The organism is Limnohabitans sp. Rim47 (assembly GCF_001517545.1).
Taxonomy (GTDB): Bacteria; Pseudomonadota; Gammaproteobacteria; order Burkholderiales; family Burkholderiaceae_C; genus Limnohabitans_A.
Genome location: NZ_FBYA01000001.1, coordinates 564,371 through 619,114 on the forward strand (window position 1 = coordinate 564,371; position 54,744 = coordinate 619,114).

Consider the following 54,744-nt stretch of genomic DNA (forward strand, 5'->3'; position numbering starts at 1 on the left):
CAGGTTGCCAGTGGTCAAAAAGTAAGGCGAAGCGAAGGTGAGCAAAACGCCCAGAACGATCACTGCCACCAGGGCGCCGTACCACTCTTGTCGTGTGATGGATTTCATAAATTTCTCGGTATTTCAAACTGATAAGCCCGGACCTGCAGGTCCGGGCGGGCCAAATCAGGGCCTTGATTTATTTAGCCTTGACTTTCATGAACTGGCCCACGCCGGAGTCGGCAGCGAACTTGTCCACGTTGGCAGGCAGCACCAGGAAGGAGCCGGTGTCGATGCGGGCTTCCACTTTTTTGCCTTGCGCTGCAGCAATGGCGGTTTCCACGCCCACTTGGCCGATTTTGGCCAGCATTTGCGCGGCGTTGGCTTGTTGCCAGCCTTGCTTCATCATGTCCAGGCCACCAGGGGAGCCGTCAAAGCCAGCGATTTTCACGTCGCCTGGCTTCTTGCCAGCGGCCATCAACGCGGCCTTGGCACCCAAAGCGCCGCCGTCCCATGCGCAGGCGATCACCTTGGCAGTGGGGTTGGCGCGCAAAGCAGCTTCCACACCGTTTTGGGCCATGGTCTGGTCCCAAGTGGTGGCGACTTCAACGATCTTGACGTTCTTACGGCCAGCGTTCAGGGCGTCCACAAAGCCTTTTTTGCGCTCTTGGCCAGTCGACTGACCTTGGTCGCCAGTCACGTAGATCACGGTGTCGCCGTCTTTGATCTCGCCTGCAGCCCACTTGCCTTGCACGTTGGCGGCTTTGATGTTGTCAGTGGCGACGTAAGAAGTGATCTTGGCGCCGGTGATGCCGGTGTCCACAGCGATCACAGCGATGCCAGCGGCCAAGGCCTTGTTGATGGCGGGGGCGATGCCAGCCGAGTCCACAGGCGCGATGGCGATCGCGTTGACTTTGCGGGTGATCATGTCTTCGACGATGGCCAGTTGACGTGACAACTCGCCTTTGTCTGCGGCCAATTCGATGAATTTGACGCCATTGGCGCTGCCCGCTTTTTTGGCGCCGCCGTTGATCAAAGTCCAACCTTCGTTGGTGTTGCCGTTGGTGATGTAAGCCACCGTCACGTCTGCGGCCATGGCCGAGGTGAACAAAGTGGCAGCTGCTGCAGCGATGGCCAGACGGCCGAATGTGCGTTTCGTGATCATGGGGTTATCTCCGTTGTTGAGGTCAATTCGAACAAAAAACCGTTTTCTTGTCCGCGAACGGATTGGAAACGAAAAAGATGACTAAGTAAACCTAGTAGTTTTACTAATACGGTTTTTCAACAAATCATTCATGATCCGGGCCATTCATTGTGAAAGTAGCCGCCATGTCGACATCCACACCCGTTCTCGAAATTCAGCAATTGACCAAGCACTACGGCGGGGTTAAAGCCCTGACCGATGCCCAATTTCGCCTCTTGCCCGGCGAGCACGCCGCCATCGTCGGCGACAACGGCGCGGGCAAAAGCACTTTTGTGCGCCTGATCACCGGGGCTGAGCAGCCCAATGCCGGCGACATCCTGCTGGACGGAAGCAAAGTCAATTTTGAGTCGCCGCTGGATGCCCGAGAGCAGGGCATTGAGACCGTGTACCAGACGCTGGCGCTGGCCGAAGACCTGGACGTGCCGGCCAACATCTTTTTGGGCCGTGAGATCACGCGCCTGAATTTGGGGCCCTTGTCTATCCTGAACCACAAGGCCATGCGCGAAAAATCCGCCAGCATGTTGTCCACCACGGGTGTGAAAATTCAGGACATGTCCGAGAGCCTGCGCGGCATGTCGGGCGGTCAGCGCCAGTGCGTGGCGATTGCCCGTGCGGCCGGTTTTGCCAAAAAACTGATCATCCTGGACGAGCCCACGGCGGCCTTGGGCGTGCAAGAGACCGCCCGCGTGGAAGAGATCATCAAGGGTCTCAAAAAGCAAGGCATCCCGCTGATCATCATCAGCCACAACCTGCGCCAGGTGTTTGACCTGGTGGACCGCATCTGGGTGTTCCGTCAAGGCCGCATCATTTGCAGCCGCCTGACCCGCGAGACCAGTCCTGAACAAATCGTTGGCCTGATCACTGGCGCGATCGACCCCGCCAGCCTGCGTTCTGAAGAGGCGGTCACATGCTGAAAGGGCTTGATCCGCTGTTGACACCTGAGCTGCTGATGCACCTGTGCGCCATGGGTCACGGTGAATGGGTGGCGGTGGTGGACGCCAACTTCACCGCCGACTTTCTGAGCCACGGCAAGCCCGTGGTGCGCTTGCCTGGCAACAGCTTGGAGCGGGTGAGTCGTGCCGTGTTGTCGGTGTTTCCGCTGGCCGTGGATGTGGCGCAGCCTGCGGCCTTCATGCGCGTGTGTCAAAGCGCAGACGGCCACCGCACAGCAGCTCAGCAAGCCGTGGTCGATCTGGTGGTGGCCGAAGGTTTCAAGGCCGAGCAGGTTGAGTCGGTGGAACGCTACGCGTTTTACGAGAAAATCAAGGCGGCCAGCCTGATCGTTCAAAGCGGTGAGGGCACGGCTTACGGCAACGCCTTGTTTTGCAAAGGCGTGATTCTTCTTTGATTTTTCCTGATTGTTGAACGGCTCCGTTGCATGAACTCCGCATCCCCCAACTCCGCCATGCGCGGTTCCAACCATGTCGGGATGCGTCAGTTCAATGAGCGCATCGTGCTGCAGGCCATCCGTCACCATGGTGCCATTCCCAAGGCCGATCTGGCCCGACTGACCCAGCTGTCAACCCAGACGGTGGCCATCATCGTGGGCCGCTTGCTCGACGATGGTTTGTTGGTCAAACAAGACCGGGTGCGCGGCAAGATCGGCCAGCCTTCGGTGCCGCTGTCGCTCCATCCGCAGGGCGCGTTCAGTGTCGGCATTCAGGTGGGGCGACGCAACATGGAGTTGCTGGTCGCCGACTTCACCGGCCAACCGGTCGAGCGCGTGGAGGTGCTTTACGACTACCCCGACCCCGATGGTTTGTTTCTGTCGATGGCGCAAGGCTTGCAGACGCTGCAAGCGCGCATGGGTGATTTGTGGGCACGCACTGTGGGGGTGGGTTTGACCGCGCCTTTGTCTTTGCACAAATGGGCTGACCTGATGGGCGGGCAAGCGGCGCAGGCCTTGGCCCGTTGGGAGCACATCGATTTGGCCGAGCAAGTGCAGCGCCTGACAGACCTGCCCGTGGTGTTTGCCAAAGACACCACAGCCGCCTGCGTGGCCGAGTTGCTGCAAGGCCATGGCCGCAGCGTGCGCAGCTTTTTGTATGTGTTCGTGGGCACCTTCATCGGTGGCGGCTTGGTGCTGTCGGGCCACATCATGAACGGCGAACGCGGCAATGCCGGTGCGATTGGCTCTTTGCCCGTGGGCTTGGCCTCATCCGAATCCAAGGGCTTGGGCATGCCGCCACAGTTGCTGCAAAAAGCCTCGGGCTGGCAGCTTGAGCAAAGCCTGCTGGCCGCCGGGCACGACCCCTTGTTGATTCACCAAGCGGCCATCATGGACGCTGCGTATGCCCCGTTTACCGCCCCTTGGATAGCCCAAGCCAGCCAAGCGCTGGCCATGACGGTGGCCAGCTCGGCGGCCTTGCTCGATCTGGATGCGGTGGTGATGGATGGCTCGCTGGGCGCACCGCTCATGACCGCCCTGATGAACGCCACACAAGACGCACTGGCCCAGTACCGCTTTGACGGCATGCACCAGCCTCAGTTGTTGGCCGGGCAGGTGGGCCCGCACGCCCGTGCCTTGGGCGGCGCTTTGCTGCCGCTGCACAGCCAGTTTTTCCCCGACAAAGACATCTTCTTGAAACAGGACGCCGCATGAAGTTTTATCTGGACAGCGCCGATGCCCGGCAATGGGCTTTGCCTGCGGGTTGCCCACCGGTGCAGGGCGTGACCACCAACCCCACGTTGGTGATGCAGGCGGGCTTGCCGGTCAGCTTGCCTGGCTATCTGCAATTGGTGGCGCAGGCGGGCGAGGCCCGCATGCCCGAGTTGATGCTGCAATTGCCCCGAGCCGATGTGGGCGAGGCCGCGCAATGGCTCGAAGTCCTGCTGCCTGCCGCTGTGCAGGCCCGTGTGCGCCTGACCATCAAGCTGCCGTGCCACCCTGACTGGCAGCCGGTCTTGCGTGAAGTGCAGGCCTGGGGCGTGCCCACGCTGCTGACGGGTTTGTCCAACCCCGTGCAACTGCTGTGGGCGAGGGCCCAAGGTGCCAATTACGTTGCGCCTTATGTGGGCCGTCTGCAAGCCGATGGCCGCGATGTCTGGTCGCTGATCGAGGCCTGCGTGGCGGTGCAAGCCGACGGCCTGCAGCTGCTGGCCGCCAGCATCAAGTCGGCCGACGTGCTCTCGCGCCTGATCGCAGCCGGTGCCCATGCGGTCACGGTGCGCCCCGAGTTTGCCGCCAGTCTGGCCACCGACCCGCTCACTTTGGCGGCCATGGCCCAGTTTGACCAGGATGTGGTGACGAGCCAAAAGCCTTAAAGGCTTCGGTTGCGCGCCAGCGGCGGGTTGCGCGAAAAGTATTGCAGGATGCCGCGCATCAAAGCATCGGTGAGTTGCTGCTGATAAACGTCGCTGCGCAACTTGTCTTCTTCTGCCGGGTTGCTGATGAACGCGGTTTCCACCAGCACGCTGGGAATGTCGGGGGCTTTGAGGACCGCAAACCCTGCTTGTTCGACCCTGGGTTTGTGCAGGCGACCCACGCCGCTGATCTCGCGCAGCAAGCTACCGCCCAACATCATGCTGTCCTTAATTTGCGCTGCCGTGCTCATGTCCAGCAAGGCCCGTTGCACCTGCGCGTCCTGACTGCCCAGATTGATGCCGCCGATCAAGTCGGCCTTATTTTCTTTTTGCGCCATCCAGCGTGCTGCACTGCTGGAGGCCGCACCTTGACTGAGCGCAAACACGCTGGCACCGCTGGCCTGAGGCGTGAAAAACGCATCGGCATGGATGCTGACAAACAGGTCTGCTTGTACGCGTCTGGCTTTTTGTACCCTCACATGAAGGGGCACAAAAAAGTCAGCATCGCGTGTCAGGTAGGCCCGCATGGGGTTGCCATTGACGCTGCTGGCGTTGATGCGGTCGCGCAGCATTTTGGCGATTTTGAGCACCACATCTTTTTCGCGTGTGCCACCAGGGCCAATCGCGCCAGGGTCTTCGCCGCCGTGGCCCGGGTCCAGCGCGATCACGATCAATCGGTCGGCCTTGTTGTTGGACTCTGCGCGTGGCGGATGGTCCTGGCTGTCGATGTACGGGCCTGCCGGGGGCGTCAAGTCTTGGCGGCGGGTGGACAGGGCGGCAGGGGGCGTTACAGAAGGCGTGGGCAGGCCGGGTACACCGATGGCAGAGCCTGCACGGGTCTGGCGGGCGATCAGCTCGCCCAAGGGGTCGTTCACCGGGGCTGCGCTGGGCAGGGCCGGTGCAGGCAGCGTGGTTTTGGCCGAGACCCGTTCTTGAATCAACTGCTCCAGGGGGTCAATGGTCTGGATGGGGTAAAGGTCGAGCACCAGCCTGTGGGCATAAGCCGCTACCGGCGGAAGGCTGAAGACCTGCGGCGCGATGGGGTGTTTCAGGTCAATCACCAAGCGCACCACCTCGGTACTGTATTGGCCCACACGAATGCCAGCAATGTTGGGGTCAGAGGCTTGCACCTTGCCGACCAGTTCGCGCAGAGCGGCGTTCAGTTGAAGGCCTTCAATGTCCACGGCCAGCCGGGGTGGGGAAGCGATGAAGGTTTGCGTGGTTTTGAGCGGGGTGTCCGATTCGAGCGTGACGCGGCTGTAATCAGGGGCGGGCCAAACACGCACAGCCAGCATATTGGCGCCACGTGCCAGTTGTGTCGCGCCCAGGCTCAGCACACAAAAACCGGCCTGGATCAGTCGGCGGCGATCAGCGCGCATGCTCGGCCCCCGCAGGTGGGGTCGGCCACGCTTGCAGCCAGTGTTGGCCTCGCGGGGTGCCTGCGCTGATGTGCACGCCGCGTTGGTCCTCGTCCAGTGCGTCCAGCGCAATCACCCAGTCGGGCGGCGGCAGTTGGCCTGCCACCTTGTCTGGCCATTCCATGAGCTTGAGTCCCGGCCCGGCAAAGATGTCGCGAAAACCCGCGTCTTCCCACTCTTGTGGGTCGTTGAAGCGGTAAAAATCAAAATGCCAGATGGGCCAAGCACTTTCGCCCGAGCCCGCTTGGTGTGGCTCGACCACCGCATAGGTCGGGCTTTTGATGCGGCCTTGCACCCCGGCGGCGCGCAGCAGGTGGCGCACCAGCGTGGTTTTGCCCGCCCCCAGATTGCCGCGCAGCTCAATGCGGGCATCGCGTCCGCCCGGCCAAGTGATCAGGGCCTGGGCCAGTTGCGTGGCAAAGGCTTGCGTGGCCGCCTCATGGGGCCACAAGCCCTCCCAAACCAGGGGCAAGGGCGGGGTTGTAGCGGGGCTTCCTACAATCGCTGGGTGACTGCTCAACGTACTCAAATCGACCTTCTTGAACTGTGGCCCCAGATTCAGATCTGGGCGTGTGAACTCGGATTGTCCCAAATTGGCGTGACGGGCGTCGATTTGACCTCGGCCGAGCCCGGATTGCAGGCCTGGCTGGCCGCTGGGTTTCACGGCAGCATGGGCTATATGGCCAGTCATGGCATGAAGCGCGCGCGGCCTGCCGAGCTGCAGCCGGGCACGGTGAGTGTCATTACAGCGCGCATGGATTATTTGCCGCAGGACACGCCGCCCGACTGGCTGGCCCGCGAAACCGCCCGCAGCTTGCAGCCGGGTGAGGCGGTGGTGTCGGTGTATGCCCGGGGGCGTGACTATCACAAGGTTTTGCGCAGCCGTTTGCAAAAACTGCAAGAGCGCATCGCGCAAGCCATCGGCCCGTTTGGGCACCGCGTGTTCACCGACTCGGCCCCGGTGATGGAGGCCGAACTGGCCACCCGCAGCGGGCTGGGCTGGCGCGGCAAACACACCTTGGTGCTGAGTCGTGAAGCCGGGTCGATGTTTTTTCTGGGCGAATTGTTTGTGGACTTTGCCTTGCCCGAAACACCCCCCGTGTCGGCGCATTGTGGTCACTGCACCGCCTGCATGGACGTGTGCCCCACACAGGCCATTGTGGGCCCCTACCGTTTGGATGCCCGGCGCTGCATTTCGTATTTGACGATCGAACACGCGGGGCCGATTGACGAGGCTTTGCGTCCGCTGATTGGCAACCGCATTTATGGCTGCGACGACTGCCAGCTGGCGTGCCCGTGGAACAAGTTCGCGCAAGTCAGCCCATTGTCCGATTGGCAGGCTCGCGAAGGTTTGGGGGCTGGCAGCATCGTGCAGTTGATGGCCTGGACAGAAACTGAATTTTTGCGCCGCACCGAAGGCAGCGCCATCCGCCGCATAGGCCATGCCCGCTGGCTGCGCAATCTGGCATTGGCGGCGGGGAATGCCTTGTCGATGGAGGCCCTTGCCGCCTCAGAACGCCGAACTTTGCAGCAGGCGCTGATGGCGCATGCTGCACACCCTGATCCGGTGGTGCAAGAACAGGTGGCGTGGTCGCTCGCCAATCAGCGCAGCACGCCCAGTGCAAACGGCAAGCTCCACATCCCTGACAAGGTTGACAGCGTGACCAAGCCCGCCACATAGGGGCCGTTGTAGCCCATGCGGGCGGCCAGCACGTAGCAAGTGGATGCCGTGGGCAAAGCCGAAAACGCCAGCAAGGCGGTGGTTTGTACCGGGTTGAGCTGAAACAGGTGGGCCATGCCCAGCGCGATCAAGGGCAGCAGCAGGTGCTTGACCATCAAGACGCTCATGCCCAGCAGCTTGCCTTGGCGCAGGGTGCCCAGTTGCATGCCCGCGCCCGCAGCCATCAAACCCAAGGCCAAAGAGGCGGCCCCGATGCGGCTGATGCTAGGGTCCAGCCAAAGCGGAATGCGAAACCCCAGCAAGTTGGCGATCAGGCCAGAGCCGGTGGCAATGATCAGCGGGTTGCGCACCAGTTCGCGCAAAAAACCGGTGTTGGCATGCCGGGCCATGGGCCAGACCGCGCCGATGTTGAACAGCGGCACGCACACGCCGATCAACACCGAAATCATCAGCAAGCCCTCTGGGCCTGCGAGTCGTTCGGCCAGCGCCAATGCGATGAAGGAATTGAAGCGAAAGCCCACTTGGGCGCTGGCCGCGTGGTCGCGTCGGTCCAGCCGTTTGCCCAGAATGGGCCAATAGGGCAAGCTGTACGACAGGGCAATGGCGCAAACCCCCAAGCTCAGGCCTGCTCCGATCAGGCTGGACGCTGCATTCAGGTCGAGCGGGCTTTTCACAATCGAGTGAAACAACAACACCGGAAAAAGAAAGAAATAAACCAAAGTCTCCACTTGTTGCCAAACGGGGCGGTTCAGTGCGGTGAAGCGACAAATCAGATAGCCGCACAAAATCAGGGAAAAATCAGGGAAGAGCAGTTGAGCAAAGTTCACACGGCTAGGATAACCGAGCCTTGTGGGCGCTCGGGCGTGAACTTGTCACCTGAGGCGCATGTTTTTCTCAAGGTTTTATGGGTTTCCCCCCTCGCAGGAGCCTGCATTTTTTGCCTATCATGTGTGTGTTCTTTTAAGGAGTTATCGAATGAAGCGTCGCGATTGGATTTCTGTGGCCGGTTTGGCTGCCACCGTGTTGGCCAGTGGTTCGGTGTGGGCGCAGGCTTACCCCAACAAGGTGATCAAGTTGCAAGTGCCTTTTGCACCCGGTGGCACCACTGACATCGTGGCGCGTGTCATCTCCGAGCCTTTGGGCAAGGCGCTGGGCCAGAGCGTGATTGTCGAGAACAAAGCCGGCGGCGGCGGTGTAGTCGGCGCCACTGAAACCATGCGTGCGGTCCCCGATGGCTACAACTTGGGCATGGCCACGGTGTCCACGACCGCGGCCAATCCCGCCATCAACCCCAAAATTCCGTACAACCCCATCACCGATTTCACACCCATCATCAACATCGCGGCCACCCCCAATGTGATCGCGGTGCATCCGAGTTTTCCGGCCAAAGATTACAAAGGGTTCATCGCCGAGTTGAAGAAAAACCCGGGCAAATACTCTTATGCCTCATCGGGCACTGGCGGCATTGGCCACCTGCAAACCGAACTGTGGAAGAGCTTGGCGGGCGTCTTCATTACCCACATTCCTTACCGGGGTGCCGGCCCGGCATTGAACGACACGGTAGCCGGTCAGGTCCCCATCATTTTTGACAACATGCCCTCGGCCTTGCCATTCATCCAGTCGGGCAAGCTGGTCGCGATTGTGGTGGCTGCACCCCAACGCCTGCCGCAACTGCCCAATGTGCCGACTTTCAAGGAAGTGGGCCTGGAGCCCGTCAACCGCATGGCTTATTACGGCATTCTGGGCCCTAAGAACTTGCCCAAAGACGTGGTCGACAAGATCAGCAACGGTGTGAAAAAAGCCCTGCAAGACCCGGCTGTGACCAAGCGCATTCAAGACACGGGTTCCTTGGTGGTGGCCAATACCCCTGAAGAGTTCGCCGTTCAAATCAAGGCCGAGTTCGAGGTTTACAAAAAGGTGGTTGACCAGCAAAACCTCAAGCTCGACTGATGCACGAGGCCAGCCAGACGACTGTCGACCGCTTTGTCGAGGCTCTCTGGCTGGAAGACGGGCTGGCTGCCAACACCTTGGCAGCCTACCGTCTGGACTTGTTGCATTTCGCCACATGGCTGTTTTTGACGCACCGGCTGGCGCTGGACGCCACACAAGAACAGCACTTGCAGTCTTATTTTGCCGAGCGGCATGACGAGACCAAGGCCACATCGGCCAACCGCAGGCTCACGGTGTTCAAGCGGTTTTTTCGCTGGGCCTTGCGCGAACGGTTGGTGCAAGCCGACCCGACGCTGCGCTTGCTCGCGGCCAAACAAGCCTTGCGCGTGCCCAAAACCCTGGGCGAAGCGCAAGTCGATGCCTTGTTGCGTGCACCCGATGTGGGCACCGAGCTGGGGTTGCGCGATCGCGCTATGTTGGAGCTGATGTACGCCAGCGGTTTGCGGGTCACCGAGCTGGTGAGCCTCAAAACCCTGCATGTTTCCCTCAACGAAGGGGTACTTCGCATCATGGGAAAGGGCAGCAAAGAGCGTTTGGTGCCCTTTGGCGAAGAGGCCCGTGAGTGGCTGCAGCGTTATATGGCCCAAGCCAGGCCCGTCTTGCTGGGGAAGCGCCAGACCGAAGACCTGTTTGTCACCCGCAGTGGCCCCAAACCCGGCACTGCCATGTCGCGAGTCATGTTCTGGAGCTTGGTCAAGCGTTATGCCATCGAGGCGGGTATCACCGCACCGCTGTCGCCCCACACATTGCGCCATGCTTTTGCCACCCATTTGCTCAATCACGGGGCCGATTTGCGGGCAGTCCAGATGTTGCTGGGTCATGCCGATATTTCGACCACCACCATTTACACCCATGTGGCACGCGAGCGACTGAAGACGCTGCACGCCCAGCACCACCCCAGGGGATAAGACCCACTGAGCTCAGCTCAGCGCCGCCAGCTCGGCCTCTTCAAAACCCGCCAGACGGCGTGCTGCCATGTTGAACGGCGGGCGCAGTTTGGGCGCGTCGTATTGCGCGATCAGCGCGGCATAGGTGCTCACAGGGTCCAGGCCTCGCCGCCCACAAAGATAACGGTACCAGCGGTTGCCAGCGGCCACATGGCCGATTTCTTCGGCCAAGATGATGTCCAATATCTCACCGGCCCGGTGGTCGCCCACGCTGATCAGCTTGTTTTTCACCCCCGGTGATGCGTCCAGGCCACGCGCTTCCATGGTGCGCGGCACGATGCCGATGCGCGCAAGCAAATCGCCTTGGGTGCGCTCGGCCATGTCCCACAGCGTGTTGTGGGCCGGAAAATCACCGTAGTCAAAGCCCATGGTCAACAGGTGTTCGCGCAGCAAGGTGAAATGCTTGGCTTCTTCTTGGGCAATGCGCACCCAGTCGGTGTAGAAGGCCTCAGGCATGCCTGCAAAGCGCCAGACCACATCGAGGGCCAAGTCAATGGCGTTCAGTTCAATGTGGGCGATCGAGTGGACCAGCATGGCCCGTCCTTCGGTGGTGGCCATCGATTTGGCTTTGAGTTGGGTGTGCGGCACCAAGACGGGTTTTGCCGATCGGCCGGGGCCCGCACTGGGCGCTTGCAGGATTTGCTCAGGGTTCACGGGCAGGCACAGGTCCAGCGCCAAAGTGGCTTGGGCCTTCAAAACGGGATGGGCCTGGGCCCAAGGCCCTAGGGCAGCGGTGCGCAAAGTGTGCATGGTCATCTTCGATCGGGTGCCTCGGTCTGGCATGGACATCCCTACAATTGTAGGTTTTCAGACATTCAGCCCGACAGGAGCGCTTCATGGCCATTTACCAACTTGATGCCCACACCCCCGATGTGGCCGACTCCGCATGGGTGGCCCACAACGCACAAGTCATGGGCGCGGTCAAGATTGCAGCCGATGCCAGTGTCTGGTTTGGCGTGACTGTTCGGGGTGACACCGAAACCATCACCATCGGTGAGGGCAGCAACATCCAAGACGGCAGTGTGATGCACGCAGACCATGGCAAACCCCTGACGGTGGGCAAGCATGTCACGGTCGGCCACATGGTCATGCTGCACGGCTGCACCATCGGCGACGAGTCGCTGATTGGCATTGGCGCGGTGGTGCTAAACGGCGCCAAGATTGGCAAAAACTGCCTGGTGGGTGCCGGCTCCTTGGTGACCGAGGGCAAAGAGTTTCCCGATGGCTCGATGATCATGGGCACGCCCGCCAAGGTGGTGCGCGAATTGAGCCCTGAGCAAATCGAAGGTCTGCGCCAAAGTGCCCGTCATTACGTGGACAATGCGCGTCGCTTCAAGGCGGGCCTGAAAAAAATAGCTTGATCTTTTGACGCCCAGCATTCCCCTGTTTCACTTTTGAGGATCGGCCCCACATGGCCGTTGATTGAACTTTGTCCGAACTCCATAAATTCATTTTTGAAGGCCTGCCCGTTCGTGGCATGTTGGTGCGCCTGACCGATGCCTGGCAAGACATTTTGGCGCGTCGCGCCGCCAATTCCGAGACGGGCGCTTACCCGGCCCCCGTGCGCCAGTTGCTGGGCGAGATGGCCGCTGCGGGCGTGCTGATGCAGGGCAACATCAAGTTCAACGGCGCATTGGTGTTGCAGATTTTTGGCGATGGCCCGGTCAAGTTGGGCGTGGTGGAGGTTCAACCCGATCTGAGCCTGCGGGCCACCTGCACCCAAGTGGGCGATGTGGCCGACAACGCCACCTTGAGCCAGATGGTCAACGTGAACAACGAAGGCCGCTGCGCGATCACGCTGGACCCGCTGGACCGTTTGCCGGGCCAACAACCCTATCAGGGCGTGGTGCCCTTGTTTGGTGACCAAGGCGAAAAGCTCGAGAACATTAGCGAGGTGCTGGAGCATTACATGCTGCAGTCCGAGCAATTGGACACGGTGCTGGTGCTGGCCGCCGACGACAAAGTCGCCGCAGGTTTGCTGATTCAGCGTTTGCCCATTGAGGGCGAGGGCAATTTGGCCGGGCAGGTCGATTCGCTCATGCGCGAGTCGGTGTTGGGCCAAAGCGAAGACTTCAGCCGCATCGCCATCTTGACCAAAAGCCTCAAGCGCGAAGAACTGCTGGGCTTGGATGCCGAAACCATCTTGCACCGCTTGTATTGGGAAGAGCCGCTGGCCCGCTTTGAACCCCTCATAGGGGAGACCGGCCCGCGTTTTGCGTGCCGCTGCAACCGCGAGCGCGTGGGCCACATGATCCGCAGCTTGGGCACCGAAGAGGTCGAGGGCATCATCGCCGAGCAAGGGCAGGTGGAAGTGGGCTGCGATTTTTGCGGCGCTCAATACCGCTTTGACCCGGTGGACGCCGCTGGCTTGTTCACGGGTTTGCCAGCGGATGCGCCAGGCGGCTCGGTGCACTGAGCGCAACGGCGCAGCGCCCTTGTCAGCGCCTCATCGCTTCGCTCGCACATGCGAGGTCTGTGCAGCCAGCGAGCTAGCGTGAACGCCCAGCCTGCGCCGGGGTGCATGGCTGAGCTATTGCCCCTGAAATGGCTTGGACTTGCGCCGTGATGACTGACTGTCTTGGCGCTTGGCCAGCAGCCCGGTAAACAACTTGTGCTCGCAGTCCGGGTCGCTGCACTCGTTGCATTGCCACACCGTGCGGCCCTGGTTGATGGCAAATTGCGACTGCTCACGCAGCGCCTGGGCCTCAAGATCCTCCCCTGGCAGGCCCAGAGCCAGCAACGCATTGTTCAGGCGCTGCTGCCCTTGCCCGTAAACCACTTGGTAAGCGATGCCTGCCTGATGCAGGGCTTGCCTGAGCCGGGTGTCGACCTGGCCGCGAAAGAGGGGGCTTTGCGATGTCAAGCCATTGTCCACCCTCGGCCCATCGAGGCCCATGAGCAAAGTGGTGTCGAACTGTGCCGCGTGGGCCAAGGCAATGCGGGAAAGGTCGGGGTTTTGGCGCACGGCGCTGTCGCAGGCCGCCACCGCCATGATCGGGGGCGTGTCTGAAATCAACCAACGCTGTGAGGTGTTCTCGATGGTCCGTGTGGGTGCATGCACCCCGCGTACAGGGGGCTCGATTGGCCAAACACCATGATCGTGACGCTCATTTAAGCTGGCCAGCACGTCGTGGCCACTTGTGACGGTGTGTCCACGCATTTGCAGCACTTGGGTCAGCGCATGGGTCAACCACGATTTACCTGTGCATTCAGCACCCAAAACGGCAATGCGTTTCACCCGCTTCATGCGGCCTTATTTGGCAATTTGTACGTAAATTTCATTGGGCTTGACCATGCCCAACTCATGCCGCGCGCGCTCTTCCACCATGTTCAGACCTTCCTTGAGGTCGTTGACCTCGGCGCTGAGCTGTTCGATTTTGCGACTGGCCTCTTCGTTGGCCACTTTTTGTTGCTGCAGCTCCCGCTCCAACTCGGCCACCTTGGGCACACCACCTCGGCCCAACCAGAGTTGGGCCTGCACGATCGCCAGCAAGGCAATCAGCACGATCGGAACGAGGCGGTTGCCCATGGTTGGCTATTTAGCGCAGGTTGTAAAACGCGCTGCGGCCTGGATACACCGCGACTTCGCCCAAGTCTTCTTCGATGCGAAGCAGTTGGTTGTACTTGGCCATGCGGTCCGAACGGCTCATGGAGCCCGTCTTGATCTGACCGGCATTCAAGCCCACGGCGATGTCGGCGATGGTGCTGTCTTCGGTCTCACCAGAGCGGTGCGAGATCACGGCGGTGTAACCCGCACGCTTGGCCATTTCGATGGCTTCGAAGGTTTCAGTCAGGGTGCCGATCTGGTTGATCTTGATCAGGATCGAGTTGGCGATGCCTTTGTCGATGCCTTCTTTGAAGATCTTGGTGTTGGTCACGAACAGGTCGTCACCCACAATTTGCACGTTCTTGGCCAAGCGGTCGGTCAGCACTTTCCAGCCGTCCCAGTCGTTTTCGGCCATGCCGTCTTCGATGCTGATGATCGGGTACTTGTCGCACCAGGTAGCCAACATGTCGGTCCACTGCTCAGACGTCAGGCTGATGCCGCCCTCACCGGCCAACACGTACTTGCCGTCTTTGTAAAACTCGCTGGCCGCGCAATCGAGACCAATGGCAATTTGCTCGCCGGCGGTGTAACCCGCTGCAGCAATCGCATCGAGCACCATTTGGATGGCCGCTTCGTGGCTGTCGACGTTGGGGGCAAAACCGCCCTCGTCGCCCACGGCAATGCTCATGCCCTTGTCGTGGATGATTTTCTTCAGGGCGTGGAACACTTCGGCACCCCAGCGCACGGCTTCGCGGAACGAGGGGGCGCCCACGGGGATGATCATGAACTCTTGCAAGTCCAGGTTGTTATTGGCATGCGCGCCGCCATTGATGACATTCATCATGGGCACGGGCAACTGGTTGCCATTCATGCCGCCAAAGTAGCGGTACAGCGGCAGGCCAGATTCTTCGGCAGCGGCGCGGGCCACGGCCATGGACACGGCCAACATGGCGTTGGCACCCAGACGGCTCTTGTTGTCGGTGCCGTCCAGGTCGATCAGGGTACGGTCCAAAAAGGCCTGCTCGGAGGCATCGAGGCCCAGCACGGCTTCAGAGATTTCGGTGTTGATGTGCTCGACGGCCTTGAGCACGCCTTTGCCCAGGTAACGGCTTTTGTCGCCGTCACGCAGTTCGATGGCTTCGCGGCTGCCGGTCGATGCGCCGGACGGCACAGCGGCGCGGCCCATAACACCAGACTCCAGCAGCACATCGCATTCGACAGTGGGGTTGCCACGGCTGTCGAGGATTTCACGGCCGACGATATCAACGATTGCACTCATTTTTGAACTCTCTCAATTGAAAAATAAAACGGGTTTTAAAAGCAAAACGGGTCAAAGGCCTTCAACGGCCACCATGCGCATGACGGCGGCACCAGCGCGGGCTTCACGGGCTTTCAGGTATTCGGGTAATTCGTAAAACGCTTTGGCGGCTTCGAATGAAGGAAACTTCAAAATCACGATCCGTTCGGGTGTCCAGTCGCCTTCGAGCACTTGCACTTGACCACCGCGCACGCACACTTCGGCGCCTGCGGTTTGCATGGCCGCGGTGGACCACTTTTTGTACTCTTCGTATTGAACAGCATTGGTCACCTGAACATGAGCGATGATAAAGCCGCTCATGCGAAATCGTCCTCTAAAAACGGGTTCTTTTTGGTGACGGAATCGAGCTGCACCAAGGTCTCTAGCAAGGCCTTCATCTTGCCCAGCGGCACCGCATTCGGGCCATCGGACCAAGCGTCAGCAGGTTTGGGGTGGGTTTCCATGAAGAGACCTGCCACCCCTGCGGCCACGCCTGCGCGGGCCAGTACCGGCACCATCTCGCGAGCACCACCACTGCTGGTGCCCTGGCCGCCGGGCTTTTGCACCGAATGGGTCACGTCAAACACCACCGGAGCACCGGTTTTTCGCATCTCGGCCAGGCTGGTCATGTCGGCCACCAGGTTGTTGTAGCCAAAACTCACGCCGCGCTCGCAGGCCAAAAACTGGTCTTCCGGCAGGCCCGCTTCACGCGCAGCGGTGCGGGCCTTGTCGATGACGTTTTTCATGTCCCAAGGGGCCAAAAATTGGCCCTTCTTGATGTTGACGGGCTTGCCCGACTGGGCCACGGCCCGGATGAAATCGGTTTGGCGGCACAAAAAGGCCGGGGTCTGCAATACGTCGACCACGCTGGCCACCGTCTTGACCTGCGACTCGTCGTGAACGTCGGTCAGGATCGGCACACCGATCTGGCGGCGCACTTCGTCCAAAATCTTCAGGCCCGCATCGATGCCCACACCGCGCTGGGTGCTGCCCGACGAGCGGTTGGCTTTGTCGAACGAGCCTTTGTAGATCAGCGGGATGCCCAGCGCCGTGCAGATTTCTTTTAACTGGCCTGCCACTTCCAGCGACATTTCCAGCCCCTCAATGGAGCAGGTGCCTGCGATCAGGAAGAAGGGTTGGTTCAGGCCAACGTCAAATCCGCAAAGTTTCATGGCTGGGTCAGTCTGTGAAGTGGTTTCAGGCCGCAGCCTTGTGAACGATCGCAGCCTTCACGAAGGCGTTGAACAGAGGGTGGCCATCCCAGGGCGTTGATTTGAATTCGGGGTGAAATTGCACGCCCACATACCAAGGGTGAACGGTTTGCGGCAGTTCGACGATTTCTGTCAGCTGTTCGCGTTGGGTCAAAGCCGAGATCACCAGGCCGGCTTTGCGCAGATCGTCCAGGTAATTCACGTTGGCTTCGTAGCGGTGGCGGTGGCGCTCGGTGACCACATCGCCGTAAATCTGGTGGGCCAGCGTGCCCTTGGCCACGTCGGAGCTTTGCGCGCCCAAGCGCATGGTGCCGCCCAAGTCGGAGTTGGCATCGCGCACTTGGATGGAACCATCGGCGTCTTTCCATTCGTTGATCAGCGCGATCACGGGAAAGGGCGTCTCGGGCTCGAACTCGGTGCTGTTGGCGCCCGTCATGCCGGCCATATGGCGGGCATATTCGATAGTCGCCACCTGCATGCCCAGGCAAATGCCCAGGTAAGGCACTTTGTGGGTGCGGGCAAATTGGGCGGTTTCGATCTTGCCTTCGACGCCACGTTTGCCAAAGCCACCGGGCACCAGCACGCCGTCGAAGTGGGCCAGGCTGGCCACGGTTTCGGGGTTGATGGTTTCGGAGTCGATGTGTTCGATCTTGACGCGCACATGGTTGCGCATGCCGGCATGGCGCAGCGCTTCGTTGACCGATTTGTAGCTGTCAGACAGTTCGACGTATTTGCCGACCATGGCGATCGTGACTTCGCCTTGAGGGTGTTCGGTTTCGTAAACCAGATCGTCCCAGCGCTTGAGGCTGGCCGGTGGCGTGTTCAGGCGCAGCTTGTCGCAGATCAGACCGTCCAGACCTTGCTCGTGCAGCACACGCGGCACTTTGTAGATGGTGTCCACGTCGGGCATGGAGATCACGCCCCAGCTTTGCACGTTGGTAAACAGCGAAATTTTGTCGCGCTCGTCGTCGGGAATGGTGCGGTCAGCGCGGCAAAGCAGTGCGTCGGGCTGGATGCCAATTTCGCGCAGTTTCTGCACTGTGTGTTGGGTCGGCTTGGTTTTGAGTTCGCCCGCAGCCGCAATCCAGGGCACATAAGTCAAATGCACAAAAGCTGCATTGTTGGGCCCTAGGCGCAAGCTGAGTTGGCGCACGGCTTCCAAGAAAGGCAATGATTCGATGTCGCCCACGGTGCCGCCGATTTCGACGATGGCCACGTCCACGGCTTCGGGCGTTCCATAACCCGCGCCGCGCTTGACGAAGTCTTGGATTTCGTTGGTGACGTGGGGAATGACCTGCACGGTCTTGCCCAAGTAGTCACCACGGCGCTCTTTTTCGAGCACGCTTTTGTAGATCTGGCCGGTGGTGAAGTTGTTGGCCTTCTTCATTCGGGTGTTGATGAAGCGCTCGTAGTGACCCAGATCGAGGTCGGTTTCAGCGCCGTCGTCGGTGACAAACACTTCGCCATGCTGAATGGGCGACATGGTGCCAGGATCGACGTTGAGGTAGGGATCGAGTTTGATGAGGGTGACAGAGAGGCCGCGCGATTCAAGGATGGCGGCGAGCGATGCGGAGGCGATTCCCTTGCCCAGGGAAGACACCACACCGCCGGTGACGAAGACGAATTTGGTCATGTCCAAGACGGGAGCTTGGCGCTCCCGGAAGGTGGAAATCGTGATTATAGACAGTCGAGTTCGGGGTTTTTTCGGTCATCAGTCGATTCTTGTGGGTTTGCGCGCCGGGTCTGCAGTCGTTTTTCGCCCCGATGTCAGGGCTGGTCGGTCGGGCTCATACTCGCTTCGCTCGCCAAATCGCCCGATCCAGCCAGCCCTGACACCGGCGCTGAGCTGTGTATGTATTTTTGTGGGAGCGAGCCCCCGCTCGCGAATGCTGGATGTGCCACAGCACCTGTTCGGCCGCAGGGGCCGCCTGCCACAGCGCATCATTGGGCGCGTTGCTCTCTGCTACATTCCTCGGCATGAGCATATTGGCTGGAAAACACATCGTTTTGGGTTTGTCGGGTGGCATTGCCGCATTCAAATCTGCGGAGCTCTGCCGGGCTTTGGTCAAGGCCGGGGTCACGGTGCAAGTCGTCATGACCGAGGCGGCTGAGCAATTCATGACGGCCGTCACCATGCAGGCCCTGTCCGGTCGGCCGGTCTACACCTCGCAGTGGGACCCGCGCGAAGCCAACAACATGGCCCACATCAACCTGAGCCGCGAAGCCGACGCCATTCTTGTGGCTCCGGCCAGCGCCGATTTCATGTCCAAACTGCTGCATGGCGGCGCCGATGAACTGCTCAGCCTGATGTGCCTGGCCCGTCCGCTGGACAAGGTGCCGCTGATCGTGGCCCCAGCCATGAACCGTGAAATGTGGTCCAACCCCGCGACGCAGCGCAATGTGGCGCAACTCAGAGCCGATGGCGTTCATGTGCTTGACGTAGGGCAGGGCGACCAAGCCTGCGGTGAGACCGGCGATGGCCGCATGCTTGAGGCCGATGAAATTCTGGAAGATCTGGAAACTTTTTTCACGCCCAAGGTGCTGGCAGGCAAGGCCCTGCTGGTCACGGCCGGGCCTACTTACGAAGCCATCGACCCGGTGCGCGGCATTACCAATTTGTCGAGTGGCAAGATGGGTTTCGCCATTGCCTGTGCGGCGCGCAGGGCGGGTGCCCAGGTGACACTCGTTGCGGGGCCTGTGCATTTGCCCACGCCCAGAGGCGTTCAGCGTGTGAAAGTGCAGTCGGCTCGCCAGATGCTGGACGCTGTGATGCAGCATGTGGGCGCGGCGCAGGTGTTTATCTCAACGGCCGCTGTGGCCGATTGGCGTCCAGCGACTTCGGCTGAGCAAAAAATCAAAAAAGATGGTTCAGGCCAAACACCTGAGCTGAGCTTTGTCGAAAACCCGGACATTCTGGCCACGATCGCGCAGTCACCGCGAGCTCTTTCTGGTGCGCTTTTTTGTGTCGGTTTTGCGGCCGAAAGCCACGACTTGCTGGCCCACGCCACCGCCAAACGCATCCGCAAAGGTGTGCCCTTGTTGGTGGGCAATATCGGGCCGGCCACCTTTGGCCAGGATGACAACGCCTTGCTTCTGGTCGACGAGGCCGGTGCGCGAGAACTGCCGCACGCCACTAAACAGTCGCTGGCGGTGGACCTCATCGCCGACATTGCACGCCGTTTAGGCTGATGCCATTTCGGGGCTCGTGTGGCCGCATGGTGCCCACGGCCTTTCTTCAAACCCTGGAGTTTTCATGAACATTGATCTCAAAATCATCGACGTCCGCATGACCGAACAACTGCCTGTTTACGCCACACCCGGCAGCGCCGGTCTGGATTTGCGTGCTTGCCTGGATGCGCCTTTGACATTGCAGCCCAATGCTTGGCAGTTGGTGCCCACAGGCATTGCCGTGCACCTGAAAGACCCCGGTTATGCGGCCATGTTGTTGCCGCGCTCTGGCTTGGGCCATAAGCACGGCATCGTATTGGGCAATTTGGTGGGCTTGATCGACAGCGATTACCAGGGCCAGCTGATGGTCAGTGCCTGGAACCGCAGCGACGTGGCGTTCACGATTGAACCTATGGAGCGCATTGCCCAAATGGTGATCGTGCCTGTCGTTCAGGCTACGTTCAATGTGGTCACCGAGTTCGACGCAGCCAGCGAACGCGGTGAAGGCGGTTACGGCTCAACGGGTAAAAAATAAACCGCAGCTCGCGGTCGATGGCTTCGGCGCTGACAGATGTGGTTTTAGGTTGGGCGCATGTCGGTGCCAAGTTGCTGACCCGCTGGCACTGACCTACTTCAAGCTCAGTGGAATGTCGGGCCGTTGGACGAGGATGGGATGTCGCCTTCATCGCCCACTTCAATTTTGAAGAAACCTGTGCCGCAGCTGCCATTGCCCACTTCGGCTTCGGTCGGTTCGCGAACCGATTCGACTTTCAGGTGCAAGCGCAAGGCAATGCCCGACAAGGGGTGGTTGGCGTCCAGCACCACATGCTCGGGGTAAATCTCGGTCACGGTGTACAGCGCGTTGCGCGGCGCATCGGGGTTGCAGCCTTCGGGCAAAGCCGTGCCTTCTATCGTCAGGCCGGGCTCCAGGCCTTCTGGGAACAGCGCCAGTGGCTCCAGAAACAGCAGGTTTTCATCAAAGTCGCCAAAGGCGTCTTCGGGCTCCAGGTGCAAGTCGACCTTGGCACCACGTTCGTGGCCTTGCAGGGCTTCCTCGATTTTGGGCAGCAGGTCTTTGCCGCCAATGAAAAATTCAACGGGTTCGTCCAGCGTGTCCAGAACTTCGCCCAGCGTGTCTTTGAGTGTCCAGGTCAGTGCGACCACAGAAGGTGTCTTGATTTCCATAGGACAATTGTCGCAGTTTGGCGGCCACTTTTTGGCCGCTTTGGCATTGAGATGCGAGAACCCGAGATGAACATAGAACAACCCTTGGCTTTGTTGGGCGGTTTGACGGCCAGCCAATTCATGAAGCGCCATTGGCAAAAAAAGCCACTCTTGGTGCGCAATGCCATCCCCGGTTTTATTCCCTGCGTCGGGCGTTCCGAGTTGGTGGCACTGGCTGCGCAAGAGGGCGTTGAGTCGCGTCTGATTGTGGATTCGGACAAGGGCTGGAAGATGAAGCACGGCCCCTTGCTCAAACGCAGTCTGCCCCCGTTCAGTCAAAAAAAATGGACCTTCTTGGTGCAGGGCGTTGACTTGCACCACGACGGTGTCCACGCGTTGATGCGGCAGTTTCGCTTCGTGCCCGACGCGCGACTCGACGATTTGATGATCAGCTATGCCACCGATGGCGGCGGCGTGGGCCCGCACTTTGACAGCTATGACGTGTTTTTGCTGCAAGCCCATGGGCAGCGACGCTGGCGCATCGGCCGTCAACAAGACCTGAGCTTGCAAACGGGTGTGCCGCTCAAAATTTTGCAAAATTTTGAAGCCGAAGAAGAGTTCGTTCTCAACCCCGGCGATATGCTGTACCTGCCACCCAAATACGCGCACGACGGCGTGGCCGAGGGCGAGTGCATGACCTGGTCGATCGGCTTTCGCGCACCGCAAGAAGGCGAGCTGGCCCGAGAGCTTTTGCTGGGTCTGGCAGATGAGGCGTTTGAGGGGGTGGGCGATGGTTTGTACCGCGACCCCAAACAACTGGCGGTGTCGTCACCAGCGGCTATTCCGCAGTCATTGGCTGGCTTCGCCCGCCAAGTGCTTGATAAAGCGTTGAAAGACCCACATTTGCTACACAGTTTGTTGGGTGAATATTTGACCGAACCGAAATCAAATGTCTGGTTTGACGGGGCAGAAGCGGCTTCTGATCTGTCGCTGGGCGTGCAATTGGATCGGCGCACCAAAATGATGTACGACGATCGGCATGTCTTTATCAATGGAGAAAGTTTCCGCGTGGGCGGCAAAGATGCTCGTTTCTTGCGTCAACTGGCTGATAACCGCTCGCTTTCAGCGTCTTCGTGCGCCAACTTGAGTGAAGCGGCTCAAGAGGCCCTACTGGATTGGATGTCTGCAGATTGGTTAAAACCCCTAGAGGATTTTCCCGCACAAAAGGCCTGATTGAAGGTTTCGCGTCAGCTTTGTGACTTGTGTTGTGCGAGGTCCTAGGGAAAACGCTATAATTTAAAGCTGAGTACAAAAGAGCTCGAGTGCTTTTGTCTCGGTCCAAGCAAGCTTTGAATTTGCTTTGACAATTTCCGGAAATTGTTTTCAACCCCTATAAGGAAAATCATCATGAACAAGTCCCTCGTTTTGGCTGCCATCATCGCTGCTGCTGCTTTGTCCGCTTGCGGCAAAAAAGAAGAAGCCGCTGCTCCAGCTGTTCCAGCTCCTGCTGCCGTTGCTCCAGCTGCTGACGCTTCTGCTGCCCCAGCCGCTCCTGCTGCTCCAGCTGCTGACGCTTCTGCTGCCAAGTAATTGCTTAGCGCTTTCCCGGTTTTTTCCGGGAATGCATAAAAAAACCCCGCATTGCGGGGTTTTTTTATGGTTTGTAGCCTGTCACCATAAATGGCGGTCGGGGCACTGCAGGCCTTGGTTGGCCTGCCTTATGAGATCAGCGCAGTTCGTTGGCCAGCAACTTCAAAATGCGTTCGGCATTGCCCGAGGTTTCGGCTTGGCCATTGGCATCGAGCACGCTAACGATACTCACATTGTCTTTCTCAGTCAAAGTGATGCGGTAGCGTGACAATGCCGGCACCTCTTTTTTGCTGCTGAACATGCGGGCAAAGAAACCTGGTTCTTTGTTATCGCTCGTCCCCGGTGCCACATAACGGACAAAATAAACACCTTTGGTCCGGTCGCGGTCTTCGACTGTGAAGCCGGTACGGTCAAGTGCCACGCCTGTGCGGCGCCATGCGCGGTCCAGTGTGTCGCTGATTTGGATGACGGGTTGTCCGTTCAACGTGCTGACGTTGGCCAAGGCAATGGGCGCTGCATTGGCGCTGGCGGCTTTGGCAGATTCGGTTGAGGCACCCAGTTTCACCATCAGGCGACGCAAAAATTCGATTTCGAGCTCGGCATCGCTGGCGCGGGGTTGCCAGACGGTTTGTTCTTTTTGTGCTGTGGTGTAGTTCTCGACCATGCCGCGGTGGGTGATGTAAATCTCTACGCCACCTTGGGAATTGCGCTCTACCCGTGTGCGAAATTTGTCGCGTTCACCAGAGGAGTAGAGTGAATCGAGCACTTTGCCCAGCGTCTTGCGAATGATGTCTTGCGGAATTTTGGCCCGGTTTTCGGCCCAATCGGTTTCCATAATGCCCACGTCTGGCGAGTCGGTGACCAGAACAAAACCGTTGCTGGTCCAGAACTCTTTCAGGGGGTCCCAAACTTGGTCGGCTGGGCGTGCCACCACCAACCAGCGTTGGTTGCCTTGGCGCTCCATCCGCACATCGCCTAACTTGTTGGCTGCGGTGCCTGCATCAACAACGCGCGAGCTTGCGCTTTGGAAGCCCGAAGCGGTTGCGGAGTTGCTTTCAAGTGCGTAACGCGATTCTTTGCGCAGTTGGCTGAGGTCGGGTGGGATCTCGAGTGTGGGGGCTTTGGCAGCGCTTTTGTAGTCAACCTTGTCTTCCTCAAGAATGGAACAAGCGCTGACCAAAATGGTCAAGGCCGCGATAACGGCCGTGCGCTGAACGGTGAGACAAGACGTAGAGCGATGGGACAATTTCACAAGCAATCCTTAGGTGGAAATCAAATCAGGCCGCTGGCCTTGAGCGCTGCCTCAACAGCAGGCTGCTGTGATTCAGACAGCTCGGTCATGGGCAAACGCAAAGTAGGGCCGCTCAGGCCCATGCGGTTCATGGCCCATTTGACGGGGATCGGGTTGGCTTCGACAAACAGGTTTTTGTGCACAGGCATCAGCAAAAACTGAATGCGCATGGCTTCTTTGATGTCACCACGGATGGCCGCCATGCACAGTTCGTGCATCAGGCGCGGGGCCACGTTGGCGGTCACGCTGATGTTGCCAGCACCGCCGCACAGCATCAGGGCCACAGCGGTCGGGTCATCGCCGGAGTAAACGGCAAAATCTTTGGGCAGATCGCGGATCAGCCACTGGGCGCGTTCGATGTTGCCGGTGGCTTCCTTGATGCCCACAATGCCGGGCACTTGCGCCAGGCGCAACACGGTGTCGTGCTGCATATCGGCCACCGAGCGGCCGGGCACGTTGTACAAAATCACGGGCAAGTCGGGCGTGGCTTCGGCAATCGCGCGGAAATGCCGGTACTGGCCTTCTTGTGTGGGTTTGTTGTAGTAAGGCACCACTTGCAACTGACAGTCGGCCCCAACTTTTTTGGCGAATTTGGCCAACTCGATGGCTTCGGCGGTGGAGTTGGCACCGCATCCGGCCATGATCGGTACGCGACCAGCGGCTTGTTCGACCGACACGCGGATGATTTCGCAGTGCTCGTCGACCGTGACCGTGGGCGATTCGCCCGTGGTGCCAACCACGCCAATGCAATCAGTCCCTTCGGCCACATGCCAATCGATCAATTTTCGCAAAGCGGCATAGTCCACTTTGCCGTCTTCGAGCATGGGGGTAATCAGGGCAGGGATGCTGCCTTTGATGGGGCGAAATTCGGTGGTCATGTCAGGTGCTTCTGAACAGAAAAAACCCATTCTAACGATTGCAGACTCGATTTATGACCCCCGAGTCGGGTGAATGTCACCCGATGTGACGGGAAAAACCCGACTTCAACTCAGTCTGCCCGCAAAGGCAAGCGGGGCACATCGGCCTGGTGCCCAAGCCGCACTGCGGCAATCCGCTGCACAAATCGGTCGGGTGATGGCTCAAAGCCGTCCTCATAGGCCACGGTTCGCAAGCTTTCGGTGGCCCGTAACAGCTCGCCCGGTTGCAGCAAAAAGTCTGGGCGAGAGGGCTTTCCCACGATTTCGTTGCCAGCGGCAAAGGTTTCGTAAATCAGCACGCCACCCGGGGCCACGGCCTGCACGATGGTGGGCAGCAACGGACGCCAGAGGTAATGGGTCACCACAACACAGCCAAAAGTTTGTCCAGCGAAGGGCCAAGGGCCGTTCTCGATGTCCGCGCAAGTGACCTCGCCAAAAGCCTGTGCCAACGCCACAGCATCGGGGTTACGGTCTACGCCTTGCACCGCGTGGCCTTGCGTGGCCAACCAGCGCATGTGGCGGCCTGCGCCGCAAGCGACATCGAGCACACGGCTGCCAGGAGCGATCAAATGGGCCCAGCGTTGCAGCCAAGCAGAAGGGTTTTCGGTTCCGTGCATAAGTTGAGATCTCAGAAAATCAGAAACAAGACCACAGCTGTTCGGACAGCATGATGACGACATCGGGTTTGGCATAGAGCCAAAACGTCAGGCCCAGCACCGCCGCTAACAACAACAGGGTTTTGAGTCGGGTGGTCATGCTGCTTTGGGGGCATGGCGCTGGATCGGACTTTCGCGCACCGGCAAATTCACCAATGCGGCAAAGACGCCCAAGGCAATGGCCAAGTACCAGACGATGTCGTAGCTGCCTGTCTTGTCATACAAGTAACCGCCCAGCCACACACCCATGAACGAGCCGATCTGGTGGCTGAAAAAGACAAAGCCGCTGAGCATGGAGAGGTGAGAAATGCCAAAAATCTGGGCCACTGCCGCGTTGGTGGGCGGCACGGTAGACAGCCACAACAAGCCCATGACAGACGAAAAAATGTAAACGCTGGTGGGCGTGAGCGGGGCGATCAAGAACAGAACGATGGCCACCGAGCGGGCTGCGTAAATGAACGCCAGGATCTTTTTCTTGGCCATTTTCTGGCCCAACGTGCCCGCAATGTAGGTACCAAACACGTTGAACAGACCGATCAAGGCCAATGCATAACTGGCTACCTGAGGCGCCAGGCCATGATCTTTCAGGTAGCTGGGCATGTGCACGCCAATGAACACCACCTGAAAGCCGCAGACAAAATAGCCCGCCATCAGCAGTTGAAAACTGGGGTATTTAAAAGCTTCTTTCAGAGCCTGCGCAATGGTCTGGTCGCGTCTGACCTGGCCTGGTGCATTCAAAGCCGGTTCGCGCAGACCCCAAGCCAAAGGAATGATCAGCATGGCCGCTGCGGCCAATATGACCAGAGCCGTCTGCCAGCCCATCTGGCTGATCAAGAGTCCTTCTACCGGCACCATCAAAAATTGGCCAAAACTGCCCGCCGCAGCCGCCACGCCCATGGCCCACGAGCGGCGTTCTGGCGGAACGTTGCGTCCGATTACGCCGTAAATCACGGCGTAAGTCGTGCCAGCTTGTGCGGTGCCGATGATCACCCCGGTGAACAAGGCAAACACCCACGGGTCGGTGGCCCAAGACATGCCTAAAAGGCCAATGCCGTAAATCAAGGCTCCCACAGCAATCACGCGGAATGCGCCAAACCTGTCGGCCACCATGCCCGCAAAAATCCCCATGAAACCCCAAGACAGGTTCTGGATGGCCATGGCGAAGCCGAACTCTTGACGGCCCCAGCCTTGTGCCTGGGTGATGGGTTGCAGCCACAGGCCAAAGCCGTGGCGAATGCCCATGGACAGCGTGACGATGGCCGCGCCGCAGGCCAGCACTTGAAACAGGGAAAGTGGTTTGTGTTGCATCCCCTGACTTTAACCAATGCCGCCCGGCTTGCTTGTCTCGCAAATGCAGTCATTCGTGGGCAGGACTTCTGCGCGCAAAGGCAATACGACACTGTTGTTGTATCCAGTAATCCGGCATAAATCCCACTACAATCCGCCACCATGGCCACCCAATCTACTGTCAAAACATCCAACGAGTACTCTGAGGGCTCGATCCGTGTGCTCAAGGGTCTGGAGCCCGTTAAGCAACGTCCGGGCATGTACACCCGCACCGACAACCCCCTGCACATCATTCAAGAAGTGTTGGACAACGCCGCCGACGAGGCGCTGGCCGGTTACGGCAAAAAGATCAAAGTCATCCTGCACGCCGATGGCTCGGTCACCATCGAGGACGATGGTCGGGGTATTCCGTTCGGCTTGCATCCTGAAGAAAACGCCCCCGTGATCGAGCTGGTCTTCACGCGATTGCACGCGGGCGGCAAATTTGACAAGGGCAAGGGCGGTGCGTATAGCTTTTCGGGCGGCTTGCACGGCGTTGGCGTGAGCGTGACCAATGCTTTGTCCAAGCGACTGGAAGCCACCAGCTACCGCGAAGGCAAAGTGGCCACTCTCGCTTTCTCGGTAGGCGACGTGATCGAGCCCCTGGTGACTCGACTGGCCAATGAGGGTGACCGTGGCGGCTTGGGAGACGTGCCCCGAGACCGAAAACAGGGCACCACGGTGCGTGCCTGGCCCGACGCCAAATATTTCGAATCCAGCGCCCTGCCCATGAATGAGCTGACGCACCTGCTGCGCAGTAAAGCCGTGCTCATGCCGGGCGTGACGGTGACCTTAGTCAACGAGAAAACCAAAGAAACCCAGCAGTGGCAATACAAAGCCGGACTGCGCGACTACCTGACGCAAACCCTGAATGGCGACCCGGTGATCCCGTTGTTCGAGGGCGAAGGCTTTGCCGATGCCCAACACGACAGCTTTGCCGAAGGCGAGGGCGCTACGTGGGCCGTGGCCTTCACCGAAGACGGCGCGCCGGTGCGCGAGAGCTACGTCAACCTGATCCCCACCAGCGCAGGCGGCACGCACGACAGTGGTTTGCGCGACGGCTTGTTCACCGCCGTCAAAAGCTTCATCGAGCTGCATGGCCTGCTGCCTAAAGGCGTCAAGCTCATGCCCGAAGACGTGTTCGCCCGTGCCAGCTATGTGCTGAGCGCCAAAGTGCTCGACCCGCAGTTTCAGGGGCAGATCAAAGAGCGCCTTAACTCGCGCGACGCGGTGCGGCTGGTGTCCAGCTTTGTGCGGCCAGCGCTCGAGCTCTGGCTGAACGAGCATGTGGACTACGGCAAAAAGCTGGCCGAACTCGCGATCAAAGCCGCCCAGTCACGCCAAAAAGCGGGCCAAAAGGTTGAAAAACGCAAGAGCTCCGGCGTGGCCGTGCTGCCCGGCAAACTGACCGATTGCGAGAGCAAAGACATCTTGCACAACGAGGTGTTCTTGGTCGAGGGCGATTCGGCCGGGGGCAGCGCCAAAATGGGCCGTAACAAAGAATGTCAAGCCATCTTGCCCCTGCGCGGCAAGGTGCTCAACACCTGGGAAGTGGACCGCGACCGCTTGTTTGCCAACAACGAAATCCACGACATTTCAGTCGCCATTGGCGTGGACCCGCACGGGCCGAATGACAACCCCGACATGAGCAATCTGCGCTACGGCAAGGTCTGCATTTTGTCGGACGCGGACGTGGACGGCTCGCACATCCAGGTGCTGCTGCTGACGCTGTTTTTCCGTCATTTCCCCAAGCTGATAGAGACGGGCCATTTGTATGTGGCGCGGCCCCCGCTGTTTCGGGTCGATGCACCCGCACGCGGCAAAAAACCGGCATCCAAAGCCTATGCGCTGGACGACGGTGAGTTGACCGCCATCATCGACAAGCTGCGCAAAGACGGCGTGAAAGAAGGCGGCTGGAGCATCAGCCGCTTCAAGGGCTTGGGCGAGATGAGCGCCGAGCAACTGTGGGACACCACGCTCAACCCCGACACGCGCCGCCTACTGCCCATCGAGCTGGGACCGCTGGACAACGCGGGCACCGAAAACCTGATGATGCAGTTGATGGGCAAAGGCGAAGCCGCTGCCCGACGCGAGCTGATGGAGCTGCACGGTGACAGCATCGAAATCGATGTCTGAGCCGCACCGGAATTGAAACATGACCTTTGATTTACTCCCCCCTGAAACTGCGGCAACCGACACCGCCCCCGAAGGCGACCACCTGGGCGCTTACGCCCAGCGCGCCTACCTGGAATACGCGTTGTCGGTCGTCAAAGGCCGTGCCTTGCCCGATGTGTGCGACGGCCAAAAGCCGGTGCAGCGGCGCATTTTGTATTCGATGGACCGCATGGGCCTATCCTACAGCGGCCCGAACAACAACACCGCCGCCAAGCCCGTCAAAAGTGCCCGCGTGGTGGGCGATGTACTCGGCCGTTACCACCCGCACGGCGACACAGCGGCGTATGACGCGTTGGTGCGCATGGCGCAAGACTTTTCGCAACGCTACCCGCTGATCGACGGGCAGGGCAACTTTGGTTCACGCGACGGCGATGGTGCGGCGGCCATGCGTTACACCGAAGCGCGCTTGTCGCGCATCACCAGCTTGTTGCTCGACGAGATTGACATGGGCACGGTGGACTTCATTCCCAATTACGACGGCTCGACCGAAGAGCCGCGCCAGTTGCCCGCCCGCTTGCCGTTCAGCCTGCTCAATGGGGCCAGCGGCATCGCCGTGGGCCTGGCCACCGAGATCCCCAGCCACAACTTGCGCGAAGTGGCCGATGCCTGCGTGGCCTTGATCAAAAACGACAAGTTGAGCGACAGCGAGTTGATGGCCATCATCCCCGGCCCCGACTACCCGGGCGGCGGCCAGATCATCAGCCCGGCCAGCGACATTGCCGACGCCTACCGCACGGGGCGTGGCAGCCTGAAAGTGCGTGCCCGCTGGAAGCTCGAAGAGCTGGCCCGTGGCCAGTGGCAATTGGTGGTGACCGAGTTGCCGCAAGGCGTCAGCTCGCAACGTGTGTTGGAAGAGATCGAAGAACTCACCAACCCCAAGGTCAAGGCCGGCAAAAAGGCGCTCAGCACCGACCAGATGCAGCTCAAGGCCAGCATGCTGGCGGTGCTGGATGTGGTGCGTGACGAATCGAGCAAAGACGCCGCCGTGCGCCTGGTGTTCGAGCCCAAGACCAGCCGCATCGAACAGCAAGAACTCATCACCGCCTTGCTGGCCCACACCAGCCTGGAAACCTCGGCACCGATCAACATGACTTCGGTGGGCATCGACGGCAAGCCGATCCAGAAGTCGCTGCGTCAGATGCTGGTGGAGTGGATCAGCTTCCGCCAGACCACCATCACCCGCCGCAGCCAGCACCGCTTGAACAAAGTGCTCGACCGCATTCACATTCTGGAAGGCCGCCAGTTGGTGCTGCTCAACATCGACGAGGTGATCCGCATCATCCGCCACAGCGACGAGCCCAAGCCCGCGCTGATCGAGGCCTTCCAACTCAGCGACCGCCAGGCCGAAGACATTCTGGAGATTCGCCTGCGCCAACTGGCCCGCTTGGAGGCCATCAAGATCGAGCAGGAGTTGAGCGAGCTGCGCGAAGAGCAGGGCAAGCTCGACGAGATTTTGGGCAGCCCTGCCGCGCTGCGCCGCCTGATGATCAAGGAGATCGAAGCCGACGCCAAGACCTTTGCCGACCCGCGCCGCACGCTGATCCAGGAAGAGAAAAAAGCTGTGGCCGAAGTCAAGGTGGTGGACGAACCGGTGACGGTGGTTGTGTCTGAAAAAGGCTGGGTGCGCGCCCGCACCGGCCACGGCCACGACGCCACCAGCTTTGCCTTCAAGGCGGGCGACGGCCTGTACGGCACCTTTGAATGCCGCACGGTGGACACGCTGCTGATCTTTGGCAGCAATGGCCGCATTTACAGCGTGCCCGTGGCCACTTTGCCCGGTGCCCGTGGCGACGGCCAGCCCGTGACCACGCTCATTGAGCTGGAACCCACCACTCAAATCGCCCACTACTTTGCAGGCCCGGCCAACGCCACGTTGCTGCTGAGCGGCTCCGGCGGCTATGGCTTTATGGCCTCGGTCGAGAACATGATTTCGCGCAACAAGGCGGGCAAAGCCTTCTTCAGCCTAGGCGATGGCGAAACCGTTTGCGCCCCAAGCCATGTCAGCGGCTCCAGCGCCACAGTGCCTGGCGACAAACAAGCCATGGCAGCGGCGTCCAGCGTCTGCTGTGCCAGCGCGGGCGGCCGGGTGTTGACGTTTGAGATCAGCGAACTCAAAACCATGGAAAAAGGCGGCCGGGGCTTGATGCTGATCGACCTCGAAGCCAAAGACAGCTTGGCGGGTGCAGCGGCCTACACCCGCAGCGTCAAGATTGCAGGCATTGGCCGTGGCGGCAAGGCGCGCGAAGAAACGCTGGAAATCCGCAGCCTGAACAACGCCAAAGCCGCGCGGGCCAAGAAGGGGCGCGTGGCAGATCTGGGCTTTAAGCCGAGTCGGGTGACTCGGGTCGAGTGATGGATACAGAACCAAGGCAGAGTTCTTGGACGACAAATTAAGTGATGGACCCCCGATCAAGTCGGGGGTGACAAACTTGATGTTGCGGTGACTGACTTTGATGTTGCGGTGACTGACTTTGATGTTGCGGTAACTGTCTTTGATGTTGCGGTGACTGACTTTGATTTTCCGATGATGCGCTTTGTGGTTGGGGTGACTAATTTGACGTTCTGTGGCTTTTTTGAGGTTGGGGTGAAGGGTCTTGATGGCGGAAGTGACGGGCGTTGATCTGAACGCCCGAATCCCTCACTTGGCCAGTGGTGCGTGCCGATGGCAGCTGACCAGGTGGTCGTTGACCATGCCTGATGCTTGCATGAAGGCGTAGCAAATGGTGGTGCCGACGAATTTGAAGCCGGCCTTTTTCAGGGCTTTGCTCATGGTGTCGGACTCGGTGGTTTGGGCGGGCACTTCGGCCATGCTTTTGCGCCCGTGTTGTAAGGGCTCGCCACCGACAAATTGCCAGACGAACTGGCCAAAGTTTTGGCCCTTGGATTGCAGGGCGAGATAGGCTTGGGCGTTGCCGATAGTGGCGGCGACCTTGAGACGGTTGCGCACGATGCCCGGATCGGCCAGCAATTCGGCCACTTTAGCGGCGTCATAGCGGGCTATTTTTTCGGGGTCAAACTGGTCAAAGGCGGCGCGGTAGGTTTCGCGTTTTTTCAGCACCGTGGACCACGACAGCCCGGCTTGTGCGCCCTCCAGGTTGATCAACTCGAACAGGGCGCGATCGTCACGCTGGGGCACGCCCCATTCGGTGTCGTGGTAGTGACGGTACAGGTCAAAGCCTTCGCACCAGGGGCAACGCTGCATACAACTCCTTTGGACGTTGGCCAGTGTAGCCAGAGCGCCAGTCTCCCTGGAAGGACTCAATCGCTTGTGGACGGAGCCTCTTTCAAATATGGCATTGATGAGGGTACCCATTATGTTTGGGCTGTTGACGTTGCACTTTTGGATAATGCACATGAATAGACTCTGTTTCGGGCTCATGCCCACGCGCAAGGAAAGCCATGGCCCTGGTCGATCAACTGAAATCTCTGCGCGCAGCGTGCGCAGTGTCATTGACCGGTAGCAGCATTGGCGCGGCGCAGGCGCTGCATGTGTCGCAGTCGTCTGTCACGCGGGCTGTTCAGTCGCTCGAAGACGTTTTGCGGCAGGTGGTGTTTGACCGCTCAGCCCAGGGCATGAGTGTCACGCCGCCATGGGCCGAGTTGCTGCAGCGTTGCGTTCGTGCTTTTCAATATCTGGCCATTGCATCGGCCTCCAAAGCGGGCGTGACCGAGGGGCCGGACTGGATGACTTGTCGGTTCGCCTCTGGCGTGGGATTGCGGCATTTGCGGGTGCTCATGTCACTGGCGGTCACGGGTTCTGAGACGGTGACCGCCGGGCAGTTGGGGGTGAGCCAGTCGGCGGTTCACCAGAGTCTGGTGCAGGCGGAGCATTTCAGTGGCAAAAAACTGTTCACGCGCAGTCGCCAGCATGGCTTGCGCATGACGGAGTTGGGTGCCCAGGTGATCCATGGCTGCAAGTTGTTTGACGCTGAACTGGCGCAAGCTGACGAGGTGTTGGCCGCCTTGTCTGGCCAAGTGGCGGGGCGGCTGGCCATTGGCACCTTGCCGTTTTCTGTGGGGCCTTTGTTGCCGGTGGCGGTCAACCGTGTCATGCAGGACTTGCCGGGTTTGCAGGTCACGGTGGTGGATGGCACCTACGATGCGTTGATTGCCAAACTGCGTGATGCCGAGATTGATTTGATCGTGGGCGCGTTGCGGCCAGACTTTGCTGTCCAGGGCCTGATGCAGGAAACCCTCTTTGTCGATGGTTTGGCAGTGGTCGTGCGGGCGGGTCACCCTTTGGCTTTGCGCCAGCAGTTGTCATGGCAACACTTGGCCCAGGCGCAATGGATCATGCCCATGCCCAACACCCCGGCGCAGACAGTGTTTGAGCGCACTTTGGCGCAGGGTGGTTTGTCTTTACCTGCAACCCAGTTGAGGGTCAACAGCGCATTGATGATGCAGTCTTTGTTGTTGCAAAGTGACCGTCTGGCCATGATGTCACCGCGTCAAATTCAAAGCGAAATTCAAGCGGGTTTGCTGGTGGTTTTGCCCTTGGCTGTGCCCAATGCAGACCGCACCATCGGCCTCATTCGTCGCTCGGGCATTTTGCTGACACCGGGCATGCAGGCTTTGCTGGAGGCCTGTCGCCGGGTGGCCTGCGAGATGGTCGGTGAAAACCCTTTAAATAAGTCAAACGCATAGCCTCTTCCTGAATAGCATTGGACGCTTGTGGGCGCGTGCCCAATCATGGCTGATAGCTTATTCCACAGGAGACACACATGAAAAAACGCTTGATATTGGGTTCGATCGCGGGTCTGGCGCTGAGTGCCGTGACAGGCTTGGTGCAGGCGCAAGCGCAGGACAACACTTTCAAGATCGGTCTGGTCTTGCCCATGTCCGGGCCATTTGCCTCTACGGGCAAGCAAATGGAGTTGGCCGTGCGTTTGTACATGGCGCAGCACGGCGACACGGTGGCTGGCCGCAAGGTGGTGTTGATCGTCAAAGACGACACAGGCGCACCCGATGTGACCAAGCGCATTGCGCAGGAACTGGTCATCAACGACAAAGTGCAAGTGCTGGCTGGTTTTGGTTTGACGCCTTTGGCCATGGCCACGGCGCCTGTGGCCACGCAGTCCAAAACACCGCTGGTGGTCATGGCTGCTGCCACCTCCGTCATCACCGAAGCATCGCCTTTTATTGTGCGCACCAGCTTCACGGTGCCCCAGGTGGTGACCACGCTGGCCGATTGGGCCACCAAGAACAATATCAAGAAAGTCGTCAGTCTGGTGACCGACTATGCACCGGGCATTGACTCTGAAAAGTACTTCAACCAGCGCTTCATCAACAACGGCGGTGTGGTGATTGAAACCTTGCGCGTGCCTTTGCGCAGCCCGGATTTCGCGCCGTTCTTGCAAAAGGTGCGCGATGCCAAGCCCGATGCCTTGTTTACCTTTGTGCCCGCGGGTGTGGGTTCGGCTTTGATGAAGCAGTTTGCCGAGCGTGGCCTGGACAAGGCGGGCATTCGCCTGATTGCCGAAGGCAGCGTGACCGACGATGACATCTTGAACAACATGGGCGATGTGGCCGTGGGCGTGGTGACCGCGCACCATTACTCAGCCTCGCACAAATCGGCTCTGAACAAGAAGTTTGTTGAGGCTTTTGGCAAGGCCAACAACGGTCTGCGCCCGAACTTCATGGCGGTCGGCGCTTATGACGGCATGCGCGTGATTTATGAAGCCGCCAAAACCACCAAAGGCGCTGGCGGTGAAGCGCTGCTGAATGCCATGAAAGGGCAAGCGTTTGAGAGCCCACGCGGCCCGATGTACATTGACAACCAGACCCGTGACGTGGTTCACAACATGTATGTGCGCCGTGTCGAGCGTGTGGGTGGTCAGTTGTGGAATCAGGAAATTGAAACCGTGACCGACGTGAAAGACATTGGCAAAACGCGCTGACCATCGACCTATGAACGCTTTGCCATTGCTCTTGGTGCCGGGTTTGATGTGCGACCACGCCGTGTGGACGCCCTTGTTTCCGTGCTTGGGTGCCGATCGTGTTTGCACCGTGGTGGACCATGCCGGTGCGGATTCTTTGTCGCAGATGGCCCACCAGGTGCTCGCCTCGGCCCCCGCGCAGTTCTTGCTGGCGGGGCATTCTATGGGGGCGCGCGTCGCGCTGGAAGTGCTCAGGTTAGCGCCGGAGCGCGTTCGGGGCCTTGCTTTGATGGACACGGGCTTTTTGCCCAAACCTGAAGGTCAAGCCGGAGACGAAGAGGCCGCCAAGCGCACGGCCTTGTTGCAGATCGCCAAAACACAAGGTGTTCGTGCCATGGCGCAGCAATGGGTGCGCGGCATGGTGCACCCCGACTTCTTGGGTGATGCCGAATTGATCGAGCGCGTTCTGGCCATGTTTGAGCGCAAGAGTGCAGACACCTTTGAGCGACAGATTCGCGCTTTGCTGACGCGGCCCGATGGCTCGGATGTATTGCGCAACCTGCATGTGCCCACGCTGTTGATGTGCGGCGCTCAGGACGCTTGGTCACCGCCCGCCCAGCACGAAGCCATGCAGGCCATCATGCCTCCCGCTTGGGTGCAGCTTGACTTGATCGAGCACGCCGGACACATGGCGCCGATGGAGCGGCCTGCCGAGGTGGCCGCTTCGCTTTTGGGCTGGCTGGCGCGCTGCGATCGTTTTGCACCCGAAGTCGGGGAGTCTTGACGTGGATGCCTTGGCGTTATTGCAAGCCGAGAGCCATTGCCGCCACCTCATCATCGCCGCAGCCGAGGCGGTAGACGGTCAGCAATATGAAGCCTTTGTGGATTGCTTCACCGAAGACGCTGTGTTGCAGCGCCCGGGCGGTGCGCCATTGGCCGGACGCGCAGCTATTTTGGCCTCTTACGCCCTGAAAAATCCGGACCGTATGACGCAGCATTTGCTGTGCAACCACCGCGTGGTGGTGGACCCTTCTGGCTGGGCCGAGTCGTCTTGCAAAGTGCTGCTTTATGTCAGCGACAGACGCCGTGAGCTTGCGCCTGAGGGCCGATTGGCGGACATCAAGCACCATGTGGGTGAGTTCCGGGACCGGTTGATCCTCACGCCCGATGGCTGGCGCATTCAAAATCGCAAAGCCTGGTTCGAGTTGCAGGTGGATGCGCGTGCCGGGTTACCAACGGCCTGATGCGCCGCCGCCCCCAAACCCGCCACCACCGCCTTTGAAACCACCACCCGGCCCGCCACCTGGGCCTCTGCCACCCAAGCGGGCTCGCAGCAGGGCGGCAATGCCAATCCAGGTGGTCAACAAGGTGATGCCCCCCGCGATCAGCGCCAAAGACAGCAGCCCGATCATGAACCAGGTTACCGCCCCGACGATGGCGGCGGTCATGACCGAGCCAGCAAATTGTCCCAGCACAGCCCTCAAGACAAAGCCCAGCAAAGCGCCTGCCACGATGATCCAGGTGATGTCGTTCAGCGGTTCATTCGATGGTCCGCCCAGAGGCGCAGGCAGTGGTTCGCCATCAATGACACCCATCATGCGTTGCACTCCTGCCGAAATGCCGCCCGCAAAGTCTTGCTGCCGAAACTTGGGCGTGATGACTTCGTCGATGATCCGTTGACTGGTCGCATCGTTCAGCGCACCTTCGAGCCCGTAACCCACTTCGATGCGCAGGGTGCGGTCGTTCTTGGCGACCACCAAAATTGCGCCATCGTCTATTTTTTTACGGCCCAGTTGCCATTGCTCTGCCACGCGCAACGCATATTGCTCGACGGTTTCGGGTTGGGTGGTCGATACCAGCAAAACCGCCAGTTGGCTGCCTTTTCGCGCCTCAAATGTGGCCAAGGCTTGTTCAATTTTGTCTTGCTGTTCCGGTGTGAGCGTGTTGGTTTGGTCAATGACATGACCCGTCAAAGGGGGCACTGGCATTTGTTGTGCGGCAGCTTGCACTTTTTGTCCGACTTGGGCGCTGCAAAGCGGCCCACCCATAAGTGCGCTAAGCAAGAACAAGCCGGTCATGGCCCGCCGCCAAAAGCTCACTTTGAATCACCGGCGCTGGGTGCCTGTGGCGTGGTCGCAGGCCCAAAATTGACGCTCGGTGGTTTGGCAATGGCTTGCTCGTTCTCCACCGAGAAGTTTGGTTTTTCTTTGTAGCCGAGTGCCCAGGCGGTTAAGTTGGAGGGGAATGAATGCACCGTCACGTTGTAGTCCTGAACGGATTTGATGTAACGGTTGCGGGCCACAGCGATGCGGTTTTCTGTGCCTTCGAGTTGGGCTTGCAGTTCTATAAAGCCTTGGTTTGCAAGCAGCGTGGGGTAGTTTTCGGCCACAACCAGCAAGCGCGACAAACTGCCAGACAGTTCTTTTTGAGCCTGCTGGAATTTCTGGAATCCCTGTGGATCGTTGACCAGTTCGGGCGAGGCCTGAATGGATGTGGCTTTGGCGCGTGCTTCGACCACGGCTTGTAAAGTGTTTTGCTCGAAGTTGGCCTGGCCTTTGACCACATTGACCAAATTGGGGATCAGGTCGGCCCTGCGCTGGTATTGGCTGAGCACCTCAGACCAGCTGGCTTTGACCTGCTCGTTGCCGCTTTGAAACTGGTTGTAGCCGCAGCCTGTCAGGCCCAATGTGGCGGTCATCAGGAGCAGCGCGCTCCATCGGTGAAATACAGATGTCATGGCAGACCTCGAACGGTGGGACGGTGGGGTTTTGGTTTGGGTTCGTCAGCTTAGGTGGCTGAACTTGGGCTCACCGTGCGCTTTTCAACACAACTGCTTGCGCACCAGGCGAGACAGCTTGCCTGTGCTGCCCTCGTGTGTGCATTGCTCAACAGACGTGAGCGCCCGAAAAAACGACAGTGACTGTGGGGTGGGTATCGCTTATCCGCTCTGGGTGCGGTGCATTCATGCGCCGCGCTCAACCTGTCATGCAGCGTCACTGCTGCTTATTCATTGGAGAACACACCATGAGCAACCTTGCCCGATTCAATCCTTTCAGCGAACTGCGCGAACCTTTTAGCGACGATTTCTTCAAAGGCTTTACCTTGCGCCCCGTTTACCGCCTGATGGAAGGCGAACCCCAAATGCGTCTGGACCTGTCGGAGGATGACAAAAATTTCTTCGTCAAAGCCGAGATTCCCGGCGTGAAAAAAGAAGACATCAAGGTGTCTGTGGACGGCAACCAAGTGTGCGTGAGTGCCGAAGTGAAAAAGGAAAAGGAGCAGAAAGAAGGGGCCAAGTTCATCCGCAGTGAGCGCTATTACGGCAGCGTCTCGCGCAGCTTCACGCTGGATGAGGGGGTGGACCAAGCAGCGTCTTCTGCCAAATACGAAGACGGTGTTTTGCAATTGACCCTGCCCAAAAAACCCAACGGTCAAAGCCGCATGCTCAAAATTGCCTGACACCCCCGATCGGGCGCAGGCTGTTTGTTATCAAGATGGCTGGGCTGCGCTTGATGGCGCATGCCGCGCGTGTGTCAGCGCGGCAGCGTCATCAAGGGAATGTCTTTGACCACTGCCAATTTGTCGAGCTGCGCGCGTGTCTGGCTGGCCAGGAAGGCCTCGAGGGCGTGGCGTGTGGCGGGCTTGAACAGGTCTTTGACCGGGTGCGACAGCTTGATGCCAGCAGCTTCGCACAGGCTTGCGGCAAAGTGCGGTTCCAGTGCAGCCAAGGCCACGCGGCCGTTTTTGCAAGCGTAGATGCGGTAGCCCGCGTGCGCACCACCCACCGCACCCTCGGGTGTGGTCATGCGCAGCTGGCGGGGTAGGGCCAGCCAGGCGGCAGCCTCAGACAATGCCACTTCGTGGCGAGAGCCTTTGCCTGTGGTCTTGAGCTCCAACAGGGCCTTGAGTGCAGCCTCGCTGGCCATGAGTGCGCCGCCCATGTCGGCAAACAGGCTGGGGGGCAGGTCCAAGCCATTGACCAGGCCGACTTCGGCCTGGTACGTTAAATCGTGACCCGGAATCTCGGCCAGCAGGCCGGGGGCACCGACCACTTCGATCAGGCTGAGCGCGGGGTACTGCTTGTGCAGGGTCTTCCAACTCAGGCCCAGTTTGGTCAAGGCCGAGGGGCGAAACGAGGTCAGCAGCAAGTCGGTTCGGGGCAGCAGCTTGTGCAGCGCGGCTTGTCCAGCAGCGATTTTGAGGTCGAGTGTTTTTTGCTTGACGCCTGTGTGCAGCAGCTCGTAGCCGCTGGCTGTGTAGTGCTGCATCGGATCGCCAGAGGGCGGGTTGATCTTGGTGCAACTCGCGCCCATTTGTGCCAGGCGCATCAGTGCAGCAGGGCCCGGCAGGTTGAGGGCAAGGCTCAGGACGCGTATGCCGCGCAGGGGTTTGTTTGTGCTCATGGTGCTGGGCATTTTAGGAGCGAACCCCTGCTTGCGAATGCTTGCCGGGGCAGCGCAAGGCAGAGTGACACGCCAACTTTCGGCCGCGGTGATGGCCTGCTGCTAAAAATGAAAAGCCCTGAATGGCGGGCTTTCAGGTGGCTTAAGCGCCAAAGTTCAACGGCAAGCCCACGTAGTTTTCAGCGATGGTGCGTGATCCCGCCTCGCTGTTGATCAGGTAGTCGAGTTCCGCGTCCTGAAACTTCTGCCCCATCTCGCCGTTTTCTGGAAAGTGGTGCATCAAACTGGTGAACCACCAGCTGAAGCGCTCGGCACGCCAGATGCGTCGCAGGCAGCGCTCTGAATAGGTGTCAATGCCTGCGTCGGTCTTGTCTTGGTAAAACTCGATGAAGGCATTGGACAGGTATTTCACATCGGTAGCCGCCAGGTTCAGGCCTTTGGCCCCTGTGGGCGGCACGATGTGGGCGGCATCACCCGCCAAAAACATCCGGCCAAAACGCATGGGCTCGGTCACAAAGCTGCGCAGTGGCGCAATGCTTTTCTCGATACTGGGCCCCGTCACCAAATGCTCGCAGGCTTCGGGGTCGAGGCGGTTGCGCAATTCGGCCCAGAACGCGTCGTCAGACCATTGCTCGACCTTGTCGGTCAGTGGCACTTGCAGGTAATAGCGGCTGCGCGTGGCGCTGCGCTGCGAGCACAAGGCAAAGCCTCGGGTGCTGTTGGCGTAAATCAGTTCGTGGTGCACAGGCGGTGTGTCTGACAAGACGCCCAACCAACCGAATGGGTAGACCTTTTCGAATTCCTTGATCGAGCCCTTGGGCACGCTGGCGCGGCACACACCATGGAAACCGTCACAACCGGCAATGAAATCGCATTCGATGGTGTGCAAGTGGCCATTTTTTTCGTAAGTCACGCGGGGTTTTGCGCTGTCGAATTCATGCACCTGGACGTTTTCGGCTTCGTAGACCGTGGGCAAACCTGCCGCTTGGCGAGCGTCCATCAAGTCACGGGTCACTTCGGTCTGGCCATAGACCATGACGTTTTTACCGCCTGTGAGCTTGTTCATGTCGATGCGGTGGCGTGCGCCCTTGAACAGCAAGTCAAAGCCACCATGGAGCAGACCTTCTTGGTGCATGCGTTGGCCCACACCGGCTTCATCCAGCAGGTCCATGCTGACCTGTTCCAGCACGCCTGCACGAATGCGCGAAAGCACGTAATCGCCGCTTTGGCGCTCAACGATGACGGCATCGATGCCCGCTTTGTGAAGCAATTGGCCCAGTAGCAGGCCAGAGGGGCCAGCGCCAACGATGGCGACTTGGGTGCGGGTGGTGCTCATGGGTGTCTCCTGTTGTCGGTCAACGCAATGCCAGCAAGCTTAGGCGGCCTGTCGGTTTTAACGCCTCGCAAGTGTTCGAGTTTGCACGCTGAGTAGATGATTTGTGCGATGATCGCGCAAATTGATGCACATCAACAGAGGCGCACAGCAACCAACGTCGGTCGCTTCAGCCCCGACTTAGCCCACAGGAAACCCCCATGCCGATGGCCAAAGCAGATTACATCGAAGGCCTTGCCAAAGGGCTTGCTGTGCTCGAGTCTTTTGACACTGAACGCCAGCGGCTGAATGCGACGCTGGCCGCCCAGCGCACGGGCATCACGCGGGCGGCCGCTCGGCGGCATTTGCTCACACTGACCGTGCTGGGTTATTTGGAAACCGATGGCAGCCACTACTGGCTGTCGGCGAGGGTGCTGCGTTTTGCGGGCAGCTACATGGCCACTTCGCGTTTGCCGCGCACGCTACAGCCCACGCTCAACCGTCTGGCACAGCAAACGCAGGCGGCTTTCAGCGCGGTGGTGCTGGATGGCGGCGAGGGCGTGATCGTGGCCCGCAGTGCGGGTGTGGCCGAGCCGGTGCGGCATCTGGCTTATGGCTTGCATCTGGGGGCACGCTTGCCTGCGCATGCCACATCCACGGGGCGGGTGTTGTTGGCTAATTTGCCTCAGGCGGACTTCAATGCCTGGCTCAAGGGGCGTGAATTGACCCGCATCACACCACAAACCGAAGTAGGTAAGGTCAAGTTCAAAGCGCTGATTGGGCTGGTGCGGCGAGATGATCATTGCCTGGCTCGCGACGCGCATGAGCTGGGCATTCACGCGCTGGCTGTACCGCTGCGCAACATGCAAGGCCAAACCTTGGCTGCGCTGAATGTGGTGGGCACCGCCGATCAGTTGTCCGATACGGCGGTCGTGCGCAAGTGGCTGCCTTTGTTGCTGGAGGCGGCACGCGAGTTGCGGCCTTTGTTGTGACGCGACTCAAACGCCCAAGTGCTGCTCAAGCACACTGGGGTCGTTCAGCAATATTTGCGAAGAGCCTTCAAATACCACTTGGCCTTTGACCAAGATCACATTGCGGTCGGTGATCTGGGTGACGTGTTTCCAGTTTTTGTCCACGATGATGGCGCTGATGCCGCTGTCTTTGATGAGGCTGCAGATGCGCCAGATTTCGCGAGCAATCAGCGGCGCCAGGCCTTCAGTGGCTTCGTCAAGAATCAGCACATCGGGGTTGGTCATCAGCGCCCGACCGATGGTCAGCATTTGTTGCTCACCGCCAGAGAGTTGTTGGCCTCCATGGCCCAGTCGTTCTTGCAGACGCGGAAAGGTCTCCAGCACGCGTTCATAGGTCCAGTCGCGCTGGCCACGGGTGCCGGGGCGGGCGGCCATTTGCAGGTTCTCGACCACGCTCAGGTTGCCAAAAATGCCCCGGCCTTCTGGCACATAAGCGATGCCCATCTGAGCCACTTCACAAGTGGGGCGGCCGTTCATGCGCTGGCCTTTGATGTCCACTGTGCCTGTGCGTGGTGGCACGATGCCCATGATGGATTTGAGCAAGGTGCTCTTGCCCATGCCATTGCGGCCCATGAGGCCGATGGTCTCACCCCGACCCACCGTAAAGTTCACGCCGCGCAGGATGTGGCTGGCACCGTAATAGGTATTCAGGTCTTGCGCGTTGATCAGGATTTCCGGCATTTCAATGTTCCTCGCCCACGGTTTCATGGGTCTCTTCACCCAGGTACGCAGCTTGCACACCGGCATCGGCACGCACCACCGCAGGCACGTCGCTCGCAATCACTTGGCCGTTGACCATGACCGTGAGGTGATCGGCCAGCGTGAAGATGGCGTCAATGTCGTGTTCGACCAACATCATGGCGTGGTCTTTTTTGAGGCGCAGCAGCAGTTGCACCATGCTTTCGGCTTCGGCCTGACCCATGCCGGCCAGCGGTTCGTCGAGCAGCAGAACCAGTGGTTCGGTGGCCAGTGTCATGGCAATCTCAAGTTGGCGCTGCTCGCCGTGACTGGTGGCCCCCGCCATGGCATGTCGGCGGTTTTGCAGCCCGGCCAGTTCAATGGCACGTTCGGCGCGCTGGTTCACGGCCGTCATCTTGGCCGCAGAGCGAAACCAGCCCAAGGGGTTGAATGGCGAGGGTTGAACCCGCGACTGTGCCGCCAGGCGCACGTTGTCCCAAACACTGAAGGTGGTGAAGATGTTCGTCTTTTGATAGCTTCGGCCCAAGCGGTGACCCGAGATTTTTTCGGGTGTCCAACCTGTGATGTTGTGGCCATCGAGAGTGATGGTGCCGCTGGTGGGTGGCAAGTCACCAGAGAGCAAGTTGGTCAGTGTCGATTTGCCTGCCCCGTTGGGGCCAATGACGGCGTGAATGTGGCCCAGCCACAGGTCGAGCGAGACATCGTTGACCGCAGCAAGGCCCCCAAATCGTTTGGTCAGGCCGCGTGCGGACATCAAGCTTTGGCGTTGCATTGAATGGTCAATCATGGCCAGACTCCTTGCGTTCTGCACGGCCACCGAAGGTGCGTGAGATGAGGCCCAAAATGCCTTTGGGCGCAAAAATGATCAGCGCCACAATGAACAGCCCCATCCACATTTGCCAATGTTTGCCGGTCTTGAACTCGCCCACATCGGGCAGGTCTTTGAAAATGTGCAGCAAATATTCGAAGCTCAACGCGCCCACGATAGCGCCTGCAAAATTGCCCATGCCTCCCAAAATGACCATCATGATGGCGTGTGCACTCATGTGAAAACCCATCAGCTCCGGGTTCACAAAACCGCTTTGCGCAGCCCACAAAAAACCGGCCAGACCGGCCAGTGCGCCAGCCAGCGTGAACGCCGCCAGCTTGTGGCTAAAGGTGTTGAACCCGAGTGCCCGCATGCGGTGCTCGTTGACACGGATGCCCGACAGCGCACGGCCAAAAGGGCTCCAGAGCAGGCGGCGCAAAAACCCATACACCGCCAGCAAGCAGCCCAGCGTGAAGTAATAAAAAACCTGTTTGTTTTCCAGGTCAATCACACCTGCATCGGGCCGGAAGTTCAGGAATAAACCATCTGAGCCACCCAGCGCCTTGTTGTCAAAAAAGATGAAAAACACCATCTGGGCAAAAGCCATGGTGACCATGATGAAGTAAATGCCGTGCGTGCGCACCACCAAAAAGCCAATGACCAAGGCGGCCAACGCGGCCCCGCCCACCGCCAACGGCAAGCTGGTGTACAGGCTGATGGCTTCGTTTTGTGGCGTGATAAAGGCCAGCACATAACCGGCCAAGCCAAAGTAGGCCGCGTGGCCCAGCGACACCAGGCCCGTGACGCCTTGCAGCAAATCCAGGCTCATGGCAAAGATGGCCAGGATCATCATGCGCACGACCATCGCCGAGTAGAAATCAGAACCCACAAAGGGAAAGGCGGCCAGCGCTAAAAAGCCCAAGGCCATCACCAGCTGGATGCTGCGGGGCAGGGTTTCGAGGTGAATTTGAGGCGTGCTCATGTTGTTCTTTTCGTTGTCATTGCTTGAACAGGCCTTCAGGCTTGTACAGCAGCACGGCTGCCATCAGCACGTACACCAGCATGCCCGAGGCCTGGGGCAGTAGCACTTTGCCAAAAGTGTCGACCAGGCCGACCAGCAGCGCAGCGATCAGCGCACCACGCACTGAGCCGATACCGCCAATGACCACCACCACAAAGCACATGATCAGCACTTGGCTGCCCATGTTGGGGTAGACGCTGGAAACGGGTGCGGCGATCATGCCGGCAATCGAGGCCAGGCCAATGCCTAAAGCGAACACCACCGAATGGATCAAGCGGATGTTGATGCCCAGCGATTCGGTCATCTCCCGGTTGAATGCACCTGCGCGGATCTTCATACCCAAGCGGGTTTTGGAGATCAGCAAATACAGGCCCAAAGCCAGCACCAGGCAAACGCCCGACATGAACAAGCGGTACACCGGGTACGACAGGTTGTCGGTCAGTGGAATGGATGCGGCCAGCAGATCGGGTACAGGCAGGCCGTGCACATCGTCGCCCCAAACCATGGACCGCAGCTCTTCAAAAACGTAGATCAGACCGAAAGTGAGCAGCACTTGGTCAAGGTGGTCGCGTTGGTAAAAGTAACGAAACAACAGCCGCTCCAGCAACAGGCCAAAGCCCACCGACAAAGCGGTGCCCACCACAATGGCCAGCGTGAAACTGCCCAGTTGTGCCGCCAGTGACCAAGCCAGGTAAGCGCCCAACATGTAAAAGCTGCCGTGCGCCAGATTGACCACGCCCATGATGCCAAAGATCAGTGTCAAGCCGGCCGCCAGCATGAACAGCAGCAGGCCGTACTGAACGCTGTTGAGCAGCTGGATCAAGAAATTCACAAAGTCCATCGGGGTCACACTTTGAAAGGTGGGGGTGCAGGCATTCTAAGGGTGGCAAGCGGGGCCGAAATCAGCTGATCAAGTTCAAAAAGACCCTGCCATTTTCGATTTTCACAGGCCATGATTTGACCGGCTCGGTGGCTGGCCCACAGCTGACCGTGCCATCACGCACATCAAAAAGTGCCTGATGAAAAGGACATTCCACCCTGTGTCCTTCTACAAAACCATCGCAGAGTTTGGCGTTGCCGTGGCTGCACAGGTTGTTGATGGCATGCACACCGCCATCTTCGAGTTTGAAGATGGCTATGTCCTGGCCTTCGGGGGTCACAGTGATCCCAGCGCCTTCAAACAAATCGGCCTCGGCGGCCACGTCAATCCAGTTGTTCATGATCAGATGGGGTAAATGATGGAGTTGGGAATCATCTCGCTGTCGAACACGCAGATGCGCTCAGCAAACTTGAAGCCTTCGGGGGTTTGTACGATGGTGTCGATGTAGCGGCCCACATTGAACACGGTGCTTTCCTTGTCGAGCTTGGTGCGAAACACCGCGTAGTTGGCTTCTGTGTGGATACGACCTTCTTCGACTTTTCGCACCATGGGCGCGCCCACCACATGCCGCTGGTAGTAGGGGTCGTGGAAGATCGTTTCGGTGATGCCATACACGCGGTCCTTGAGCATGCCCTTGCTCGTCAGGAACAAGGTGGCCAAAGGAAATCCGCGTTCGAAGTTTTCACGGGGCTGCAGTTTGTACACGCATTCTTCGGTAAAAAATTCCGGCCACAGCTCCCATTTTCCGCTGTCCACGGCGCTGGCGTAATCGGCATAAAGTTGCTGGATGTCGAACCAGGTTTGCAGGTCTATCAAGGGCTTGCTCATCATCAGTCCTCCATCACTTTGCGCCAGTATTCGTACATGCCCCGAATAAGGGTTTCGGTCACCATGTGATCGGTTTCGCCCACATCGTGACCGCCCAGCTCTGCCACCGTGCGGTGCGCTGGTTTGGTCTCGAAGGCTTGTTGAGAAAACTCGATCACTTCGCCATCGTCCGCCGAAACAAAGCCTGCTGGGCCAAACAGGTTGGCCTGCCGCAAGCGACGCTCGGTCATTTCCGCGGTGTCGTCTTCAAAACCGAAGTGGGTCCAGACAAAGTCGAATGCGCCATGGCCATCGGGTTGGATGTGGCGCGTGGACACGCTGTTCACCTGCTGCTGAAAGATCACGCTGGGGAACAGCGTCATCATCACCGCCGTGGGCATTTGCTCGCCCAGTTGCCACCAGGGCTCAGGCACGATGTCCAGAAAGCTCGGGTCATTCAATTCCATGCTGGCTTTGAAGCTGCTGACTTGCGTGACCTGGGATTTGTCGCCTGTGGCCTGGCCACCCGTTCCGCGTGTGGAAATCATGGCCGCATGACGGTGGTGTTTGTCCATGCGCAACTCGGATTTGTTGTCGGCACGCCAGAGGCCAAAGGTCACAAACCAGGTGTGCAGCAGGCCGGGGTGATAAGGGTCTTTGATGTTTTCCTGCATCAGCTTCCAGTTGCCTGGAATGCGCTGGCGGTTGTACCCCAATAACTTGAGCTGACGTCCGTTGAACAGCCGGTCAAAGTAACGCAGGATGGTCGGCCCCATGTAGTCTTCGAGAGACTCTACCGAGTGGTCAAATGCCGCAAACACCACGCCGCTGCGGGTGGCCACTTTGAGCGAGGTCAGGCCATGGTCTTTGGGGTCAAAGTCAGCGGGCATGCCGCCGTTGACTTTGCCGTCCTGACGCACGCCGCGGCGAAAGGGAACGCCTTGCAGTTTGCCGTCCAGCGCGTAGCTCCACTGGTGGTAAGGGCAGACCAGCTCCTTTTTGTTGCCGTGTCGCTCACGGCAAAACGCCATGCCCCGGTGCGCGCACACGTTCTCGACCACATGAATTTGACCGTCCTGGCTGCGCGTCAAGATGACGGAGCGCTCGCCGATCACGGTGCGTTTGAAGTCACCCGCGTTGGGGATCTCGGCCTCCAGGCCCACATAGCTCCAGTGGTTTTTGTAGAAAAAACGCTCCAGCTCTTTTTTGTGGCTGTCCTCGTTGGTGTAAACGGCAAACGGAATTCGGCTGGTGCCCGCCGTTTCCCAGTGAATGGGGTGTTCCTGCATGAGGTCTCCTTGTGAAAACTTGACACACATCATGCTCAAATCCAATAATTAAGTAAATCGGATTTTTTGCATAAACAGTATTTGAAAATCAAATAATATGGATGTCTCAAAGCTGGATCTGAATTTGTTGGTGGTGTTTCACCACTTGCTGCAACAAAAGCGTGTTTCTGCCGTGGCTCAAGTGCTGGGCATGAGCCAGCCAGCGGTGAGCAGTGCGCTGGGGCGCTTGCGCGTGAGTCTGGGGGATGAGCTTTTTCTGCGTACCCAAGGCGGGATGACACCCACGCCCTATGCATTGCAGCTGGCCGAGCCTGTGGCCGTGGCTTTGGACGGATTGCAGCAGGCCTTGAATGTGCGTGCGGCCTTTGATCCGGCCAGCAGCACGCGCAGCTTCACCATCGCCATGACCGATGTGGGCGAAATGTATTTCCTGCCGGTGCTGATCGATGCGCTGGCCCGCTCTGCTGCGGGTGTCACGTTGCAAGTGGTCAGCGTGACCCAGCCCACGCTCAAAGAGGACATGGCCACAGGCCGAATTGATTTGGCTGTGGGCTTGTTGCCGCAATTACAGGCAGGCTTTTATCAGCAAGCGCTCTTCAAGCAAAAATACATTTGCCTGATGCGAGAGGCGCATCCGCTGGCGGGCCAGAACAGGCTCAATTTGGTCTCATTTACAGAGGCCGAACACGTTCGCATCGTGGCGGCGGGCACAGGGCATGGCCGGGTGGATGTTGCGTTAGAGCAGCAAAAACTGCGCCGTCGCTTTCGACTCACGGTTCCGCACTACGTGGCCTTGGGCGATGTGCTGAGCCATTCCAATCTGATCGCCACCGTGCCCGAGCGTTTTGCAGACCGGACATTGGTGCCCTTTGGTTTGGTCAAACGTGAATTGCCAATGGCCGTCGATGAAAGCGCGATTCACCAGTTCTGGCACGGGCGCCTGCACCGAGATCCCGGCCACCAGTGGCTGCGTCAGCTAATAGACCAACTTTTCGGAGACAGCAAAATGCCTCATAACGAACAAGCCGTATGAGGCATTTGCAGGGCATAGCTCAGTGTCGTGTGCTTTGAGGTAAAACCCTTTGTCACTGTCTCTCGGTCCCGCAATTTGCGGTCCCGAGGAGCAGTCAACAAACAGGGGCCTCAAGCCGTTAGCGGGTGTTTTTTACATGCGGCAACCAGCGCCGGAGTCGGCCAGCGCCTTGGCCGCGACACCAATCACCTTGTTTTCTTTGTTGGAGACCTCACGCAGATAGATGTCTTGCACCGGGTTGTGCGACTTGCTCATGGTCCACTTGCCACGCGGGCTGTCGATCACGGCGACTTCCATGGCCTTGATCATGGCGGCCTTTTTACTCACATCGCCTTGCACAGCGTTGGCCCCTTGCACCAGCAGCAGACCCGTGTCGTAGCCTTGCACGGCGTACACATCGGGTTGCATCTTGAAGGTCTTGGCGTAGTTCAGGCGGAATTCCTTGTTGCGCTTGGTCTCGATGCCATCGCCGTAGTGCAGGGTGGTCAGCACACCGTCTGCAGCAGGGCCTGCGGCATCCAGAACGCCTTCGGTCAAAAAGCCGGAGCCATACAAAGGAATCTTGCCCTTGAGGCCTGCGGCTGCGTAGTCGCGCAAGAACTTGGCTGCGCCGCCACCGGCAAAGAAGCAGGCCACAGCGTCGGGCTTGAGTGCGGCAATTTCGGTCAGCAGAGCCTGGAACTCGACGTTGGGGAAGGGCAGACCCAGCTCTTTGACGATGGTGCCACCCGCCTTGGTGTAGCTTTCTTTGAAACCCTCGAAGGCTTCGTCGCCAGCGGCGTATTTCCAGGTGATCCAAACCGCCTTTTTGTGGCCGCGCTTGACCATGGCCTCGCCCAGCGCCATGGTGGGCTGGCTGTTCGAGAAGCTGGTGCGGAAGACGTTGGGTGCGCACTGGGCACGGGTGGCGATGTGCACGCCAGCGTTGGGGATCAGGCTGATCACGCCACTTTCGCGGGCCACGCGGTGAATGCCCATTTGCACGCCCGAGTGGACGGTGCCAATCAGCACATCCACTTTGTCGCGTTGCACCAGTTTGTTGGCGTTTTCGATGGCTTTGGACGGCTCGGACTCGTCGTCCACCTTGAACCATTCAATTTCGCGGCCGCCCAACTTGCCGCCTTGCTCGTTGATGGCCATGCGCACGCCGTTTTCAATGGCCACGCCCAACTGTGCAAAAGTGCCGGTGTAAGGCAGGATGAAACCGACGCGGATTTTGCCAGTCTGGGCCATGGCACTTTGGGGGACCAACAGGCTGGTCGATGTGGTGCCCAGCAGGGCGGCACCTTGGGTCAAAAGCTGGCGGCGTGAGGTCATGTGTGTTCCCGGTCTTTAAAGTTGTGCGTGGGCTCTTGATGAGCACTTTTAGATTATGGGTCAGGGCGCAGGGCGTCAGACCTAGGGAAATCATGGGGTCATGAAGCCCTGAGAAAAGCCAACCAGGCTGGGGTCAGTGCACGCTATTGATGCCGTGGTTAATTGGCTGGGTGCTTCAGCCTAGCACCCGCCCCGGGTTGAGCAGGTTTTGCGGGTCCAGGGCTTTTTTAACGGCCCGCATCATGGCCAGCGCCGTCGGGTCTTTGTAGAGCGGCAGTTTGCCCACTTTGAGTTCGCCCACGCCGTGCTCGGCGCTGATGGAGCCGTCGAACTTGGCGACTTGGTCAAACACCAGTGTGTTCACCCGTTCTTCGTTTTCATGCAAAAAGGTTTGGCCATCCACGCCCTCAGGGGCTTGCACGTTGTAGTGCAGATTGCCGTCGCCCAAGTGGCCAAAGTCCACCATGCGCACACCGGGCACCTCGCGGGCCAACAGGGCGTCGGTTTCGGCCACAAAGGCCGGGATGCGCGAGACCGGGATGCTGATGTCGTGCTTGATATTCAGGCCTTCCTGGGCCTGGGCCAGGGTGATGCTTTCGCGGATGTGCCACAGGCCTTGGGCTTGGCTCAGGTTTTCTGCGACGACGGCGTCCGTGACGCAACCGGCTTCCAGTGCGGCTTCGAGCAGCGCTTCAAACTGAGCACGGGCGTGGGTTTCGCTTTCGCTGTCCGAGTTTTCCAGCAACACGCACCAAGGCGATTCTTGCGACAGCGGCACACGCAGTTGGGGATAGTGCTTGTCGACCAAGCTCAGTGCGAACTGGCCCATGACCTCAAAGCCCGTGAGGCCAGGCCCCAGGCGTTGGTGGGCCAGACCCAGCAGTTGCACAGCCGCTTGCATGCTGGGCACGGCGGCCCAGGCGGTCAGCTGCGCGGCGGGCTGGGGGTACAGCTTCAGGGTCGCGGCGGTGATGATGCCCAGCGTGCCTTCGCTGCCGATCATCAGGTTGCGCAGGTCATAACCCGTGTTGTCTTTGCGCAGGCCGCTCAGGCCGTGCCAGATCTCGCCCTGGGCGGTGACGACTTCGAGGCCCAGACACAGCTCGCGGGTGTTGCCGTAGCGCACCACCTGCGTGCCGCCCGCGTTGGTGCCCAAGTTGCCGCCGATGGTGCAGCTGCCTTCGGCCCCCAAGCTCAAGGGGAACAAAAAACCAGCCTTATCGGCTGCGGCCTGCAGGTTTTGCAGCACGCAACCGGCCTCGACCGTGATGGTCAGGTTGGCCGGGTCGATGGCACGCACCGCGTTCATGCGCGTCATGCTCAGCACGATTTGCTGGCCTGAGCTATCCGGCACGCCGCCCACCACCAGCCCGGTGTTGCCGCCTTGGGGCACGATGGGAGTGCTTGTCGCTGCACAGGCCTTGACCACAGCAGCCACTTGGGCTGTGTTGCCCGGGCGGACCACGGCCAGGGCGCGGCCCCGCACGCGCTTGCGCCAGTCTTGTTCCCAGGGGCTCAGGTCGGTGGCCGGGTCGTCGTGGGTGAGGACGTTGGCGTTGCCACAAATTTGGCGCAGCTGTACAATCATAGGCTGGGTCATGGTGTTCAGTCTCGGGGCACAGGCACAAAGTTGCCGGTGGCTTTGGCGGCTTTGAAGCGGATGCGCACATGCAAAGCGCAAGCCACAAACAAGGTGGTGCACAACAGGGTTTGCAAGCCTGCCAGCGCGTTGGAGGGCCATGCATCGCCCCAGGCCCGAACCACGCCCTCTATAAAGTACAGCCAGACCAACATGCTGACCCAGCGGTAGGTGTACATGCGGTTTTTGAGCAAGCCGGACAGCGGAATGCACAAAGGCAATACCTTGATGGCCCACCAAGAGCCGCCCGGCCGCAAGGGGGCCAGCCAAAGCTCCCAGGCCAAGCCCAAAAGAATGAGTCCAAGCAGGCTGCCGACGGCCATCCAGCGCGTGAAATCGACGCCGACGGGTGTGTTTTCTGTGTGTATGTTCATTGCGGTGGCATCATACCGGGCATGCAATCTTCCCTGTCCAAGACCACTTTGCGCGCCCAAGTCGCTGTTTGGTGGCAAGAGCTGTCTGTTTTTCCGTGGCGTCAGATGGCCGGTGTTTTGGCCGAACGCTTTCGCGATGCCCGATTGGGTGTGAGCGCGAGTTCGCTCACCTTCACCACCGTGCTGGCTTTGGTGCCTTTGTTTGCGGTGGGTTTGGCCGTGTTTGCGGCGTTCCCGGTGTTTGGCAAGTTCCAAGACACGATCCAACGCTGGCTGATTGAGAGCTTGGTGCCTGAGAGCATCGCCCGCCAGGTGCTGAGCTACCTGACGCAGTTTTCCCGAAAAGCCAGCCGTTTGGGCTCGGCGGGCCTGGTGGCGGTGTTGCTGTCTGCGGTTTTTTTGATGGTGACGATCGAGCGCACTTTGGGCCAGATTTGGCGCTTGCGTCGTCAGCGGCCATTGCCGCAAAGGGTGCTGCTGTATTGGTCTGCCATCACCTTGGGGCCCTTGCTTTTGGGCGGTAGCTTGGCCATCACCTCTTATGTGGTGACCGCTTCGCGCGATGTGGTGGATGTGCTGCCGGGCTCCGTCCGCTGGTTGCTCGACAGTTTTGAATTTTTGTTGCTGACCGCTTGCGTGAGTGGCTTGTACTTTTATGTGCCCTACACCCGTGTGCGTTGGCGTCATGCCATCACGGCCGGATTTTTTGTGGCGGGCGGGCTGGAGCTGGCTAAAAAGTTGCTGGCTATTTACCTTTTGCAGGTGCCCACTTACTCGGTCATTTATGGCGCTTTTGCAGCGTTGCCGATTCTGCTCGTCTGGATTTATGTCACCTGGCTGATTGTGTTGCTGGGGGCTGTGCTCGCTTCCAGTCTGCCCGAGCTGGGCCGGCAAGCCTGGCGCAAGCCCGAAGGCGCGGGTTGGAGCTTTCGCTTGGCTTTGGAGATCTTGGCCGAGCTGAATGCGGCCAAAGCCTGCGCGCATCGCGGCTTCAGCACCGATGATCTGGCCGAGCGCTTGCGTGTGGAGCCGAGCGAGCTCAGGCAAGTGCTGGAGGTGTTGCAAAGTTTGGACTGGGTTGGCCGCTTGACTGAACAGAACGACCAAGGGCAAGCCCGCCAAGTGCTGTTGATTGACCCCATGCAGGCCAGCGTGGCCCCGTTGGCCGACCGGCTGTTGGTGCTCAGGGTCTCTGCTGCCGATCCCGTGTGGGTGCAGACAGCGCTTGACCAGATTTGCGTGGCGCAGTTACTGCCTCAACCTACACCCTGATGCCGTACCCAGCGCATTTGTCATGCCCGGCATATTTGCCACAGCACCCTATTTTTTCACCAAGCAGATTTCTCATGCCAATCAGATTTGTCATACCCGGCTAGACCGGGTATCCACGGCAACCTAAGGCATGGACCCCCGATCGAGTCGGGGGTGACAAGTCGGGTTTTTGTCGGGTGACAAGTCAGTTTGTGTCGGGTGACAAGTCAAGGTGAGTCGGGGCTGTTTAAAAACTGACCCGGCCGCGCCACATGTCGCGGTACATCACCCAGTCGCCCATGAAACTGTAAAGCGGGCGTTTGAAGCTGGCGGGCTTGTTTTTCTCGAACACAAAGTGCCCGATCCAAGCACAGCCATAGCCGCACAGCAGGCCATACAAAAAGTACTGGGGCTTGCCCGTGATGGCCAGCATGGCCAGGCACAGCAGCGACAGCGTGCTGCCCACAAAGTGCAGGCGGCGGCAGGCGCGGTTGTTGTGCTCGCTCAGGTAAAACGGGTAAAACTCGGCAAAGCTGGCGTGTTGAACGGCATCGGTCATGGTGGCTCCTTGCGTGCTCAGACTGTTTGAAATGGCGCATTCAAAAAACCACGGAACCTCGCCCGCCCACCGCGCTGCGGCAGTTGCGTGAGCTGGTAGTGGGGAAATCGCTGCAAAAACCGGCCGATGGCAATGCGGCCTTCGAGCCGGGCCAAGCTCAGTCCCGCGCACTGGTGCACGCCAAAGCCGAAAGCCAGGTGCTTGTTGCCGGTGCGGCGCAGGTTCAGTTGTTCGGGTTGGTCATACACCGCCGGGTCGCGGTTGGCAGCACCCATGCACAGCGTGACCAAGGCCCCGGCAGGCAGATCGACACCATTGACCTGCGTGGCTTGTAAAGCGCGTCGGTTGCCCAGCTGGTTGGACGATTCAAAACGCAAGAATTCATCAACGGCCAAACCTAAAATGTGCGCTCGGTCGTCATCGCTGGTGGCGGCTTTCAGATCGGCCTGGAGTTGTTTTCGCTGCTCAGGCCATTCTTGCAGCGTGATGAGCGCGTTGCCGATCAGGTTGGTGGTGGTTTCGTGACCGGCGTTGAGCAAAAACACGCAGTTTTGCAGCAGCTCAACCTCGCTCAGGGCTTCACCGCTTATTTCGCCCTCTTTTTCTCCCTGAATCAACCGGGTCAGCACATCGTGCTCCGGGTCACCGGGGTGCTGGCGACGATGCGCCACCAGCTCGCGCAGATAGGCCAGAAATTCGTTGACGCTGCGGTTGCCATGCGCTTCTTGTTCGGGTGTGAGGGCGGGTTCCAGCGCACCCAAAATGGCCAAAGACCAGCCGCGCAAGGGTTCGCGATCGGCGTGTGGCACGTCCAGTAAATTGCCGATGATCTCGACCGGAATGGCCGATGCAAAGTCTTCAATCAGATCGCCGCCACCCCGCTCTTGCAGCCGGTCCAGCAGGCCGTCCACCAGTTGTACCAGTCCGGGCTCCATGGCCTCAATGGCCCGGCGGGTGAGGGCGCCCATGATCAGCCTTCGCACGCGGGTGTGACGTGGTGCGTCATTGAAGACCAGGCTGTTGGTGTGGTGCTCGAACAGCGGTGCCACGCCACCCGCTGAGGTGAAAGGCGGTTCATTGAACGGAGCGTGGTTGTATTTGGGGCCGAACTCGACTTGCTTGTCTGAGCTGAACACCTTGGCATCGCGGTAAACCGCCACCAGATCGGCATGGCGCGTGAGGAAATACGAGCCGTCGGACATGCGTTTGAAGGGCTCGGTCTCTCTCAGCGCGGCATAGACCGGATAGGGGTTGTCCAGAAAATCGCGGGGCAGAGCACGCAGGTCCAGCGATTGGGCAATTTCGTGTGCCCTGTCTGCCGACAGCGCCGGGGTGATGCTGGAAATCAGTGTGTTCATGTTGTAGGCGCGAGCCCATGCTCGCGAATGTCCGTCAGGGTCATGGCTTCAAAAAATCCTTGAACGATTGCAAAACGCCCTCTGGCGCTTCGGTCATGAGCGAATGGCCTGCGGGCAGCTTGACCACCGTGGGTTTGCCGCACAGGTCGATCAGGCTTTGCGCTGATTTGGGCGGCGTCATTTGGTCGGCACTGCCCAGCACAAACAGGGTGGGGCAGGTCACCAGGGGCATGGCCGCTTCGGCACCTTGGTAGTCGTCGCAG

At 59.4% G+C, this 54,744-nt stretch carries 59 protein-coding genes (2 of these 59 only partly in view); 24 read left to right on the forward strand and 35 right to left on the reverse strand.

Going from position 1 to position 54,744, the window contains the following annotated elements; genetic code table 11:
• Positions 1-108 carry the 5' end (the start) of an ABC transporter permease gene (locus tag BN3544_RS02525; RefSeq protein ID WP_019428597.1) on the reverse strand. 837 nt of this gene lie to the left of the window's left edge, so only the first 108 of its 945 coding nucleotides appear in the window; it begins with the start codon at positions 106-108; its stop codon lies off the left edge, out of view.
• Positions 109-178: 70 nt separating this feature from the next.
• On the reverse strand, positions 179-1,144 hold the full coding sequence (locus BN3544_RS02530) for a sugar ABC transporter substrate-binding protein (RefSeq protein ID WP_019428598.1): 966 nt from the start codon (positions 1,142-1,144) through the stop codon (positions 179-181).
• Positions 1,145-1,308: 164 nt separating this feature from the next.
• Between BN3544_RS02530 and BN3544_RS02535 the strand changes: the two genes are divergently transcribed.
• From BN3544_RS02535 to BN3544_RS02550, 4 genes are read left to right on the forward strand one after another with little or no spacing between them, the layout of a single operon-like run.
• A complete protein-coding gene (locus BN3544_RS02535) occupies positions 1,309-2,097 on the forward strand; it encodes an ATP-binding cassette domain-containing protein (RefSeq protein WP_036074673.1) in 789 nt (262 codons plus the stop codon).
• Positions 2,091-2,531, forward strand: coding sequence for an RbsD/FucU family protein (locus tag BN3544_RS02540; RefSeq protein ID WP_019428600.1), 441 nt, complete (start codon positions 2,091-2,093; stop codon positions 2,529-2,531). Before BN3544_RS02535 ends, BN3544_RS02540 begins: the two co-directional genes overlap by 7 nt.
• A gap of 30 nt (positions 2,532-2,561) precedes the next feature.
• Positions 2,562-3,785, forward strand: a complete 1,224-nt coding sequence (locus BN3544_RS02545) for an ROK family transcriptional regulator (RefSeq protein ID WP_019428601.1) — start codon at positions 2,562-2,564, stop codon at positions 3,783-3,785.
• Entirely contained in the window at positions 3,782-4,447 is a 666-nt protein-coding gene (locus BN3544_RS02550; protein WP_019428602.1) for a transaldolase family protein, read from the forward strand. The genes BN3544_RS02545 and BN3544_RS02550 overlap by 4 nt, the downstream gene beginning before the upstream one ends.
• On the opposite strand, the gene BN3544_RS02555 is transcribed toward BN3544_RS02550, so the two are convergent.
• Both BN3544_RS02555 and tsaE read right to left on the reverse strand, forming a co-directional pair.
• Positions 4,444-5,865 (reverse strand): N-acetylmuramoyl-L-alanine amidase, encoded by a 1,422-nt coding sequence (locus tag BN3544_RS02555; protein ID WP_019428603.1) that lies wholly within the window; start codon positions 5,863-5,865, stop codon positions 4,444-4,446. The two genes, BN3544_RS02550 and BN3544_RS02555, sit on opposite strands and share 4 nt — an antisense overlap.
• Positions 5,855-6,376 (reverse strand): tRNA (adenosine(37)-N6)-threonylcarbamoyltransferase complex ATPase subunit type 1 TsaE, encoded by a 522-nt coding sequence (gene tsaE / locus BN3544_RS02560; protein ID WP_019428604.1) that lies wholly within the window; start codon positions 6,374-6,376, stop codon positions 5,855-5,857. Before tsaE ends, BN3544_RS02555 begins: the two co-directional genes overlap by 11 nt.
• An 84-nt stretch (positions 6,377-6,460) precedes the next feature.
• Between tsaE and queG the strand changes: the two genes are divergently transcribed.
• Entirely contained in the window at positions 6,461-7,585 is a 1,125-nt protein-coding gene (queG, locus tag BN3544_RS02565; RefSeq protein ID WP_050999067.1) for a tRNA epoxyqueuosine(34) reductase QueG, read from the forward strand.
• On the opposite strand, the gene BN3544_RS02570 is transcribed toward queG, so the two are convergent.
• Positions 7,507-8,412: an AEC family transporter gene (locus BN3544_RS02570; RefSeq protein ID WP_019428606.1), complete on the reverse strand. Its 906-nt coding sequence runs from the start codon at positions 8,410-8,412 to the stop codon at positions 7,507-7,509. The genes queG and BN3544_RS02570 overlap by 79 nt on opposite strands.
• A 148-nt stretch (positions 8,413-8,560) precedes the next feature.
• On the opposite strand from BN3544_RS02570, the gene BN3544_RS02575 reads away from it, so the two are divergent.
• Both BN3544_RS02575 and xerD read left to right on the forward strand, forming a co-directional pair.
• On the forward strand, positions 8,561-9,535 hold the full coding sequence (locus BN3544_RS02575) for a tripartite tricarboxylate transporter substrate binding protein BugE (RefSeq protein ID WP_019428607.1): 975 nt from the start codon (positions 8,561-8,563) through the stop codon (positions 9,533-9,535).
• Positions 9,535-10,443, forward strand: coding sequence for a site-specific tyrosine recombinase XerD (xerD, locus tag BN3544_RS02580; protein WP_019428608.1), 909 nt, complete (start codon positions 9,535-9,537; stop codon positions 10,441-10,443). The genes BN3544_RS02575 and xerD overlap by 1 nt, the downstream gene beginning before the upstream one ends.
• A gap of 12 nt (positions 10,444-10,455) precedes the next feature.
• On the opposite strand, the gene BN3544_RS02585 is transcribed toward xerD, so the two are convergent.
• The gene (locus BN3544_RS02585; protein ID WP_197409898.1) at positions 10,456-11,232 is read right to left on the reverse strand and encodes a ferritin-like domain-containing protein; all 777 of its coding nucleotides are present in this window, start codon (positions 11,230-11,232) and stop codon (positions 10,456-10,458) included.
• 86 nt (positions 11,233-11,318) lie between these two features.
• Here BN3544_RS02585 and BN3544_RS02590 point away from each other — a divergent pair, with 86 nt between their 5' ends.
• Positions 11,319-11,843, forward strand: a complete 525-nt coding sequence (locus tag BN3544_RS02590; protein ID WP_019428610.1) for a gamma carbonic anhydrase family protein — start codon at positions 11,319-11,321, stop codon at positions 11,841-11,843.
• 68 nt (positions 11,844-11,911) lie between these two features.
• On the forward strand, positions 11,912-12,898 hold the full coding sequence (locus BN3544_RS02595) for an Hsp33 family molecular chaperone HslO (protein WP_019428611.1): 987 nt from the start codon (positions 11,912-11,914) through the stop codon (positions 12,896-12,898).
• 114 nt (positions 12,899-13,012) lie between these two features.
• Here the strand turns inward: BN3544_RS02595 and BN3544_RS02600 are convergent, their stop codons facing one another.
• Genes BN3544_RS02600 through BN3544_RS02625 form a run of 6 tightly spaced genes read right to left on the reverse strand, consistent with a single transcriptional unit; the run spans position 13,013 to position 18,170 of the window.
• Positions 13,013-13,729 (reverse strand): AAA family ATPase, encoded by a 717-nt coding sequence (locus tag BN3544_RS02600; RefSeq protein ID WP_019428612.1) that lies wholly within the window; start codon positions 13,727-13,729, stop codon positions 13,013-13,015.
• A 6-nt stretch (positions 13,730-13,735) separates the two neighbouring features.
• On the reverse strand, positions 13,736-14,011 hold the full coding sequence (locus BN3544_RS02605; protein ID WP_019428613.1) for a septum formation initiator family protein: 276 nt from the start codon (positions 14,009-14,011) through the stop codon (positions 13,736-13,738).
• A gap of 10 nt (positions 14,012-14,021) precedes the next feature.
• Positions 14,022-15,308 (reverse strand): phosphopyruvate hydratase, encoded by a 1,287-nt coding sequence (eno, locus tag BN3544_RS02610; RefSeq protein ID WP_019428614.1) that lies wholly within the window; start codon positions 15,306-15,308, stop codon positions 14,022-14,024.
• Positions 15,309-15,359: 51 nt separating this feature from the next.
• Positions 15,360-15,647: a DUF1330 domain-containing protein gene (locus BN3544_RS02615; RefSeq protein WP_019428615.1), complete on the reverse strand. Its 288-nt coding sequence runs from the start codon at positions 15,645-15,647 to the stop codon at positions 15,360-15,362.
• The gene (gene kdsA, locus BN3544_RS02620; protein WP_019428616.1) at positions 15,644-16,498 is read right to left on the reverse strand and encodes a 3-deoxy-8-phosphooctulonate synthase; all 855 of its coding nucleotides are present in this window, start codon (positions 16,496-16,498) and stop codon (positions 15,644-15,646) included. Before kdsA ends, BN3544_RS02615 begins: the two co-directional genes overlap by 4 nt.
• 25 nt (positions 16,499-16,523) lie before the next feature.
• On the reverse strand, positions 16,524-18,170 hold the full coding sequence (locus BN3544_RS02625; protein WP_019428617.1) for a CTP synthase: 1,647 nt from the start codon (positions 18,168-18,170) through the stop codon (positions 16,524-16,526).
• A 344-nt stretch (positions 18,171-18,514) separates the two neighbouring features.
• On the opposite strand from BN3544_RS02625, the gene coaBC reads away from it, so the two are divergent.
• A complete protein-coding gene (gene coaBC / locus BN3544_RS02630) occupies positions 18,515-19,726 on the forward strand; it encodes a bifunctional phosphopantothenoylcysteine decarboxylase/phosphopantothenate--cysteine ligase CoaBC (RefSeq protein ID WP_019428618.1) in 1,212 nt (403 codons plus the stop codon).
• 64 nt (positions 19,727-19,790) lie between these two features.
• A complete protein-coding gene (dut, locus tag BN3544_RS02635; RefSeq protein WP_019428619.1) occupies positions 19,791-20,240 on the forward strand; it encodes a dUTP diphosphatase in 450 nt (149 codons plus the stop codon).
• Between the two features lie 104 nt (positions 20,241-20,344).
• Here dut and BN3544_RS02640 read toward each other — a convergent pair whose 3' ends face one another.
• On the reverse strand, positions 20,345-20,890 hold the full coding sequence (locus tag BN3544_RS02640; protein WP_019428620.1) for an FKBP-type peptidyl-prolyl cis-trans isomerase: 546 nt from the start codon (positions 20,888-20,890) through the stop codon (positions 20,345-20,347).
• A gap of 66 nt (positions 20,891-20,956) precedes the next feature.
• Between BN3544_RS02640 and BN3544_RS02645 the strand changes: the two genes are divergently transcribed.
• On the forward strand, positions 20,957-22,102 hold the full coding sequence (locus BN3544_RS02645; RefSeq protein ID WP_019428621.1) for a JmjC domain-containing protein: 1,146 nt from the start codon (positions 20,957-20,959) through the stop codon (positions 22,100-22,102).
• 174 nt (positions 22,103-22,276) lie between these two features.
• Positions 22,277-22,459, forward strand: coding sequence for a hypothetical protein (locus tag BN3544_RS02650; RefSeq protein WP_019428622.1), 183 nt, complete (start codon positions 22,277-22,279; stop codon positions 22,457-22,459).
• A gap of 136 nt (positions 22,460-22,595) precedes the next feature.
• On the opposite strand, the gene bamC is transcribed toward BN3544_RS02650, so the two are convergent.
• The 4 genes from bamC to BN3544_RS02670 all read right to left on the reverse strand — a co-directional run bounded on the left by bamC (position 22,596) and on the right by BN3544_RS02670 (position 26,631).
• Complete coding sequence (bamC, locus tag BN3544_RS02655; protein ID WP_231733894.1) at positions 22,596-23,705, reverse strand: outer membrane protein assembly factor BamC; 1,110 nt, start codon at positions 23,703-23,705, stop codon at positions 22,596-22,598.
• A 26-nt stretch (positions 23,706-23,731) separates the two neighbouring features.
• Positions 23,732-24,628, reverse strand: coding sequence for a 4-hydroxy-tetrahydrodipicolinate synthase (dapA, locus tag BN3544_RS02660; RefSeq protein ID WP_019428624.1), 897 nt, complete (start codon positions 24,626-24,628; stop codon positions 23,732-23,734).
• A 110-nt stretch (positions 24,629-24,738) separates the two neighbouring features.
• Positions 24,739-25,284 carry a class I SAM-dependent methyltransferase gene (locus BN3544_RS02665; RefSeq protein WP_019428625.1) on the reverse strand — a complete coding sequence of 182 codons (546 nt, stop codon included), beginning with the start codon at positions 25,282-25,284 and terminating at the stop codon, positions 24,739-24,741.
• Positions 25,285-25,419: 135 nt separating this feature from the next.
• The gene (locus BN3544_RS02670) at positions 25,420-26,631 is read right to left on the reverse strand and encodes an MFS transporter (RefSeq protein ID WP_019428627.1); all 1,212 of its coding nucleotides are present in this window, start codon (positions 26,629-26,631) and stop codon (positions 25,420-25,422) included.
• A gap of 141 nt (positions 26,632-26,772) precedes the next feature.
• On the opposite strand from BN3544_RS02670, the gene BN3544_RS02675 reads away from it, so the two are divergent.
• The 3 genes from BN3544_RS02675 (at position 26,773) to BN3544_RS02685 (ending at position 31,444) form a co-directional block, all read left to right on the forward strand.
• On the forward strand, positions 26,773-28,785 hold the full coding sequence (locus tag BN3544_RS02675; RefSeq protein WP_019428628.1) for a DNA topoisomerase IV subunit B: 2,013 nt from the start codon (positions 26,773-26,775) through the stop codon (positions 28,783-28,785).
• A 19-nt stretch (positions 28,786-28,804) separates the two neighbouring features.
• The gene (gene parC, locus BN3544_RS02680) at positions 28,805-31,177 is read left to right on the forward strand and encodes a DNA topoisomerase IV subunit A (protein ID WP_019428629.1); all 2,373 of its coding nucleotides are present in this window, start codon (positions 28,805-28,807) and stop codon (positions 31,175-31,177) included.
• A gap of 87 nt (positions 31,178-31,264) precedes the next feature.
• Positions 31,265-31,444, forward strand: coding sequence for a hypothetical protein (locus BN3544_RS02685; RefSeq protein ID WP_019428630.1), 180 nt, complete (start codon positions 31,265-31,267; stop codon positions 31,442-31,444).
• Positions 31,445-31,462: 18 nt separating this feature from the next.
• On the opposite strand, the gene BN3544_RS02690 is transcribed toward BN3544_RS02685, so the two are convergent.
• Positions 31,463-32,026 carry a DNA-3-methyladenine glycosylase I gene (locus tag BN3544_RS02690; RefSeq protein WP_019428631.1) on the reverse strand — a complete coding sequence of 188 codons (564 nt, stop codon included), beginning with the start codon at positions 32,024-32,026 and terminating at the stop codon, positions 31,463-31,465.
• A gap of 197 nt (positions 32,027-32,223) precedes the next feature.
• Between BN3544_RS02690 and BN3544_RS02695 the strand changes: the two genes are divergently transcribed.
• The 4 genes from BN3544_RS02695 (at position 32,224) to BN3544_RS02710 (ending at position 35,944) form a co-directional block, all read left to right on the forward strand.
• Entirely contained in the window at positions 32,224-33,468 is a 1,245-nt protein-coding gene (locus tag BN3544_RS02695) for a LysR substrate-binding domain-containing protein (protein ID WP_019428632.1), read from the forward strand.
• Positions 33,469-33,545: 77 nt separating this feature from the next.
• Positions 33,546-34,721 (forward strand): ABC transporter substrate-binding protein, encoded by a 1,176-nt coding sequence (locus BN3544_RS02700; RefSeq protein WP_019428633.1) that lies wholly within the window; start codon positions 33,546-33,548, stop codon positions 34,719-34,721.
• A 10-nt stretch (positions 34,722-34,731) separates the two neighbouring features.
• Complete coding sequence (locus BN3544_RS02705) at positions 34,732-35,484, forward strand: alpha/beta fold hydrolase (RefSeq protein ID WP_019428634.1); 753 nt, start codon at positions 34,732-34,734, stop codon at positions 35,482-35,484.
• A 10-nt stretch (positions 35,485-35,494) separates the two neighbouring features.
• Complete coding sequence (locus BN3544_RS02710; RefSeq protein ID WP_197409899.1) at positions 35,495-35,944, forward strand: nuclear transport factor 2 family protein; 450 nt, start codon at positions 35,495-35,497, stop codon at positions 35,942-35,944.
• Here BN3544_RS02710 and BN3544_RS02715 read toward each other — a convergent pair.
• Both BN3544_RS02715 and BN3544_RS02720 read right to left on the reverse strand, forming a co-directional pair.
• Complete coding sequence (locus BN3544_RS02715; protein WP_026036413.1) at positions 35,930-36,778, reverse strand: TPM domain-containing protein; 849 nt, start codon at positions 36,776-36,778, stop codon at positions 35,930-35,932. The two genes, BN3544_RS02710 and BN3544_RS02715, sit on opposite strands and share 15 nt — an antisense overlap.
• Before the next feature lie 17 nt (positions 36,779-36,795).
• Positions 36,796-37,437, reverse strand: coding sequence for a LemA family protein (locus BN3544_RS02720; RefSeq protein ID WP_036074674.1), 642 nt, complete (start codon positions 37,435-37,437; stop codon positions 36,796-36,798).
• Between the two features lie 287 nt (positions 37,438-37,724).
• Between BN3544_RS02720 and BN3544_RS02725 the strand changes: the two genes are divergently transcribed.
• Positions 37,725-38,159 carry an Hsp20/alpha crystallin family protein gene (locus BN3544_RS02725; RefSeq protein WP_019428638.1) on the forward strand — a complete coding sequence of 145 codons (435 nt, stop codon included), beginning with the start codon at positions 37,725-37,727 and terminating at the stop codon, positions 38,157-38,159.
• 74 nt (positions 38,160-38,233) lie between these two features.
• Here the strand turns inward: BN3544_RS02725 and BN3544_RS02730 are convergent, their stop codons facing one another.
• On the reverse strand, positions 38,234-39,115 hold the full coding sequence (locus tag BN3544_RS02730) for a CoA transferase (RefSeq protein ID WP_019428639.1): 882 nt from the start codon (positions 39,113-39,115) through the stop codon (positions 38,234-38,236).
• Positions 39,116-39,245: 130 nt separating this feature from the next.
• On the reverse strand, positions 39,246-40,439 hold the full coding sequence (pobA, locus tag BN3544_RS02735; RefSeq protein ID WP_019428640.1) for a 4-hydroxybenzoate 3-monooxygenase: 1,194 nt from the start codon (positions 40,437-40,439) through the stop codon (positions 39,246-39,248).
• Between the two features lie 197 nt (positions 40,440-40,636).
• Here pobA and BN3544_RS02740 point away from each other — a divergent pair, with 197 nt between their 5' ends.
• A complete protein-coding gene (locus tag BN3544_RS02740) occupies positions 40,637-41,407 on the forward strand; it encodes an IclR family transcriptional regulator domain-containing protein (RefSeq protein WP_019428641.1) in 771 nt (256 codons plus the stop codon).
• 6 nt (positions 41,408-41,413) lie between these two features.
• Here BN3544_RS02740 and BN3544_RS02745 read toward each other — a convergent pair whose 3' ends face one another.
• The 7 genes from BN3544_RS02745 to BN3544_RS02775 all read right to left on the reverse strand — a co-directional run bounded on the left by BN3544_RS02745 (position 41,414) and on the right by BN3544_RS02775 (position 46,950).
• Entirely contained in the window at positions 41,414-42,127 is a 714-nt protein-coding gene (locus tag BN3544_RS02745; protein ID WP_019428642.1) for an ABC transporter ATP-binding protein, read from the reverse strand.
• 1 nt (position 42,128) lies between these two features.
• Entirely contained in the window at positions 42,129-42,932 is an 804-nt protein-coding gene (locus tag BN3544_RS02750; RefSeq protein ID WP_231733887.1) for an ABC transporter ATP-binding protein, read from the reverse strand.
• Positions 42,925-43,935: a branched-chain amino acid ABC transporter permease gene (locus BN3544_RS02755; protein ID WP_019428644.1), complete on the reverse strand. Its 1,011-nt coding sequence runs from the start codon at positions 43,933-43,935 to the stop codon at positions 42,925-42,927. The genes BN3544_RS02750 and BN3544_RS02755 overlap by 8 nt, the downstream gene beginning before the upstream one ends.
• 16 nt (positions 43,936-43,951) lie before the next feature.
• Positions 43,952-44,815 (reverse strand): branched-chain amino acid ABC transporter permease, encoded by an 864-nt coding sequence (locus tag BN3544_RS02760; protein WP_019428645.1) that lies wholly within the window; start codon positions 44,813-44,815, stop codon positions 43,952-43,954.
• 61 nt (positions 44,816-44,876) lie between these two features.
• A complete protein-coding gene (locus BN3544_RS02765) occupies positions 44,877-45,194 on the reverse strand; it encodes a non-heme iron oxygenase ferredoxin subunit (protein WP_019428646.1) in 318 nt (105 codons plus the stop codon).
• A 2-nt stretch (positions 45,195-45,196) separates the two neighbouring features.
• A complete protein-coding gene (locus tag BN3544_RS02770) occupies positions 45,197-45,685 on the reverse strand; it encodes an aromatic-ring-hydroxylating dioxygenase subunit beta (RefSeq protein WP_019428647.1) in 489 nt (162 codons plus the stop codon).
• Positions 45,685-46,950 carry an aromatic ring-hydroxylating dioxygenase subunit alpha gene (locus BN3544_RS02775; protein WP_026036414.1) on the reverse strand — a complete coding sequence of 422 codons (1,266 nt, stop codon included), beginning with the start codon at positions 46,948-46,950 and terminating at the stop codon, positions 45,685-45,687. The genes BN3544_RS02770 and BN3544_RS02775 overlap by 1 nt, the downstream gene beginning before the upstream one ends.
• Positions 46,951-47,047: 97 nt before the next feature.
• Here BN3544_RS02775 and BN3544_RS02780 point away from each other — a divergent pair, with 97 nt between their 5' ends.
• Positions 47,048-47,983: a LysR family transcriptional regulator gene (locus BN3544_RS02780; protein WP_019428649.1), complete on the forward strand. Its 936-nt coding sequence runs from the start codon at positions 47,048-47,050 to the stop codon at positions 47,981-47,983.
• A gap of 132 nt (positions 47,984-48,115) precedes the next feature.
• Here BN3544_RS02780 and BN3544_RS02785 read toward each other — a convergent pair whose 3' ends face one another.
• The 3 genes from BN3544_RS02785 to BN3544_RS02795 form a co-directional block, all read right to left on the reverse strand.
• A complete protein-coding gene (locus BN3544_RS02785; protein ID WP_019428650.1) occupies positions 48,116-49,300 on the reverse strand; it encodes an ABC transporter substrate-binding protein in 1,185 nt (394 codons plus the stop codon).
• A gap of 175 nt (positions 49,301-49,475) precedes the next feature.
• A complete protein-coding gene (locus BN3544_RS02790) occupies positions 49,476-50,900 on the reverse strand; it encodes an FAD-binding oxidoreductase (RefSeq protein WP_019428651.1) in 1,425 nt (474 codons plus the stop codon).
• Between the two features lie 5 nt (positions 50,901-50,905).
• A complete protein-coding gene (locus tag BN3544_RS02795; protein WP_019428652.1) occupies positions 50,906-51,313 on the reverse strand; it encodes a DUF2069 domain-containing protein in 408 nt (135 codons plus the stop codon).
• Between the two features lie 21 nt (positions 51,314-51,334).
• On the opposite strand from BN3544_RS02795, the gene BN3544_RS02800 reads away from it, so the two are divergent.
• A complete protein-coding gene (locus BN3544_RS02800) occupies positions 51,335-52,585 on the forward strand; it encodes a YihY family inner membrane protein (protein ID WP_019428653.1) in 1,251 nt (416 codons plus the stop codon).
• Between the two features lie 226 nt (positions 52,586-52,811).
• Here BN3544_RS02800 and BN3544_RS02805 read toward each other — a convergent pair whose 3' ends face one another.
• The 3 genes in view from BN3544_RS02805 to BN3544_RS02815 are tightly spaced (at most 40 nt apart) and all read right to left on the reverse strand, a layout consistent with a single transcriptional unit that may run on beyond the window.
• Positions 52,812-53,123, reverse strand: a complete 312-nt coding sequence (locus BN3544_RS02805; protein WP_019428654.1) for an Mpo1-like protein — start codon at positions 53,121-53,123, stop codon at positions 52,812-52,814.
• A 17-nt stretch (positions 53,124-53,140) separates the two neighbouring features.
• Positions 53,141-54,481 carry a cytochrome P450 gene (locus BN3544_RS02810; RefSeq protein ID WP_019428655.1) on the reverse strand — a complete coding sequence of 447 codons (1,341 nt, stop codon included), beginning with the start codon at positions 54,479-54,481 and terminating at the stop codon, positions 53,141-53,143.
• 40 nt (positions 54,482-54,521) lie between these two features.
• A protein-coding gene (locus BN3544_RS02815) for an alpha/beta fold hydrolase (protein WP_019428656.1) crosses the window boundary here: on the reverse strand, positions 54,522-54,744 show its end. 596 nt of this gene lie beyond the right edge of the window; only the last 223 of its 819 coding nucleotides appear in the window; its start codon lies beyond the right edge, outside the window; the stop codon is at positions 54,522-54,524.

Coding starts and splice junctions, on each gene's coding strand:
- BN3544_RS02530 (WP_019428598.1), bottom strand. CDS start 1,144: ATGATCACGAAACGCACATTCGGCCGTCTGGCCATCGCTGCAGCAGCT.
- BN3544_RS02535 (WP_036074673.1), top strand. CDS start 1,309: ATGTCGACATCCACACCCGTTCTCGAAATTCAGCAATTGACCAAGCAC.
- BN3544_RS02540 (WP_019428600.1), top strand. CDS start 2,091: ATGCTGAAAGGGCTTGATCCGCTGTTGACACCTGAGCTGCTGATGCAC.
- BN3544_RS02545 (WP_019428601.1), top strand. CDS start 2,562: ATGAACTCCGCATCCCCCAACTCCGCCATGCGCGGTTCCAACCATGTC.
- BN3544_RS02550 (WP_019428602.1), top strand. CDS start 3,782: ATGAAGTTTTATCTGGACAGCGCCGATGCCCGGCAATGGGCTTTGCCT.
- BN3544_RS02555 (WP_019428603.1), bottom strand. CDS start 5,865: ATGCGCGCTGATCGCCGCCGACTGATCCAGGCCGGTTTTTGTGTGCTG.
- BN3544_RS02575 (WP_019428607.1), top strand. CDS start 8,561: ATGAAGCGTCGCGATTGGATTTCTGTGGCCGGTTTGGCTGCCACCGTG.
- xerD (WP_019428608.1), top strand. CDS start 9,535: ATGCACGAGGCCAGCCAGACGACTGTCGACCGCTTTGTCGAGGCTCTC.
- BN3544_RS02585 (WP_197409898.1), bottom strand. CDS start 11,232: ATGCACACTTTGCGCACCGCTGCCCTAGGGCCTTGGGCCCAGGCCCAT.
- BN3544_RS02590 (WP_019428610.1), top strand. CDS start 11,319: ATGGCCATTTACCAACTTGATGCCCACACCCCCGATGTGGCCGACTCC.
- BN3544_RS02600 (WP_019428612.1), bottom strand. CDS start 13,729: ATGAAGCGGGTGAAACGCATTGCCGTTTTGGGTGCTGAATGCACAGGT.
- BN3544_RS02605 (WP_019428613.1), bottom strand. CDS start 14,011: ATGGGCAACCGCCTCGTTCCGATCGTGCTGATTGCCTTGCTGGCGATC.
- eno (WP_019428614.1), bottom strand. CDS start 15,308: ATGAGTGCAATCGTTGATATCGTCGGCCGTGAAATCCTCGACAGCCGT.
- BN3544_RS02615 (WP_019428615.1), bottom strand. CDS start 15,647: ATGAGCGGCTTTATCATCGCTCATGTTCAGGTGACCAATGCTGTTCAA.
- kdsA (WP_019428616.1), bottom strand. CDS start 16,498: ATGAAACTTTGCGGATTTGACGTTGGCCTGAACCAACCCTTCTTCCTG.
- BN3544_RS02625 (WP_019428617.1), bottom strand. CDS start 18,170: ATGACCAAATTCGTCTTCGTCACCGGCGGTGTGGTGTCTTCCCTGGGC.
- coaBC (WP_019428618.1), top strand. CDS start 18,515: ATGAGCATATTGGCTGGAAAACACATCGTTTTGGGTTTGTCGGGTGGC.
- dut (WP_019428619.1), top strand. CDS start 19,791: ATGAACATTGATCTCAAAATCATCGACGTCCGCATGACCGAACAACTG.
- BN3544_RS02640 (WP_019428620.1), bottom strand. CDS start 20,890: ATGGAAATCAAGACACCTTCTGTGGTCGCACTGACCTGGACACTCAAA.
- BN3544_RS02645 (WP_019428621.1), top strand. CDS start 20,957: ATGAACATAGAACAACCCTTGGCTTTGTTGGGCGGTTTGACGGCCAGC.
- BN3544_RS02650 (WP_019428622.1), top strand. CDS start 22,277: ATGAACAAGTCCCTCGTTTTGGCTGCCATCATCGCTGCTGCTGCTTTG.
- dapA (WP_019428624.1), bottom strand. CDS start 24,628: ATGACCACCGAATTTCGCCCCATCAAAGGCAGCATCCCTGCCCTGATT.
- BN3544_RS02665 (WP_019428625.1), bottom strand. CDS start 25,284: ATGCACGGAACCGAAAACCCTTCTGCTTGGCTGCAACGCTGGGCCCAT.
- BN3544_RS02670 (WP_019428627.1), bottom strand. CDS start 26,631: ATGCAACACAAACCACTTTCCCTGTTTCAAGTGCTGGCCTGCGGCGCG.
- BN3544_RS02675 (WP_019428628.1), top strand. CDS start 26,773: ATGGCCACCCAATCTACTGTCAAAACATCCAACGAGTACTCTGAGGGC.
- parC (WP_019428629.1), top strand. CDS start 28,805: ATGACCTTTGATTTACTCCCCCCTGAAACTGCGGCAACCGACACCGCC.
- BN3544_RS02690 (WP_019428631.1), bottom strand. CDS start 32,026: ATGCAGCGTTGCCCCTGGTGCGAAGGCTTTGACCTGTACCGTCACTAC.
- BN3544_RS02695 (WP_019428632.1), top strand. CDS start 32,224: ATGGCCCTGGTCGATCAACTGAAATCTCTGCGCGCAGCGTGCGCAGTG.
- BN3544_RS02700 (WP_019428633.1), top strand. CDS start 33,546: ATGAAAAAACGCTTGATATTGGGTTCGATCGCGGGTCTGGCGCTGAGT.
- BN3544_RS02705 (WP_019428634.1), top strand. CDS start 34,732: ATGAACGCTTTGCCATTGCTCTTGGTGCCGGGTTTGATGTGCGACCAC.
- BN3544_RS02715 (WP_026036413.1), bottom strand. CDS start 36,778: ATGACCGGCTTGTTCTTGCTTAGCGCACTTATGGGTGGGCCGCTTTGC.
- BN3544_RS02720 (WP_036074674.1), bottom strand. CDS start 37,437: ATGACATCTGTATTTCACCGATGGAGCGCGCTGCTCCTGATGACCGCC.
- BN3544_RS02725 (WP_019428638.1), top strand. CDS start 37,725: ATGAGCAACCTTGCCCGATTCAATCCTTTCAGCGAACTGCGCGAACCT.
- BN3544_RS02730 (WP_019428639.1), bottom strand. CDS start 39,115: ATGCCCAGCACCATGAGCACAAACAAACCCCTGCGCGGCATACGCGTC.
- pobA (WP_019428640.1), bottom strand. CDS start 40,439: ATGAGCACCACCCGCACCCAAGTCGCCATCGTTGGCGCTGGCCCCTCT.
- BN3544_RS02740 (WP_019428641.1), top strand. CDS start 40,637: ATGCCGATGGCCAAAGCAGATTACATCGAAGGCCTTGCCAAAGGGCTT.
- BN3544_RS02745 (WP_019428642.1), bottom strand. CDS start 42,127: ATGCCGGAAATCCTGATCAACGCGCAAGACCTGAATACCTATTACGGT.
- BN3544_RS02750 (WP_231733887.1), bottom strand. CDS start 42,932: ATGATTGACCATTCAATGCAACGCCAAAGCTTGATGTCCGCACGCGGC.
- BN3544_RS02755 (WP_019428644.1), bottom strand. CDS start 43,935: ATGAGCACGCCTCAAATTCACCTCGAAACCCTGCCCCGCAGCATCCAG.
- BN3544_RS02760 (WP_019428645.1), bottom strand. CDS start 44,815: ATGGACTTTGTGAATTTCTTGATCCAGCTGCTCAACAGCGTTCAGTAC.
- BN3544_RS02765 (WP_019428646.1), bottom strand. CDS start 45,194: ATGAACAACTGGATTGACGTGGCCGCCGAGGCCGATTTGTTTGAAGGC.
- BN3544_RS02770 (WP_019428647.1), bottom strand. CDS start 45,685: ATGATGAGCAAGCCCTTGATAGACCTGCAAACCTGGTTCGACATCCAG.
- BN3544_RS02775 (WP_026036414.1), bottom strand. CDS start 46,950: ATGCAGGAACACCCCATTCACTGGGAAACGGCGGGCACCAGCCGAATT.
- BN3544_RS02780 (WP_019428649.1), top strand. CDS start 47,048: ATGGATGTCTCAAAGCTGGATCTGAATTTGTTGGTGGTGTTTCACCAC.
- BN3544_RS02785 (WP_019428650.1), bottom strand. CDS start 49,300: ATGACCTCACGCCGCCAGCTTTTGACCCAAGGTGCCGCCCTGCTGGGC.
- BN3544_RS02790 (WP_019428651.1), bottom strand. CDS start 50,900: ATGACCCAGCCTATGATTGTACAGCTGCGCCAAATTTGTGGCAACGCC.
- BN3544_RS02795 (WP_019428652.1), bottom strand. CDS start 51,313: ATGAACATACACACAGAAAACACACCCGTCGGCGTCGATTTCACGCGC.
- BN3544_RS02800 (WP_019428653.1), top strand. CDS start 51,335: ATGCAATCTTCCCTGTCCAAGACCACTTTGCGCGCCCAAGTCGCTGTT.
- BN3544_RS02805 (WP_019428654.1), bottom strand. CDS start 53,123: ATGACCGATGCCGTTCAACACGCCAGCTTTGCCGAGTTTTACCCGTTT.
- BN3544_RS02810 (WP_019428655.1), bottom strand. CDS start 54,481: ATGAACACACTGATTTCCAGCATCACCCCGGCGCTGTCGGCAGACAGG.